This is a genomic window from Mycobacterium sp. 141 (genome assembly GCF_000382405.1).
In the GTDB taxonomy this organism is placed as follows: domain Bacteria; phylum Actinomycetota; class Actinomycetes; order Mycobacteriales; family Mycobacteriaceae; genus Mycobacterium.
The window spans coordinates 1-56,628 of the sequence record NZ_KB908260.1 but is presented as its reverse complement, the minus strand read 5'-3'; the positions used below and the strand labels follow the sequence as shown (position 1 = coordinate 56,628).

Genomic DNA, 56,628 nt, shown 5'->3' with positions numbered 1-56,628 from the left:
GCGTAGGGGATCTGGGCGTGCTGGATGCCGATCGCGCCACGGCCCTGACCATGGTGATCACAGAGTTGGTCCAGAACGCCATCGAGCACGCCTTCGACGTCAAGGCACCGCACGGATGCGTGACCATCCGATCGGAACGATCGGCCCGTTGGCTCGACGTGGTGGTGCACGACGACGGCCGTGGCCTGCCGGCCGGGTTCAGCTTGGAGAAGTCGGACCGGCTGGGGCTGCAGATCGTGCGGACGCTGGTTTCGGCGGAGCTCGACGGGTCGCTGGGGATGCATGATGCGGCCGACGGCGGCACCGACGTGGTGCTGCGGGTGCCGATCGGTCGCCGCGGCCGGGGCGCACAGTAAGCACACAGTAAAGAGCCCGCTCAACGGAATGGGCAGTCGCGTCAATACGAAATGTGACGGCGATAACGCAAATTGCTACCGAATTCGTCCAGAAATAGATACGGCCCCGACGAATTCGTCGGGGCCGTAGCGACCGGTTGGACACCGGCTAGTGGATCAGACGCCGGTGCGGGCCTTCGTGCGGGCGTTGCGGCGCTTGAGTGCGCGACGCTCGTCCTCGCTCATGCCGCCCCAGACGCCGGCATCCTGCCCGGACTCCAATGCCCAGCTGAGACAGTCGGTGGTCACGGGGCAGCGGTTGCACACCAGCTTCGCATCAGCGATCTGCGCGAGCGCCGGTCCGCTGTTGCCGACCGGGAAGAACAGCTCCGGATCCTCGTCGCGACAGACCGCCTTGTGGCGCCAATCCATTGATCTAACTCCTTGTCAGATATGTATATGTGCGCAATGGAGCGCACAAGCTTTTCTTCGGCTGTTAACGCGTGCATACGAAACAATCCTGCACTGTTGCATCCGATGCTTTCACAGGCTGAACAGATGTCAATACTCGTGAGTTAACAAGTGCGCAAAGTCACTTGCCTGGTCTGTTACCAGACCCCTTACCCGGTTGTACTAGACTCGACCCGCCTGTACCTTCAAAACGACGTTACCGGGCTGATTATTGCAGATCAAGAGCTTTTACCGGCGGTGCGACCACGCGGAGAGCCTCTGGAACAGCTGTGAACGTCATAATTTCCCGGAGTCCGGCGTAATCACCGTCGATCTGACATGCGACCGGCGTGTCGCTTGTCACTGTCACGCTCGACACATCGTCGTCACGGATCAAGTGCTTGGCGACGATGCGCGGCTTGCGTGACACCATCTGCCGCACCAGCTTCAGATTCGCCCACACGTTCATGCTCGTCGTCGCGAAGACACCCAGTCCGGTCTCGAACGTGGTGTCGGGGTTGGTCCACACCGGGCGGGCGTTGGCGTAGGTCCAGGGGCTGGAATTGGAGACGAACACAAAGTGCACTCCAGGCACGGGCTCTCTGCCAGGCAGGTGCAGCGTGAGTGTCGGGTTTTTGCGGGCGCTGGCCAGCATCTCGCGCACCGCTACCCGGACATAGCGCGAGGCGGTGACCTTGCGGCCCTTGGCACGTTGGGCCTCGACCGCGGCGACGACAGCCCCGTCGACACCCATCCCGGCGGTGAACACCGCCCAGCGCTCGCCGCAGTCCATCAGACCGATCCGCCGCCACTGTCCGCTGCGCCGGTACTCGCTGAGCAGGTCGACGAGCTGATTGGTGGCTTCGATCGGGTCCGGACTGATTCCGAGGGCCTGGGCGAAGACGTTGGCCGAGCCGCCCGGAACCACCGCGACCGCAGGCGCCGAGTCGGCACCGGCCCGACCGCCAGAGTGCCCCAGGATGCCGTTGACCACCTCGTTCACTGTGCCGTCACCGCCGTGGACGATGAGCACGTCGACGCCGTCGCCGGTGGCGTCGCGGGCGATCTCGATGGCGTGGCCGCGGTGATCGGTGTGCGCGACGGTCAGCTTCACCCGGCTCTCCAGGGCGTGCGCCAAAAGATCACGCCCGGCAGGGGTGGTCGACGTCGCGTTCGGGTTGACGATCAGGACGGCGCGCACAGGGCATGAGCCTATCGGGGTTGTCAGCCCGCCGCGTTCGGTAGCAACGGTGGGCAGTTGCCCAATGCATCCGTGGCCAGCTCGAAATGCCACAGCTCGTTGGCGTAGATCCGGCACAGGCCGAACCGCGCACCGTTGGCGATGAGCCACTGGTCGGCGCCGGGGCCGCCCACATCGACCGCCTGACCCGTCACGTGCCTGGACTGCTCGGGCGTCTGCACGTACTGGCGGGCCAGTGCCATGCTGCCGTAGGTCTGGACCGCCTGGTCGAGCAACCGCTGCTGGAACGCCGGTGAGCGCCAGCCGGAGTTGATCGTCATGGTGACACCGTCGGCCGCGGCGGCCGTGGTGGCGTGCTGAATGGCGGCCAGCAAGGCGGGATCCAGCCGACCGATCGCAGGATCCTGCGTGTCAAAGGCCGTCAACACCTGGCCGTCGGCTTCTGCGCCGTCGCTGTCGGCCGCTGCGCCGGGCGCCAGGACGAATGCCGATGCGACAGCAACCGCCCCGACCGTCATGGCGATTCGCATGCGCCCACCCTACGTCGGGTGGGGCGCGCTCTTGCTTTACAGCGGTGTGGCGCCGGTACGGTACGAACGTGACTGCTCGCCGACTGCTCCTGCTCAATGGGCCCAACCTCAACTTGCTGGGCACCCGCCAGCCCGAGGTGTACGGCGCGACCACCCTGCCCGAGATCGAGGCATCGGTGACCGCGCTGGCCGCCGAATTCGGGTTCGAGGTACGCGCGGTGCAGAGTAACCACGAGGGCGTGCTGATCGACACCATTCACGACGCCCGGGCCGATTGCGCGGGCATCATCATCAACCCGGGCGCTTACAGCCACACCTCGGTGGCCATCCCCGACGCACTCACCTCGGTCGAACTACCGGTCGCCGAAGTGCATTTGAGCAACATCCACCGCCGGGAACCGTTCCGGCACCACTCGTATGTGTCCGGCGTCGCCGAGGTGGTGATCGCCGGGGCCGGTCCGGCCGGCTACGAGTACGCCGTCCGCTACCTCGCCGGTAAGCTGTCGTGACTCAACCGCCTCTGCAGCCGCCCATCGTCCGCTACGCCGGCTACCTCGTCGCCGCCGAAGGGGTGCTGGGTCTGGTGGCCGCGGTGGTGCTGGTGGTCCGCGGGCTGGCGGGGGCCGATCAGCACATCGTCAGCGGATACGGCACCGCGCTCTGGTTCCTTCTGGTCGGCGGCGGTGTGCTGGCCGGCGGCTGGGCATTGATCACGGGGCGGCGCTGGGGCCGCGGCATCGGCGTATTCGCCAACCTGCTGTTGCTCGGCGTGGCTTGGTACGTGTTCACGTCCCACCAGGTCGGTTACGGCATCGCCGTCGGCGTGTTGGCACTGGTCGCGCTGGGCATGCTGCTGAGTCCGTCGGCCGTGCACTGGACATCCGGGCGGGACTGAGCGGTCGCCATCACGAAGTGTCGGCGACGAGGCGGTCCAGTTGTGCGGTGGCGACGGCGTCAGCCGGGGTGTAGACGACAATGCTGACATCCGGAAGGTCGGCCGGGGTCAGCCGGTGATACTCCAACTCGGTCTGTCCGATCAGCCGGTGGTCGAATCGCCGAATCCGGGTTTGAAAGCCTTCGATGGCGTGGTCTTCCCAAATATGTTGGAAGTCACTACTTTCCGCGCGCAGTCGATCCAACAGCTGAATGACCTCGGGTTCGTCGAGTCGTGCCCCGTTCTGCATGCGGTACTCGGACACGAAACGTCGGCTCTCCACCTCCCAGTCGGGCATCAATTGCCTGATCGACGGATCGGTGAACACCAGCCACAACAGATTTCGGTTCTCGCGGGCGACTGATCGCACCCGCGGGTACAGCGCCGCATACGCGCGATTCCATGCGGTGATCTCCCAATCGAGATCGATCGCGAAGGCCGGCGAGCGGCCGAACGCCTCAAGAAGCCGGCGCAGATGCTCCGGGGGTTCGCCGGGATCCGGCACGGGCTGTGTGCCGCCGGACGAAAAACCGGCCAGCGAAAGCAGATACGCCTGGTCGGCGGGTGAGAGCGCGAGAGTCTGCCCGATGGCCTCCAGGACCTGTCGTGACGGGTTGATGTCACGGCCCTGTTCGAGCCACGTGTACCAGGTAACGCTGATCGACGACAGGAATGCGACTTCCTCACGGCGTAAGCCGTTGTGCCTGCCGCGGATCGGCGGCAGACTCCGCTCGGAGCGGTCCAGTGCCTCCCGGCGCATCCGCAGGAAGCCACCCAGTTCAGCGCGAGCGGCCTGGTTGGGCATGGCCAATTCTAAGGCTCGAGGTGTGGACCTGGTACTGGCAGTACTAGTGGCGGGGCTGTCTTCGCCCGCGGTGAATTGTCCACAACTATGAGCACTATGCCCGAATTGAGATCCAGGATTATCACCCACGGCCGCAACATGGCCGGCGCGCGGGCCTTGCTGCGCGCCGCCGGCGTGTCCGGCGCCGACTTCGGCAAGCCGATCGTGGCCATCGCCAACAGCTTCACCGAATTCGTGCCCGGCCACACCCATCTGCAGCCCGTCGGGCGGATCGTGTGCGAGGCGGTCCAGGCGGCCGGCGGAATAGCTCGGGAGTTCAACACCATCGCCGTCGATGACGGCATCGCGATGGGGCACGGCGGCATGCTGTACTCGCTGCCCTCCCGCGACCTCATCGCCGATTCGATCGAGTACATGGTCAACGCGCACCGCGCCGATGCCCTGGTGTGTATCTCCAACTGCGACAAGATCACCCCGGGTATGTTGATGGCGGCGCTGCGACTGAACATTCCCACGGTGTTCGTCTCGGGCGGACCGATGGAGGGCGGTACCACGACGCTGGTCGACGGAACTGTCCGCACCGGTCTGCATCTGATCTCGGCAATGACCGACGCCGTCACTCCCGAGGTCTCCGATACGGACATGGAACGGGTGGAGGCTGCCGCCTGTCCGACCTGCGGATCGTGCTCGGGAATGTTCACCGCCAACTCGATGAACTGCCTGACCGAGGCGATCGGGTTGGCGCTGCCGGGCAACGGCACGACACTCGCGACCCATACCGCGCGCCGCCGCTTGTACGAAGATGCCGGTGCGGCGGTGATGGGGCTGGCACGGCGCTACTACGACGGCGATGACGTCAGCGTCCTGCCCCGCAACATCGCTTCTGCCGCAGCATTTTCCAATGCGATGATGGTCGACATCGCGATGGGCGGGTCGACCAACACCATCCTGCACTTGCTGGCTGCGGCACATGAGGCCGACGTGGATTTCACGCTGGCCGACATCGAGGAACTGTCCACGCGGATTCCGTGCATCTGCAAGGTTGCCCCTAACGGCAGGTACCTGATGGAGGATGTGCACCGGGCGGGCGGCATTCCCGCGGTGATGGGGGAGTTGCTGCGCGCCGGACTGCTCGAGACCGATGTGCGTGCAATACACGCTGGCTCACTCACCGCGTGGCTCGATGAGTGGGATCTGAGATCTCCCACGGTCTCGGCCGAGGCTGTCGACCTGTTCTACGCCGCGCCCGGTGGGGTGCGTTCCAGTTCGGCGTTTTCCCAGTCCTGCCGCTGGGAGAGCCTCGACTTGGATGCCGCATCGGGCTGTATCCGCGATGTCGCCCATGCCTATTCGGCGGACGGCGGACTGGCCATCCTGCGCGGAAACCTCGCCCAGGACGGGTGTGTGGTCAAGACCGCTGGTGTGGACGAGTCGATCCTGCGCTTCAGCGGACCGGCAATCGTCGTCGAATCCCAGGAGGACGCGCAGGACGTGATATTGACCGGCCGAGTGCGGCCCGGCGACGTCGTCGTGGTGCGTTACGAGGGTCCGCGCGGAGGCCCAGGCATGCAGGAAATGCTGTATCCCACCTCATATCTCAAGGCCGTCGGGCTCGGCAAGGTGTGCGCGCTGATCACCGACGGACGTTTCTCCGGCGGCTCATCGGGGTTGTCGATCGGGCACGTCTCGCCGGAAGCGGCGGCCGGTGGCGTCATCGCGCTGGTGCAGGACGGGGATCTGATCGACATCGACATCCCGGCCCGCCGCATCGAATTGCGGGTCGACGCCGCCGAACTCGACGATCGCCGACGCCGGTTGGAGGACGCCGGCGGGTACTGGCCACAGCGCTGGGACCGGAAGGTGTCACCGGCGCTGCGGGCCTATGCCGCGATGGCCCTCTCGGCGGACCGGGGCGCGGTACGTGATGTGTCGTTGATCGAGGCTGCGAGTCGGGCGGGCTACCGCACTTCGTCATGTTCATCGGCCAGCGCGGTGAGCTCGGGACCCGACACGCGGTAGGTGGTCCATTCGGTCTGCGGTTTGCCGCCGACAGCGTCGTACAGCGCGATCGCGTTGACGTTCCAGTTCAGTACCGCCCACGCCAACCGGGAGTATCCGTTCTTCACGCACTCGGCTGCCAAGGTGGCCAACAATTTTCGGGCCAGCCCGCGGCGTCGGAACGCCGGGCGAACGTAGAGGTCCTCCAGGTAGATTCCGGCGACGCCGTCCCACGTCGAGAAGTTCAGGAACCACACCGCGGTGGCCGCCACCTCGCCGTCGATCTCGACGATGTGCCCGTATGCCACCGGCTTCTCGCCGAAAAGCGCCGTGTGCAACTGGTTTTCGGTCACCGTGCACTCGTCGAGCGCCTTCTCGAACTCGGCGAGCTCGCGGATCATCGCGACGATCTCGATCTCGTCGCCGGGCTGCACCCGTCGGATCACTTCGGTCATATTGCCCCCAGTCCTGTCAGGATGGTCCGAAATTTCGTTGTGGTCTCGTCGACTTCGTCATCGGGGTCGGATTCGGCAACGATGCCGCCGCCGGCGTGGGCCAAGGCCTCCCGGCGGTCCGGGGACAGCACGGCGCACCGGATCGACACCACCCAGCGACCGTCGCCGTCGGCGTCGCACCAACCGACCGCGCCCGCGTAGAACCCGCGGTCACCCTCCAACTCGCCGATCAGCGCGGCGGCCGTGTCGGTGGGCACCCCGCCCACTGCGGGGGTGGGATGCAGGGCGAGCGCGAGATCGATTGCCGTGATGTCTTTTCCGCGCAACCGCCCGCGCATTGGCGTGCTCAGGTGCCACAGCGCGTCGGTGCCGTGCAATTCGGGTTCGGCGGCGACCTGCAGGTCCACGCACAACGGATCGAGGGCCTTGCGCATGACGTCGACGACCAGTTGATGCTCGTGGCGGTTCTTTGCCGACGCGGCCAGCGCGGCCGCGTTGGCACGGTCGGTGGCCGGATCGGTGGATCGTGGCGCCGAACCGGCGAAGGGCTGGCAGATCACCGTGTCGCCCTCGCGGGCGACCAGCAGTTCGGGGCTGGCTCCCACCAAAACGGTTCCGGTGTATCGCGCGCCCGCCGGGGACAGGTCCGCGAGGTACACCGTGGCGGCCGGATCGGCGTCGGCCAACCTGCGCAGCACGGTGCGGGGGTCCCACGGCCCGTCCGCGGTGAGCTGCAGTGCCCGGGCCAGCACCACCTTGTCCAGCGCCGTGGCGGGATCCCGCAACCGAGTCACGGCTTCGGCGACCCGGTCGCGGTGCACCGCACTGGCCGGCAGTGTCTCCCGGAACGTCACCGACGGTGACGGTCCGGCCGGCCAGTCCGGCAGCGCCTCGGCACGGTGGACCGTCACCGGTTCGTACAGGGCGGCCGGCCGCGTCGTGTCAAACGGCAACGCGCCCAATATGATTGATGCTGCCCCGGAGCGTAGTGCGGATTGCGCGTCGGGGATCCGCGAGTAGCTGGTACGCACACCTTCGGTGATCAGCACCCCGGACGGCCCAGCCAGCACGAACCCGGGGTTCAGTGTGGCGGCGGGCATGGATTGGTGCGGCTGGTGAGGCCGAGTGCAGTGATCTGCCGCGCACCGTCTTTGAAGCCGCAGACCGCGACCGAGGCCGTCTCCATCGTGAACCGGATGCCGTCGGCTATCGGCAGCTCTACCCAGCGCGTCAGCACCGACCGCGAGAAATGGCCATGCCCGACGAACACCACGTCCCGGCTTTCCAGGTACCCCAACGCCAGCTCGATCGCCTGATCGGCGCGGGCGCTGACGTCGGCCGGGCTTTCCCCTCCGGGGCAGCCATAGGTCCACACCAGCCAGTCCGGCACGATCGCACGGATCTGCTCGGGCGTCAGTCCCTCGTAGTCGCCGTAATCCCATTCGGCGAGCAGCGGAGATACTTCGTCGATGGTCAGGCCGGCCAACTCGGCCGTCTCCAGTGCGCGGCGCCGCGGGCTGCTGATCACGATCGGGTTCTGCGGTTGCAGGTCGGCCAGCACCGCGGCTGCCGACTTGGCCTGCTCCCGTCCGGTATCGGTGAGATCAAGATCGGTGCGGCCGGTGTGCTGACCTGACTTGGACCATTCGGTCTCGCCGTGACGGAGCAGCATGAGGCGGTGCTGTGGGGCGCTCATACGGTGATTCTGCCGCACGTCTCACGGTGCCCGCCGAGAGCGTGCTTGGATGAAGGTGTGACGCGGGTACTAGCGGTCGCCAATCAAAAGGGTGGGGTAGCCAAGACGACGACAGTGGCGTCGTTGGGTGCGGCGATGGTCGAGCTCGGTCAGCGGGTACTACTGGTCGACTTGGATCCGCAGGGGTGTCTGACGTTCTCCTTGGGCCAGGATCCCGACAAGCTTCCGGTGTCGGTACACGAGGTGCTGCTCGCCGAAGTCGAGCCGGGCGCAGCGCTGGTGCAGACCGATGAAGGCATGACGCTGTTGCCGGCCAACATCGACCTGGCGGGCGCCGAGGCCATGTTGTTGATGCGGGCCGGCCGCGAGTACGCACTCAAACGTGCGCTGGCCAAGGTCGCCGACTCCTTTGACGTGGTGATCATCGACTGCCCGCCGTCGCTGGGCGTGCTCACTCTCAACGGCCTGACCGCCGCCAATGAGGTGATCGTGCCCCTGCAGTGCGAGACGTTGGCGCACCGCGGTGTCGGGCAGTTCCTGCGCACCATCGCCGACGTCCAGCAGATCACCAACGCCGATCTCACGCTGCTGGGCGCGTTGCCCACGCTCTACGACTCGCGCACGACCCACAGTCGTGATGTGCTGCTCGATGTGGCGGACCGCTATCGGCTGCCGGTGTTGGCACCGCCCATCCCGCGCACTGTTCGATTCGCCGAGGCCACCGCGTCAGGTGCGTCGGTACTGGCCGGCCGAAAGAACAAGGGCGCGCAGGCCTACCGGCAGCTGGCCGAGGCCCTGCACAGGTATTGGAAGTCCGGGAAGGCGATGGACACCTTCACACCCGAAGTCGTGTAGCGGGGAACCATGGCAACAGTGCTCGCGGCCGCGACGGCCACCGATCAGGGCCCGGTCCGGGTCAGCAACCAGGATGCTGTGCTCGTCGAGGGGGTGCTGTATGCCATCGCCGACGGCTTCGGTGCGGTCGGTGACCACGCCAGCCGGCTGGCGCTGGACATGTTGCGGGCCGGTTTCGTCGCCGCCCCCGACCGGGACGGGCTGATGGTCGCAGTCCGGCAGGCCAATGAACGGGTCAGCGCCCTTGTCACGGCAGAAGGCGCAAGCGCGGGCTGCACACTGACCGCGGTGGCGATGTTCGATGCCGAACAGGGCGGCCCCCTGGTCCTCAACATCGGTGACTCGCCGCTTTACCGCATCCGAGACGGCCGTATGGAACAGCTCACGGCCGATCACAGTGTGGCCGGTGAGCTGGTGCAGGCCGGGGAGATCACCCGCGAGGAGGCCCGCTTCCACCCACACCGCCACTTGCTCACCCGTGCGCTCGGCATCGGGCCGGTGATCCGTGTGGATGTCGCCGACCTCGACTGTCTCCCCGGTGACCGGCTGCTGATCTGCAGCGACGGCCTGTTCGCAGCCGCCGATGAGTCCTCGATTGCTGAGGCGGCCGCGGCGGTGGAGCCCGCGACGGCAGCTCAGCGGCTGATCGAGGTGGCCAACAATGCCGGCGGCAGCGACAACACCAGCGTCATCGTCATCGACCTGGGCTGACCTGCGGGCCCGCCGGCCCCAGCGCGACCAGTTCGGTGCCACGCTGCTCGAGCAGAGTCGACCCGGCCACCGCGGGCACCACGGGTGAGGCGCTCGGTTGGCGGGCCAACGCGATGTGCCGCTCACCGGCACCGGTAGCGGGATCGAATACGTCGTAGCCGTCGCTGACGGGGACCAGCAGCCGCCCGGCCATCTCAGTGGCGGGTCCGACCGGGTTGGCCGCGCTTGTCGGGCTGACGGTGTACTTGTAGCGCAGCCCATTGGCGTCGAACACCAGCACTGAGTTGCCCGTCCACCAGGTGATCAGGTCCCCGGCGCGGCTGGTGGTGGCCTGCGGGCTCGGCGGCCCGGGCAGCAGTGTGCTGGCGATGGTGGCACCGTCGCGGTCGATGACGTTGACCGTCGGCTTCGGCGTCGGCACGTAGATCGCCGTTGTCGTGTCCGATACGGCGATCACCTGTGCGCCCGAGTCGTCCGTCACGCCGGGCAACTCCACGTTCCGGGTGTCGGGCTGGTCCTCTTCGTCGGCCGGGCGCAGCAGCGTCAGCCGCAGATTATCCCGCTTGGGGCACGACTCCAGCACCGACACCGCCGAGGAACTGGCCGCCGCCGACACCAGCCGGCACACCGGCGACGCCGGGACATCGGGCTTGATGCGGGCGTCGAGCGCGCCGTAGGACAGCATCCGGACCATGTCGGAGCGCCACATCTCCAGGCGACTGTCCCCGGCCGAGAGCACGGTGGTGCCGTCGGACGACAACCGCACCTCGGGATCGGAATAGCTGCTGCGGGCCGGCCCGCGCCGGCCGGTCTTACCGTCGATGGTGCTGACCTGGCCGCAGCCGCGGCTGTCCGGATACACCGCGACGGCGTACTCGTACACCGAAGTCACACCGCACAGGTCGAGATCGCGGGCGTAACTCCACAACGCGGCACCGGTGACCGGGTCGCGCCCGGTGACGGTGCGCCCGTCCCCGGTGACCACGGACCCGCCGGCGATCACCGGCACTGTGGTCTTGGGGCTCGGCGCGGTCCACAGTTGCTGCAGTCCGGCGGGTACGTCACGGGCCGGGTTCAGCTGGGCGACCGGCGACGCTGCGGGACGGCTGATCGTCGCCCGCTCGTCGCTGGTCCACCAGATCAGGGCGGCGGCGACGGCGATGATCGCAACGATTGCAGCAGCGGCCACCATGTCGCCACGGGTGCGACGTTCGGGTTTGACCATAGGTGGCGCGGTCAGCTAGCTGGCACTGGCGGCTTCGGTCTTGCGGGGACGCCGCCGACGGCGGCGCCGTCCGGCAGCCGGAGCTTCGCCGTTCTCGGATTCGGCAACCGGTGCGTCGGCCGGCTCCTCGACACCGGTCTCCGGAGCCGAGGACGCCTCCGGATGCCCGGTCGTCGGCTTGCCGGCGCGGGTTCGCCGCCGCGTCCGGGTCTTGCTCGGCCGCTCCGAGTTCGAGTCGGCCGAGGAGATCCGCTTCTCCGACTTGTCAGCCTTGTCGGCGCGCTTGTCTGTCGAACGACGCGGGGTGCCGACCGTGCCGGTGGCATCGGCGGGGATGCTCAGCTCCTCGTAGATGTGCGGTGAGCTGGAGTAGGTCTCGGCCGGATCGGGGCAGCCCAAGTTCAGCGCCTTGTCGATCATTTCCCAGCGGGCCAGCTCGTCCCAGTCCACCAGCGTGATCGCGACGCCGGTCTTGCCGGCACGGCCCGTGCGGCCGATGCGGTGCACGTAGGCCTGCTCATCTTCGGGGCACTGGTAGTTGATGACGTGCGTGACGTCGTCGATGTCGATGCCGCGCGCCGCCACGTCGGTGGCGACCAGCACGTCGACGGCTCCGGTGCGGAAGGACTTCAAGGCCTTCTCCCGAGCGCCCTGGCCCAGGTCGCCGTGTACGGCATCGACCTTGAACCCGCGCTCGGCGAGTTCGTCGGAGACCTTCTGTGCAGTGCGCTTGGTGCGGGTGAAGATCATCGTGGCGCCGCGGCCGTCGGCCTGCAGGATCCGGCTGACCAGCTCTGACTTGTCCAGGGCGTGGGCCCGGTAGGCGAACTGCTCGGTGGTGTCATGGGTTGCCGCGGAATGCGGCGCCTCGGCCCGGATGTGGGTGGGCTGGTTCATGAACGTGCGGGCCAGCGTGATGATCGGATCGGGCATGGTCGCCGAGAACAGCATGGACTGCCGGTCATCCGGGGTCAGCCGCAGGATGCGCTCGATGTCGGGCAGGAAGCCCAGGTCGAGCATCTCGTCGGCCTCGTCGAGGACCAGTACCGAAAGGCCGCCGAGCTGCAGGTGGCCCTGCTGGGCCAGGTCGAGCAGCCGGCCCGGCGTGCCGACGACCACGTCGACACCGTTGCGCAGCGCCTCGATCTGCGGTTCGTAAGGACGTCCGCCGTAGATGGAGGTCACGGTGAACGGGCGCTGCGAGGACGTTCCGGCATCCGCCGTCAAGTACTTTGCTGCGGCGGCCAGGTCGTCGTAGACCTGTAGGCACAGCTCGCGGGTGGGCACCACGACCAGCGCGCGCGGCGCTCCGGTCAGCGGGCGGGTCTCGTCGCCGACCACCCGGTGCAGCAGGGGCACACCGAAGGCGAAGGTCTTGCCCATACCGGTGCGAGCCTGGCCGATCAGATCACTGCCGGCGAGTGCCAGAGGCAGGGTGAGTTCTTGGATGGCAAAGGGGTGCTCGATACCGTTCTCGGCCAGTGCGCGCACAATTTCGTCGCGCACGCCGAGTTCGGCAAATGTTTTGTTGAGATGCGTCATGGTTGGTGGAGGTAGCCTTTCACTGTCAAACCTCATGGGGCGTCCACGCGCGCACGAGTTTCGACAATGACACGGCCGGTTCGCCCAGTACAGGCGGCGGTGCCGATCCGCGTGGCCCAGCGCTACGGGCGGGCCAACTGCGTGCACGCACATTTCTTCGGTAGCGGCCTGGGCGGCTCGCAAGCGGGCTCGAAGCCGCTGCAGATCCTGTTACCAGGAGCCATTGTAGCTGGTCGCGGTGGCAGGGCCGATTTGCCGGCAAATCGGCCCGTCGTGCGGCGTCTAAAGTTGGCCCCATGACAACGCCGCAGCCCGCCGCAGAACAGATCGTCGAACCGGTCGCCCCTGGCGTGTCGGCCGATCACCCCGGGGTCGACGAACTGTTCGCGGTGCTGGCCTACGGGGAGGTCGCCGCGTTCTACCGGCTCACCGAGGAGGCGCGGATGGCGCCCAATCTGCGGGGCCGGATCAACATGGCCAGCATGGCCGCCGCCGAGATGGGGCACTACGAGATTTTGCGAGATGCGTTGGAGCGCAGGGGAGTGGATGTCGTCGCGGCGATGACGAAGTACGCCTCGGCGCTGGAGAACTACCACCGCATGACCACGCCGAGCACGTGGCTGGAAGCTTTGGTGAAGACCTACATCGGCGACGCGCTCGCCGCCGACTTCTACCTGGAGATCGCCGACTCGCTACCGGACGAGGTCGCCTCGGTGGTGCGGTCGGTGCTCTCAGAGACCGGGCATTCGCAGTTCGTCGTGGCCGAGGTGCGGGAGGCGGTGACCGCCAGCGTCCGGCAGCGCCACCGGCTGACGCTGTGGGCACGCCGCCTGCTCGGCGAGGCTGTCACCCAGGCGCAATTCGTACTGGCTGATCACGACGAGTTGGTCGATCTGGTGATGTCCAGCGGGGGCGGCCTGACCCAGCTCGCCGAGTTCTTCAACGGGCTGCAGCACACTCATCACTCCCGGATGCAGGAGCTGGGCCTGGCCTGACCGCCCTACTGTGTGCAGGTCGCGATCATCGTGTTGTTGGCCTGCTGGACCAGCGCGGTGCCGTTGGCATCGGTGATCGCGCAGTTGAGCTGACCTGCCACGCTGGTCGCGGTCACCGACTTCAGCTCGACACCGGGGTCGAGCGTCACGGTCTTGGTCCATGGCAGGGCGACGTTGATGTCGGTCTGCAGAGCCCCCCGCTGATCGGTGTACACGATGGTCACCAGGTCGATCAGCTGTCGGGTGCCCGTGACGGTGTAGGTGATGGTGCGCGGGTTGGCGACGGCCGCCGGTGGGGCCGCCTCGACAGGCGGTGCAGGTTCGGGTGTCGGTTCCGCGGTGGCCTGGGGGGCGGGAGTCAAGGTGGTCACCGTCTCGGGTGACATGCCGGGTGCAGGCGGTGCCAGCGTCGGCGACGGCGCAGGCTTCGATGTGGCGTCCTGCGCCGGAGTGGTCGTGGGCTGGCTCGTCGTGGGTTCCGCTGAAGAGGTCACGGTCGCCGACACCGACCCGCTGTCGCCGCCGCCCAGGATGATCACCGTGCAGATGACCGCAACGAGCAGGATCACGCCCGCGACGGCGGCGACCCACATCCATCGCCGGTCGGCGGGGTCGTAGTACTCGTAGATGTCGTCGTCGATGTCCTCATCGGTGCCGTCGCCCACATAGGCGTCGTAGTCGTCGTAGTCGTCGTAGTCGGCACCCCCGTAGCCGGTGCGGTATCCACCGTCATCGCTCGAGCGGTAACGGCTCCGGAAGTTGTCGTCCGGGTCGTACGGTCCGGGCCGAGTCGAATGCTCACCGAAACGGTCGGTCGAAGTCGTGCCATACGGCGAATAAGGCCTGGTCATGAGGCTATCCCAGTCGTCTCGTCCAATATCGCTGCTGATGCTATCGAGGCAGATGTGGCGGGTGTGGTTTGGTGACCAGCGTGTTGGTTACGGTCCGGACTCGGTTCGGTCGCCGAAGGTCTCGCCGCGCTCGGCGCGGCGGCAGGTATCGAGCGCTTCGCGCACGGCGAACTCTCAATGGCCGACGCTGGCGGTCTCGCGCCTGCACTGTCCACTAGCCTGCTGAGGGACACGGACAGTAGAGACAGAGAAGGGGTCCAGCGTGGAGGTCAAGATCGGCGTCACGGACAGTCCGCGAGAGCTGAGTTTCAACAGCGCGCAGACGCCCAGTGAGGTGGAGAAACAGGTCACCGACGCGCTCAGCCAGGACTCGGGTGTGCTGGCGCTGACCGACGAGAAGGGCCGGCGGTTCCTGGTGCAGAACAGCAAGATCGCCTACGTGGAGATCGGCGCTGCCGATGTGCGCCGCGTCGGCTTCGGTGTCGGGGCTGAGTCGGCCCAGAGCTGAGTCGGCCCAGAGCTGAGTCGGCCTGGAGAAGGCCCGTTCAGCCGCGGGTGAGTGGCACGTGTGACAGTCCGCCCCAGGCGAACTGCACCGTGCCCTCCACCGCGCAGTCCTTGTCGATCGGCCGTTCGTTGTTGAGCCAGTAACGCGCCGAGTCGACACTGATCGCGACCAAGCCGACCGCGATCATCCGGGCGCGATGCGCCTCCAGGCCGGAATCGCGACTGATCAAGTCGAACACCGCGTCCGTGCAGGCTTCGGTCGCGACCTTCACCTGCGCGGCCACCTGCGGCTCGCTGACGTAGTCGTTCTCGAAGATCAGCCGGTAACCCTGGCCGTCGTGCTCGATGAAGTCGAAGAATGCCTCCACGGCGGCGCGCAGCCGCTGCCTGTTGTCCGTGGTGGTGCGCAGGGCTTGGCGAACGCCGGACACCAGATTCTCGACGTGCTGCTGCAATACCGCGAGATACAGCTCAAGCTTCGACGAGAAGTGTTGGTACAGAACCGGTTTGCTGACACCGGCACGGTCGGCGATCTCGTCCATACCCGCGGCGTGGTAACCCCGGTCCACGAACACCTCGCTGGCGGCCGCCAAGAGTTGGCCGCGTCGTTCGTTGCGGGGCAGTCGATTGCCGCGTCGACCGGTCGCCGGCTTGTCGGCTCTCCTCTCGGTGTTCGCAAGATCGCTCATGTAGTCCTCAATCTGGATTCCTCCGGCGCGCCTGGTCATGGTCAACCAGGCTGCTCATCGCACGACAGTACTACCGTTGCGGCGCTGGTTGCGAAACGTCCGACAGTTGCGAATTGGCTGCGGCGGGGTCACGGACCCGACGCACGAGAATGGTATTCACAGCGGGCTGTGCCATTCTGGATCGGTGACCTACGACCCGGGGCCCCGCGCGGGCAGCCGCGTCCCGGCACTGCGCGACGAATGGCGGGAGCCGTTGCGGGCCCAACGGGATCCACTTGCGGCCGATTCGGGTCGGCCCCGGGTCAATCGCGATGAGCGGGGCAAGTGGCGCAAGCAGACTTGGCTCGGCCGCTTTGTGTCCACCTACGGCTGGCGTGCCTACGCGCTGCCGGTCCTCATCGTGCTGACCGTGGTGGTGCTGTACCAGACGATGACCGGTACCTCCGCGCGCACCGGGCACGCTGACGACGGGCCCGTCCAGGGATCTCCCACCATCGACCACGCTGCCACCGCCATCATCGGCGCGCCGCCCAAAGGGCTGACCCAGTTCGACGCCAGCCTGCCCACCGGCATCCTGCCCGCGGGCGGACAGTTCACCGAGGCCGGCGCCAAGACCTGGCACATCGTCCCCGGCACCACCGAGAAGGTCGGTGAGGGCACCACCAAGTCGTTCACCTACACCGTCGAGGTGGAGGACGGTGTGGACACCACATCGTTCGGGGGCGACGACGGCTTCGCGCGGATGGTCAGTGAAACGCTGGCCAACCCCAAGAGCTGGACCCACGACGGGATGTTCGGGTTCACCCGCGTCGACGCCACCAGCGGCGTCGAGCCTGACTTCCGCGTGTCCCTGACCTCGCCGATCACAGTGCGGGAGGGTTGCGGCTACGACATCCAGCTGGAAGCGTCGTGCTACAACCCGTCTTATGACGACCAGGCCCGGGTCTTCATCAACGAAGCCCGCTGGGTGCGCGGCGCGGTGCCGTTCCAGGGCGATATCGGGTCATACCGGCAGTATGTGATCAACCACGAGGTCGGCCACGCCATCGGTTACCAGCGGCACGAGCCGTGCCGCGACGACGGCGGCCTGGCGCCGGTCATGATGCAGCAGACTTTCTCCACCGCAAACAACGACGATGCGAAGTTCGACCCGCAGACCGTCAAACCGGACGGGAAGACCTGCCGCTTCAATCCCTGGCCATATCCCATCGCCTAGCTACCCGTCTCGGGTCCAGTCGCCGATTGACGCCTACCGCGGCGCGGGAAGCATGACCGCCGGATTACCGTTGTCCCTACGTACGATCCATGACTTGAGGAGACATTCGGTGTCCGTGAATATGGGTGTGTCGTTACCGCCGCTGGTCGAACCGGCCGCCGAGCTCACCCGCGAAGAGGTGACGCGTTACAGCCGCCACCTGATCATCCCCGACGTGGGCGTGATCGGGCAGAAGCGGCTCAAGAACGCCAAGGTGCTGGTGATCGGTGCGGGCGGGCTCGGCTCGCCGGCCCTGCTCTACCTGGCTGCCGCCGGGGTGGGAACCATCGGCATCGTCGAGTTCGACGTCGTCGACGAGTCCAATCTGCAGCGCCAGATCATCCACGGCCAGGCTGACATCGGGAAGTCCAAGGCGCTCAGTGCCAAGGAGTCGGTCCTGGCGATCAACCCGCTGGTCACCGTCAACCTGCACGAGTTCCGGCTGGAAGCCGACAACGCCGTCGAGCTGTTCAGCCAATACGACCTGATCCTCGACGGTACCGACAACTTCGCCACCCGATACCTGGTCAACGACGCCGCGGCGTTGGCGGGCAAGCCGTACGTGTGGGGTTCGATCTACCGGTTCGAGGGCCAGGTGTCGGTGTTCTGGGAAGACGCACCCGACGGTCCCGACGGCGAGAAGCAGGGCCTGAACTACCGCGATCTGTACCCCGAGCCGCCACCACCGGGAATGGTCCCGTCGTGTGCCGAGGGGGGCGTGTTGGGCATCCTGTGCGCATCCATCGCATCGGTCATGGGTACCGAGGCCGTCAAGCTGATCACCGGTATCGGGGAGCCGCTGCTGGGCCGGCTGATGGTCTACGACGCGCTCGACATGACCTATCGCACCATCCGGATCCGCAAGGACCCGACGACTCCGAAGATCACCGAGCTCATCGACTACGAGGAGTTCTGCGGCGCCGTCTCGGACGAGGCGACCGAAGCCACGAAGGGCTCCACCATCACCCCGCGGGAGCTGCAGGAGCTGCTGGACTCAGGGAAGCCGTTGGCGCTCATCGACGTCCGTGAGCCGGTGGAGTGGGAGATCAATCATATTCAGGGTGCCGAACTCATCCCGAAACCGACGTTCGAATCGGGCGATGCGCTCGCCAAGCTGCAGCTGGATCGCACACCGGTGTTGTACTGCAAGACCGGTGTGCGCTCGGCCGAAGTGCTGGCTATCGTGCAGCAGGCCGGATTCTCCGACGCGGTACATCTGCAGGGCGGCATCGTGGCCTGGGGCCGACAGGTCGATCCCGACATGGTCATGTACTGACCGCCGGTTTGCGGGTCTACACCTTAGGCTGAGGTTGTGAGTGTAGAACGGCCGCCGGAACATGTGCTGGCGGCCTTCGGGCTGTCCGGGGTGCATCCGGTCCCACTTGGTTCGAGTTGGGAGGGCGGCTGGCGCTGCGGCGAAGTCGTACTGTCGGTGGTCCCCGACCACGCCCGTGCGGCGTGGTCGGCCAAGGTCCGGGAGACGTTGTTCGTCGACGGGGTGCGGCTGGCCCGTCCGGTGCGTTCCACCGACGGGCGCTACGTCGTGGCCGGCTGGCGCGCCGACACATTCGTCGCCGGGACCCCGGAACCGCGCCACGACGAGGTGGTCTCGGCGGCGGTCCGGTTGCACGAGGCCACCGGAACCCTGGAGCGGCCCCGGTTCCTGACCCAGCCTCCGGTCGCGCCGTGGGCGGATGTCGACGTGTTCATCGCTGCCGACCGCGCGGCATGGGAGGACCGGCCGCTGCATTCGCTTCCGTCCGGAGCCAGGCTCGCGCCGGGTTCGACGGACGGTCAGCGTTCGGTCGAGCTGATCAACCAGCTCGCCACGCTCCGCAAGCCGACCAAGAGCGCGAACCAGCTGGTGCACGGCGACCTCTACGGCACAGTGCTTTTCGCGGGAGCCGCAGCGCCCGGCATCACCGACATCACCCCGTACTGGCGCCCTGCGTCGTGGGCAGCCGGAGTCGTTGTGGTCGACGCGTTGTCCTGGGGCGACGCTGATGACGGGCTCATCGAGCGCTGGGACGCGTTACCGGAGTGGCCGCAGATGTTGTTGCGGGCGTTGATGTTCCGGCTGGCGGTACACGCCTTGCATCCGCGGTCCACCGCGGCGGCCTTCCCCGGACTGGCCCGCACCGCGTCGCTGGTCCGGCTGATCCTCTAACCCACGTTTAACGCGCGAGCAGACGCGGCGGTACCCCAACACGCCGCGATTGCGGTACCCGCGTGACTGCTCGCGCTCAGAACTCGTAGCGGCACTCGCGCAGCGCTACCCGGCCGTCGACGGAAAGCACGCCTTCGGTGCGCAGCAGCTCCAGCTGCCGGGTGCTCAGATGAGGTGCGGGGCGGCCCGAGGCACGGATCACGCGGTGCCATGGCAGGTCCGACGAGTCGGTGCGCATGATCCAGCCGACAATCCGGGGGCTGGAAAGCCCTGCGGCATCGGCGATGTCGCCATACGTCGACACCCTGCCCGCGGGAATGGCGGCGACCAGCGCGCGGACCGTCTCCACCTGCTCCTCGGTCACCGCCGCCATGGTTATCCGAGCCGTTCCCGGATCAACGCCGCGGTCTCGGCGGGCCGGGCATGAGCCACCATGTGATTGCAATCCCAGTCCAGCAGCGTGAAATCGGGTCCGAGCCGCTCGGTCAACGCGTCGATCAGCCCATCCGTGGCATACGGCGGGCTGGTTTTCGTGGCCCGCACCAGTGTGGTCGGTGTTCCGATGCGCGGTAAGGCAACTGGGCGAGCCAGCTCACTCCAGTACGCCATCATCGCGGGCATGCAGACCCGCCACCCGTATCGGCCGTTGGGCAACGCGATCAGGTGCTCGCTGAGCTCGCGGTCCAGTTCGGCGGCGTCGACCTCACCCCAGGAGCCCTTCATCTTCTCCACTCGAGCTTGGGCTACGTCGGGATAGTCCGGCGACGCCATCATGTTCTCGGCGATCTCCCGCACCCACTCACCGTCGAGTCCCACCGCGGGGTCCAGCAAGACCAACCCCGAAACCAGGTGCGGGTAGGTGGCAGCCAGCGTGAGGGCCACCGCCCCGCCGAACGAGTGCCCGACCACCAGCGTCGGACCGTCCAGCAGGGTCGCCAAGGCATCGACGTTGGCCGCCAGGGTCCACGGCGCCGCCCACGACGACCTGCCGTGTCCCAGCAGATCGGGTGCCAGAATCGACACCCCGGGAAGCTGGGAGGCCAGGGTCTGCCAGCGCTGACCGTGCCCGGTCACACCGTGGATCAACAGCAGCTCGGCCGGGGCCTGCGGACCGTACCGGAGGACGTGCAACATATCGGGGGACACCCCGGTGATGCTGCCAGGGCCCGGCCCGACAGATTGTGGGACCCCTCGCTACTTGAGGCCCCCTCGCTCCAATCCGCTCCGTTACTTGTCGGGTTGTTCGCTCCAATCCGCTTCGCTACTTGTCGGTCCCCTCTGGTGTCATGCCTTCCATGACTGCACATGTCGAACCGGCACTGGCGGGTACCGAGCTGCTGGCCCCGGGACGCACGGGCGCGGTGCGGTTGCTCGGGGGGCCGGGGACCGGCAAGAGTTCGCTGTTGGTCAACACGGCCGCCGAGCACATCGCCGCGGGCGCCGATCCAGAATCGGTTCTGCTGCTGACCGGTTCGGCACGCCTGCGGGCGGCCGCGCGGGCCGCGATCACCGCGCGGCTCTTGCGTGCGGGGGAGCAGCACGTGGTCCGTGAGCCGCTGGTACGCACGGTGCACTCGTATGCCTTCGCGGTGTTGCGGTTGGCTGCTCAGCGCAACGGCGACCCGCCCCCGCGGCTGATCACCAGCGCCGAACAGGACGGCATCATCCGTGAACTGCTGTCCGGCAACCTGGAGGACGGGCTCAACTCGGGTGTCCGCTGGCCCGAACCGCTGTGGCCGGCGTTGAGCACCGCAGGGTTCGCCAGTGAACTCCGCGACCTGATGGCCCGCTGCACCGAGCGCGGTGTGGATCCGCTTGCGTTGCAACGGCTCGGCCGGTCGGCGCGGCGTCCCGAGTGGTTGGCCGCCGGGCAGTTCGCGCAGGCCTATGAGCAGATCATGCTGCTGCGCTCGGCGGTGGGCATGGCCGCTCCGCAGGCAACCGTGCCCGCGCTGGGCGCGGCCGAACTGGTCGGTGCCGCGCTGGAGGCCCTCGGCACCGACGCCGACCTGCTGGCCGCCGAACGCGGCCGGATCAGCCTGCTGCTGGTCGACGACGCCCAGCACCTCGACCCCCAGGCCGCTCTGTTGGTGCGCGTACTGGAGGCGGGTGCCGGGCTTACCGTGATTGCCGGTGACCCCGACCAGGCGGTGTTCGGTTACCGCGGTGCTGATCCGGTGTTGTTGCGCGATCTGGGCGGCGCCGACGACGCGACCATCGTGCTGACCGAATCGCACCGATGCGCCCCCGAGGTCGCAGCGGCCATCGCCGGTATCGGACGACGCCTTCCCGGCGTCAGCCCGACCCGCGAATTGGTTGGTAACGCCGCGGTCGAGGGGGCAGTCACCCTGCGGCTGGCCGCGTCGACGCATGCCGAGTCGACCCTGATCGCCGATGCGTTGCGGCGTGCCCACCTGATCGACGGGGTGCCGTGGTCGGAGATGGCGGTTATCGTCCGCTCGGTGCCACGGGCCGGAACGGTGCTGGCCCGGGCCTTGACCAGCGCAGGGGTGCCGGTCGAGGCTGCCGCAGACGTGCCACCCGTGGCCCAGCAGCCCGCAGTCGCCGCGCTGCTTACGGTGCTTGACGCCGCCGCCACCGGAGATCTGACCGGTGACAACGCCCTCACCCTGCTCACCGGGCCGATCGGGCGCGTCGACCCGGTCAGCCTGCGGCAGTTGCGCCGCGCGCTGCGCCGTGCTGACGGCTCGGTACCACCGCGTGACTTCGGTGACCTCGTTGTCGCCGCGGTGAACACCGAACCCCGGGGGCTGCCGGTTGAGCAACTGCGCCCGCTGCGGCGGCTGCGTGCGGTGTTGACTGCGGCTCGCCGTAGCGTGGCGGCCGGAGCGGATCCGCGCCACACCCTCTGGGACGTCTGGCATGCCTGCGGGCTGCAGAGACGGTGGCTGATGGCCAGCGAGCGTGGTGGAACTCTTGGCGCGCAGGCCGATCGCGACCTCGACGCGGTGACGATGCTGTTCGACACCGCCGATCAGTACGTGAACCGGACGGCGGGCGCATCGCTGCGCGGTCTCATCGATCACGTCAGGACCCTCGGCGCGCCGGCTGCACCCGCCGACCCGCATCGACAGCCCGACGCCGTCGCCGTTCTGAGCGCCCATGCCTCGCTGGGCCGGGAATGGGAGTTCGTCGTCATCGCCGGTCTGCAGGAAGGATTGTGGCCCAACACCATTCCCCGCGGCGGTGTGCTCGGAACCCAGCATCTGGTGGATGTGCTCGACGGCGTGACCGGGCCCGCCGACGCCGCGGTGTCTACCCGGGCGCCGCTTTTGGCCGAGGAACGTCGGCTGCTGATGGCAGCGATGGGCCGTGCCCGAACCCGGCTCCTGGTGACCGCGGTGGACAGTGATGCCGGCGACGGCTCGCTGTTGCCGTCGCCGTTCTGCACCGAGCTGACCGCCCTGGCTACCGACGCGCCGGTGCTGCCGCCACTGGCAGCGCCCCGGGTACTGGCCCCCTCGGCCCTGGTCGGGCGGTTGCGCGCGGTGGTGTGTGCCCCCGTAGGGGCGGTCGACGAGGACTCCCGGGCCTGTGCGGCAACGCAGTTGGCCCGGCTGGCCGACGCTGGAGTGCCCGGGGCTGATCCGGCGGACTGGTACGCCATGACCCCGCTCTCGACCGACGAGCCGTTGTGGTCCGGTGCCGACCAGACGGTGACGTTGTCACCCTCAACGCTGCAGATGCTCACCGACTGCCCGCTGCGCTGGCTGTTGGAACGCCATGGCGGTAGCTCAGGCCGGGATGTACGGTCCACCGTCGGGTCACTGGTGCACGCGCTGGTTGCCGAGTCGGGGCGCACCGAGGGTCAACTCGTCAACGAGCTCGAAAAGGTTTGGGAGCAAATACCTTTCGAGGCGAAATGGTATTCGGACAACGAGCTGGAACGGCACCGCGCGATGCTGGAGACATTCACCCGGTGGCGGGCCGACACGAGGTGCCAGCTCACCGAGGTGGGCACAGAGATCGACGTCGAGGGAGTCATCCAGCCCACCGATCCCGAGTCCGGGGACCAAGCGCCCGGGGTCCGGGTACGGGGCCGGCTGGACCGCCTCGAGCGCGACCAGGCCGGCCGGTTGGTGGTCGTCGATCTCAAGACCGGCAAGAGTCCGGTGACCAAGGAGAACGCGCAAAACCATGCTCAGCTGGCCATGTACCAGTTGGCCGTCGCCGCAGGCCTGCTGACGGACGGAGTCGGCACTGACCAGGACGAGCCCGGCGGAGGTCGGCTGGTGTACCTCGGCAAGGCCGGCGCAGCCGGTGCCACGGTGCGCGAACAGGATCCGATGACGTCCGAGACCCGTGCCGATTGGCTGGCAGCGGTCGGGGACGCGGCGGCCGCCACCGCGGGACCGCAGTTCCTGGCCAGGGTCAACGACGGATGCTCGAACTGCCCGGTGCGGTCGGCCTGCCCGGCACAGGCGCCGCGGTCATGACACCGGCCGAGACGGCCCGCTACAGCCCGGCCGAACTGTCCTCTGCGCTGGGTCTTTTCTCGCCGACCGACGAGCAGGCCGCGGTGATCGCCGCACCACCCGGTCCGCTCGTGGTGATCGCCGGCGCGGGCGCAGGGAAGACCGAGACCATGGCCGCTCGGGTGGTGTGGCTGGTGGCCAACGGCTATGCCACACCGTCACAGGTGCTCGGGCTGACCTTCACCCGCAAGGCCGCCGGGCAGTTGCTGCGCCGGGTCCGCACCCGGCTGGCGCGGCTGGCCGGGGCGGGTCTGGCGCTGTCCGTCGGCACCGACGAAGCGGCCACCGTCAGCACCTACCATGCATTCGCCGGCACTCTGCTGCGCGAGTACGGCCTGTTGCTGCCCGTCGAACCGGATACCCGGCTACTCAGCGAAACCGAACTGTGGCAGTTGGCGTTTGATGTGGTGTGCGCGCACCCGGCCCGGCTCGACACCGACAAGACCCCGGCCGCGGTCACTGCGATGGTGCTGCGTCTTTCCGGGGCGCTGGCCGAGCACCTCGTCGACACCGATCAGCTGCGCGACACCCACACCGAACTCGAGCGGTTGGTCCACACTCTTCCGGCCGGGCCATATCAGCGTGACCGCGGACCGAGTCAGTGGCTGCTACGCATGCTGGCCACCCAGACCGAACGCACCGAGCTGGTACCGCTGATCGATGCGCTGCATCAACGGCTGCGCACCGACAAGGTGATGGATTTCGGCATGCAGATGGCCGCCGCAGCCCGGCTGGCGGCTGGTTTCCCGCAGGTTGGTGCGCAGTTGCGGCAACGCTTCCGCGTCGTGCTGCTCGACGAGTACCAGGACACCGGGCATTCCCAGCGCGTCGCGTTGTCGGCGTTGTTCGGTCGCGGTGCCGACGACGGGCTGGCGCTGACGGCCGTCGGTGATCCGATCCAGTCGATCTACGGCTGGCGGGGCGCTTCGGCCACCAACCTGCCCCGGTTCACCACCGATTTCCCGCTGGCAGACGGCACGCCGGCACCGACCCTGGAGTTGCGGACCAGCTGGCGCAATCCGCCCAGCACCCTGCACGTAGCCAATGCCATCTCGGCCGAGGCGCGGCGCCGTTCGGTATCGGTGCGGGAATTGCTGCCCCGCCCCGGTGCCGATCCGGGCACCATACGCTGTGCACTGTTGACTGATGTTGCGGCGGAACGGGATTGGGTGGCAGACCAGGTCGCGGGCAGGTACCACGGGGCCCGCGAAGACGGTGCTTCGGCGCCGACGGCGGCGGTTCTGGTGCGGCGCAACGCTGATGCTGCCCCGATGGCCGAAGCGCTCGAGGCCCGCGGGGTTCCGGTCGAGGTGGTCGGAGTGGCTGGGCTGCTGGGGGTGCCCGAGGTGGCCGATCTGGTGGCGATGCTGCGGCTGGTCGCCGACCCCACCGCTGGGCCTGCGGTCATGCGCATCCTCACCGGGCCGCGGTGGCGGTTCGGCGCCGGCGACCTCACGGCGTTGTGGCGCCGAGCGGTCGAGCTGGACGACCGCCCGCACGGCGAGCCCGGTCCGGCCGACATCGTCGCGGCGGCCGCTCCCGACGCCGACGCCGCGTGCCTGGCCGACGCGATCTGCGATCCCGGTGCGGCCGAGAACTATTCGGCCGCGGGCTACCAGCGGATCGTGGCGCTGGGCCGGGAGCTGACGATGCTGCGGGCACATCTGAACCACCCGCTGCCCGAACTGGTCGCCGAGGTCCGGCGGGTGGCAGGGCTGGACGCAGAGGCGCGGGCAGCGCGGCCCGTGACCGCAGGCTGGACCGGCACCGAGCATCTCGACACGTTCTGCGATCTGGTGGCCGATTACGCCGGCCGCTCGGGCGCTGAGCGAGTTGGGCGCCCCGGCGCCGAGCGAGTTGGGCGCCCCGGCGCTGAGTACGTTGGGCGCCCCGGCGCCGTGGTCGAGGGGTTGCTCGCCTACCTCGACGCCGCGACGGTGGTCGAAAACGGGCTTGCGCCAGCTGAATTGGCGGTCTCGCACGATCGGGTGCAGATCCTGACCGTGCACGCCGCCAAGGGTCTGGAATGGCAGGTGGTGGCGGTGCCGCACCTGAGTGCGCGGATATTCCCGTCGACGGCGTCGGCGCGCACCTGGCTCACTGACGCCGCGGACTTGCCGCCGCTGCTGCGCGGCGACCGCGCCACAGTGTCCGAGATCGGGGTCCCGGTGCTCGACACCTCGGATGTCAATGATCGAAAGGTGCTGTCGGACAAGATCGCCGACCACAAGAGTAAGCTCGAGCAGCGCCGTGTCGACGAGGAGCGCCGGTTGCTCTACGTGGCCGTCACCCGCGCCGAGGACACCTTGCTGCTGTCCGGACACCACTGGGGTGCCACCGAGAGCAAGCCGCGGGGTCCGTCGGAATTCCTGTGCGAGATCAAGAGCATTCTGGAGGACGCCGGAGCTGACGGCACACCCTGCGGCGACATCGAGCAGTGGGCGCCCGAGCCAGTCGCCGGTGAGCAGAATCCGTTGCGGGACAAGGCAGTCGAAGCGATATGGCCGGCGAATCCTGGTCCTGACGGCGATGTACGCCGCGGAGCGGAGCTCATTGCTCGGGCGATGGCAGGGGACCTCGGCGAGGGAACAGACACCGACGGCTGGGGCGCCGACGTAGACGCGCTACTGGCCGAACGGGTCCCGGCACCGCATACGGTTCCGGCGGAACTGCCCGGCCAGGTGTCGGTCAGCACGCTCGTCGAACTCAGCCGGGATCCGCAGGCGGCGTTGCAACGGCTGCACCGCCGGCTACCGCAGCGTCCGGACCCGCATGCCTTGCTGGGCACTGTCTTCCACGAATGGGTCCAACGGTTCTTCCATGCCGAGCGCTTGTTCGATCTCGATGATCTGCCCGGTGCGGTCGACAGCGAGGTCGGCCGCGGCTGCGCCGAAGAACTCGCGGTATTGCAGGACGCGTTCGTGATGTCGCCGTGGGCCGCCCGCACACCGATCGAGGTGGAGGTGCCCTTCGACATGGTGCTCGGTAAGACCCTGGTCCGGGGCCGCATCGACGCGGTGTTCGCCGACGCCGACGGCACCGCAACCGTTGTGGATTGGAAGACCGGTGAGCCGCCGGACACTCCGGAAGCCGAGGAGCAAGCCGCGATACAGCTCGCGGTCTACCGACTGGCCTGGGCCGCGTTGCGCGGGTGCCCGCCGGAATCGGTACGTGCGGCCTTCCACTACGTGCGGTCCGGTCAGACGGTCAGGCCCGAAACCCTGCCCGATGCAGAAGAATTGGCTGCGTTACTGGCGGAATCGCCGGCAGCGCAGCAGACCTAGCCCTCGTTGGCCGAGGTCAGATGCGCGATCTCTTTACTCCACACCGACTGGGCTCCGGCGTCCCCGATGCGATAGATCTGCACCATCGAGGCAACCCCGACGAGCACCGCCACCAGCGCGACGACCAGCAATGCCACCGAGAAATAGATCATGGTGTCTTGATAGCTGTCATCGGATTCCTTGGCTGACGGGAGGCATCGAGCTCAGGTGATCGCGGCGCCGACCAAACGGCCGATCGCATAGGTGATCGCCAGCGCCAGGCCACCACCGATCACGTTTCGCAGCACCGCACGGCCCTTGGGCGCGCCGCCCATACCGGCCGACACCGTCCCGGTGAGCATCAGGGCCAGTAATACCGCGACAACGGTGACCGGGACCCGCCACGTCGCCGGTGGCAACAGGACCGCGACCAACGGCAACAGCGCACCGACGGTGAACGACAGCGCCGACGACGACGCGGCCTGCCACGGGTTGGTCAGTTCGTTCGGATCGATACCCAGTTCGACCTCGGCGTGTGCGGCGAAGGCGTCATGGTCGGTGAGTTCCTCGGCCACGGTGCGCGCAGTGACCGGCGACAACCCCTTGGCTTCATAGAGTTCGGCGAGTTCGTCCAATTCTGCTGCGGGGTCGGTTCGTAACTCGCGGCGTTCTTTGCTCAGCAGCGCGCGTTCGGTGTCCCGTTGCGTGCTCACCGAGACGTATTCACCCAACGCCATCGACACCGCACCCGCCGCCAGGCCGGCGACACCGGCGGTCAGGATGGGGCCACGGTCCGCGGTGGCAGCTGCCACGCCGACGACGATGCCCGCAGTGGAGACGATCCCGTCGTTGGCGCCGAGCACGCCGGCGCGTAGCCAGTTCAGCTTCGACGAGACCGATCCGGCGTGCGGTTCGGCCGGGTGTGTGGGGCTCGGCACGGCTGCGACGATATACATCGAAACCACGTGCTGCCAGCAACGATAGCCTTGCCAAACCAGCTGGCAGTGCGCTTAGGAGCTGCGGTACACCTTGAGCGCCGTGGTCACCAACGGGATCTGCAGCGGCAGGCGGGCGATCGCGATGATGCGCATCGGCCACGGCTTGCCCCACCACAGCCGCACCATGTTGACGTTGCCCGGGAACACCGCGATGAACAGCGCCGCTGCGGCCAGTGCGCCGAGCCGCCGGGTGCGCGGAGCCGCCAGCAATACGCCGGTGGCCAATTCGCCGACGCCGGAGGCATAGGTGTAGAAGCGGGCAGTGCCGGGCAGCTCTGCCGGGATGATCGTGTCGAACGGTTTGGGGGCGAGGAAATGCAATGTGCCCATGCCGAGCAGCATGACGGCGAGCCGCCGGGCGGTGCGGGCGGCGACGGTTCGCTGAGGCGCGGCGGTGGTCATGGTTACATTGTGGCGTGCGACCGCTCGGATGGATCCCCGCATGACCGATACCCGTGGCTAAGGGCAGGCTGCGGCGCCGACTCGCCGCGATCGACGAGAACCTCACCTCGCGGCCTGACGCCGCGCTCACCGACGTGCTCCGCATACCGGAGCCGTTCGTCAGCCCGGCGCGCAGAATCGCCATGCGAGTGTTCTACGCGTTGGCTGCACTGTTCGCGGCGGTGCTGATCGTCTACATGGACCGCTACGGGTACCGCGACAACGACAGCGTGCCGGATCCGGACCATCCGCTGTCGTTCCTGGATTGCCTGTATTACGCGACCGTGTCGCTGTCAACAACGGGCTACGGCGACATCACGCCCTATACGGAATCAGCGCGTCTGGTCAACGTTCTGATCATCACGCCGCTGCGGGTGGCCTTCCTGATCGTCCTCATCGGTACCACCGTGGAAACCCTGACCACCCAGTCTCGGCAGGCGCTGAAGATCCAGCGATGGAGGAACAGAGTGCGTAACCACACCGTCGTCATCGGATACGGCACCAAGGGCCGCACGGCCGTGGCTGCCATGGTGGGTGACGAGGTGGCCCCGGCCGACATCGTCGTCGTCGACGAGAACGCCACAGCGCTGGAACGCGCGAAGAGTGCCGGCCTGGTCACTGTGCACGGTGACGCCACCAAGTCCGACATCCTCCGGCTGGCCAGCGCACAGCACGCCAAATCGATTGTCGTCGCGACCGATAACGATGCCAGCGCGGTGCTGGTGACCCTGACCGCCAGGGAGCTGGCTCCCAACGCCAAGATCATTGCGGCCGCGCGGGAAGCCGAGAACCAGCATCTGTTGCGGCAGTCCGGCGCGGATTCGACCGTGGTGTCCGCGGAGACCGCGGGCCGGCTACTGGGCATCGCCACCCAGACCCCGAGTGTGGTGGAGATGGTCGAGGACCTGCTGACACCCGATGCGGGCTTCGCGATCGCCGAGCGGGAGGTCGAACTGAAGGAGGAGGGCGGCTCGCCGCGGCATCTGCACGACATCGTGCTCGGCGTGGTGCGCGGCGGCCGCCTGGTGCGGGTGGACGATCCCGAGGTGGATGCATTGGAGTCCGGCGACCGGCTGCTCTACATCCGCAGCGCAGACGCCGAGCGATGACCCGGGGCGAGCGCAGCGACGGGGGAAGTTGATGGACTTCCGCCTGCGCAACGTCCCACTGCTGTCCCGGATCGGGGCCGACCGCGCCGACACCGTGCGCACCGACATCGATGCAGCGATCGCCGGCTGGGCCGACGCGTTGCTGCTGCGTGTCGACCACCGAAACCAGGTGCTGATCGCGCAAGGCAAGGTGGTGTTGGGCAAGGCCTCGGCGATTGCCGACAAGCCTCCGGAGCATGCCGTGTTTCTGGGCCGCCTCTACGACGGCAGACATGTCTGGGCGGTGCGTGGTGCACTGGAGGCACCCGAGGACCCCGACGCCGAAACCGAGGTATTGGATCTGCGCCGGGCCGGCTCGGTGTTCGATGACACCAGCGCGCAACTGGTGGCCACTGCGACGGCGTTGCTGAACTGGCACGACCGCGCGGGGTTCAGCGCGATCGACGGCGCGGTGACCAAATCGGTCAAGGCCGGCTGGGCCCGGGTCAATGCCGCCGACGGTCACGAGGAATATCCCCGCATCGATCCTGCGGTCATCTGCCTGGTGCACGACGGCCACGATCGCGCGGTGCTGGCTCGGCAGGCGGTCTGGCCCGAACGGCTGTTCTCGATCCTCGCGGGATTCGTCGAGGCCGGGGAATCCTTCGAGACCTGCGTGGTGCGCGAGATCGCCGAGGAGATCGGGCTGACCGTCAGCGATGTGCAGTATCTGGGCAGCCAGCCGTGGCCGTTTCCGCGGTCGCTGATGGTCGGTTTCCACGCCGTCGGTGACCCCGAGCAGCCGTTCGCCTTCACCGACGGCGAGATCGTCGAAGCCGGTTGGTTCACCCGGGCCGAGATCCGTCATGCCCTCGAGTACGGCGACTGGAGTTCGGTCGATTCGTCCTCGCGGCTGCTGCTGCCGGGCTCGATCTCCATCGCGCGCGAGATCATCGAATCCTGGGCCGCGCTCGACTGACGTTCTCACCGCGAACAGACACGGCAGTACCGGAAAAGCCGCGTGTCGCGGACCGCAGCGCCTGTTCGCGAGAAGCGGCGACTAGCTCAGTCTGGCTTTGACCTGCTTGATGCTCGGATTGGTCAGCGTCGATCCGTCGGCGAACTTCACCGTCGGCACCACATGGTTGCCTCCGTTGACCGAACCCACGAACTCCGCGGCGGCGGGGTCGGCCTCGATGTCGATTTCGGTCCAGCCGATGCCTTCGGCCCGCAGCGCTGTCTTCAGGCGCCGGCAGTAACCGCACCAACTGGTCGTGTACATGGTCAGGTCGGAGGACGTAGCAGTCATAGTTCACACAACGTAGCCGAACCGCCGGTGGCTTCCTGCTCAGCGGTCGGTTGCTAAAGCGTGTTGGGACGGAGCCGAGCATGACTGGATCTCGGAATACCTGGATTCCTTGTCCCCGTGGCGTGTTCGTGTGCGGGGGTGTCACGACGGTGATGCGCGCTGGCATGGTATTCGGAGTGCGGCTCGGTGCAGTACTGGGACGACGCATTGACCGAGTGCGCCGCCACTGCGATTCGAGGAGTTGACATGGCTTTTGAGACCTCAGACACGCTGGCGCGCCACATCGCCGATTGGTCGCCCGAGCCGATCGAATCATCGGATTCGTTGAGCCCGCAGCGCGCGACGGACCTGGCTGCCACGCTCGACCTCGACGACCGGTTCGCCGCAGGCTCCGCACTGCCGCCGCTGTGGCAGTGGATCTACTTTCCCGAATGGCCGAGAACAGCCGGGTGCGGGCGCTGTCCACGCGACCGCGACTGCCACTTATGTATAACTGATCTCCGCTGGTCACCGGCCCGACATGCGGTGTCCCGACACCGGATGCCTGATCATGTCGCCGGCGGCTGCCATCATGGACCCCATGTCGTCGCAGGCCCCCGTCGCAACCCTGGACGATCTCGACGATGAACAGCGCGAGGCTGTGCTCGCCGCGCGCGGCCCGGTGTGTGTGCTCGCGGGCGCGGGCACGGGCAAGACTCGCACCATCACCCGCCGGATCGCGCACCTCGTCGCCACCGGGCATGTCGCGGCCAGCCAGGTGCTCGCGGTGACCTTCACCGCTCGTGCGGCGGGGGAGATGCGGGGCCGGTTGCGAGCACTCGGACAGGAGTCCGGGGTGCCCACCGGCGCCGTCCAGGCAGTGACGTTCCACGCGGCGGCCCGCAGGCAACTGCAGTACTTCTGGCCGCGCCTGGTCGGCACCACCGGCTGGGAGTTGCTCGACAGCAAGTTCTCCGTCGTCGCTCAGGCCGCCAGCCGGTCGGGTATGCAGACCAGTACTGACGACGTGCGGGACCTCGCCGGCGAAATCGAATGGGCCAAAGCATCTTTGATCACACCGGAGGGATATCCGGCGGCCGTCGCCGAGGTCGGCCGTGACATACCGTTCGACGCGGCGAGGGTGTCTGCTGTCTACGCGGGGTACGAGTCGCTCAAGGCCCGCCGCGATGACACCACGCTGCTGGATTTCGACGATCTGCTGCTGCACACGGCCGCGGCGATCGAGAACGACGCCGCGGTGGCGCAGGAGTTCCGCGACCGCTACCGCTGCTTCGTCGTCGACGAATATCAGGACGTCACCCCGCTGCAGCAGCGGGTGCTCGACGCCTGGCTCGGGGATCGTGACGACCTCACCGTCGTCGGTGATGCCAACCAGACCATCTACTCGTTCACCGGCGCCACGCCGCGGTATCTACTCGACTTCTCGCGGCGATTTCCCGACGCCGCGGTGGTGCGCCTGGAGCGTGACTACCGGTCCACGCCGCAGGTGGTCTCGCTGGCCAACCGGGTGATCGCCGCCGCGCGGGGCCGTATGGCGGGCAGCAAGTTGCATCTGGTGGGGCAACGCGATCCCGGCCCGGCGCCGACCTTCTCCGAGCACCCCGACGAGGTCGCCGAGGCCGCTGCGGTGGCCCGCTCGATCAAGAAGCTGATCGAATCGGGAACGGCGCCAGCCGAAATCGCGGTGCTGTACCGGATCAATGCTCAATCCGAGGTGTACGAGGAGGCGCTGACCGAGGCTGGGATCGCCTTCCAGGTGCGTGGTGGCGAGGGCTTCTTCAGCCGTCAGGAGATCCGCCAGGCCCTGGTGGCGTTGCAGCGCAGCGCCGAACGCGGCGCCGAGACCGATGATCTGGCCGCTTCGGTGCGGGAGCTGCTCGAGCCACTCGGGCTGACCGCCGAGCCTCCCGCAGGTACCCGGGCCCGCGAGCGCTGGGAAGCGCTCGGCGCACTGGCCGAACTCGTCGATGAGGAGGTCGCACTGCGTCCCGACCTGGATATGCGAGCCTTGGTCGCCGAACTGCGTCAACGCGCCGACGCCCGGCACCCACCGGTTGTGCAGGGCGTGACGCTGGCGTCCCTGCATGCGGCCAAGGGGCTGGAATGGGATGCGGTGTTCCTGGTCGGTTTGGCGGATGGCACGCTACCGATCTCGCATGCCCTGACCCACGGCCCGGACAGTGAGCCGGTCGAGGAAGAACGCCGGCTGCTCTACGTCGGGGTGACCCGGGCACGGGTGCACCTGGCGTTGAGTTGGGCGCTGGCCCGTACGCCGGGCGGGCGGCAGGGGCGACGACCGTCGCGCTTTCTCAACGGCATCGCACCTCAACTCTCGAGCACCAGAGCGGCCGCCCCCGACCGCAACCGTCGCCAACGCGGCGCCACTCCGCGCTGCCGGGTATGCAACGCCACCCTGACTACGTCACCGGCGATCATGTTGCGGCGCTGCGAAACATGTCCGGCCAACCTGGACGAGGAGTTGCTGGCCGAGCTCAAAGACTGGCGACTGCGCGTCTCCAAGGAGATGAAGGTCCCGGCCTACGTCGTGTTCACCGACAACACGCTGATCGCCATCGCCGAGTCGCAGCCCACCGATGACGCTGCTCTGGTGTCCATCCCCGGCATCGGTGCCCGCAAGCTCGAGCAATACGGCGCCGATGTGCTGGCATTGGTGAAAGGCCGTCAGAAATCGTGAAGATCACGCCAAAACCGCAGGTAGAAAATAGGTTGTCATAATCGGCTGTTAAGCTTTAGCCTCAAAATCACCAACTCTGGTGACGAGATGGAAGGAGGATGCCCGAAATGATCAGCAACATCAAAGTCAGCGGTGTCGCGGTCACAAGCATGCCCTCCTTCCGTGCCGGCTATGCCGTAGCCGCTGCCGGCGTGGTTGCCGCCGCCCATGCTGGGTCGGCGGCCGCTGCCCGTGTTGGCGTGGTCGCCGCTGCTGCGGTCCCGGCCGAGCGGCATCTGCCCGTCGCCAACGCCGTGTGGCCGCCTGTCGCAGGCATTGCCGCGCACAAGCGCCGCGCCGCCGCCGCTATGCCCCGCGCGTCCGTGGATTGGAGCCCACCTAGGTAGAGCTCTCATCACCGCCCAATGGCCACGGACCCGCGTCAACCGGATCCGTGGCCATATTTGTCGGTATCCCCCGAGGAATCTGGTCGCAGATCCGTCACAAGACAGATCGATCGCCGAAACTACGACCAGGAAGCAGGGGGATATGCACATGTCGATTGCGATGAACGCTCCGGAGACGGGGTTCACGCCGGTGACATGCGAGAAGCGACTGCCGGCGGTGCCGTGCCACCTCGAGGACCCGGATCTGTGGTTCGCCGAGAGCCCCGTCGACCTCGAGCGCGCCAAGTCGCTGTGCGCGGACTGTCCGATCCGCAACGAGTGTCTGGCCGCGGCGTTGGAGCGGCAGGAGCCGTGGGGAGTGTGGGGCGGCGAAATCCTCGACCGCGGCAGCATCGTCGCCCGGAAGCGGCCGCGCGGCCGTCCGCGTAAGGACGTCGAGAGCAATCCGGCCGCGGCATGATGCCACGGCAGATCCGTCCCGTCCGGCTTGGTCTGCCCCCTGTCACGGCTCCGCTTGCCCCCACTGTCACGCTGGAGTGACGCCCGAACGCCGGCGTCACTCCAGCGTGACATTCGGCTAGGTGAGTAATTCCAAGAGGTCAGGCGGCTTCTTCTGCGAATCCCGGAACCAGTGCGGTGGCAATGGATTTCACCGGCACGTGGGCATCAAGCTGACAGCAGATGGCGATGGTCGAGGCGATCACGCGCAGCGGGATGGCCAGATTGGCCGGCAGGTCGAGCTGGCGGGCCATCTTGAGCTGCGCCACCGAGTTGTCCAACTGACCCGCTGCCATCCGTTGGATCCAGCGACGCGTGTAGTGGAACACGTCGACCTCGACAGGCTCGACGTACTGGCGCAGCATGTCGTCGATTTCCTGTACCGAAACCTGTTGGCCCCGTTGGATGAAACCGGCTTCCTCCATCGCGGGCAGCAGCTGATCGTACTTCTGGTCGCGGGCCAGCCGGATCGTTCGTCCCAACGCGGATGGGAACCCGCCGGGCATCGGGGCAACGGCGCCGAAGTCGATGACACCCATGCGGCCGTCAGGCAGCAGCATGAAGTTGCCCGGGTGCGCGTCGCCGTGCATCATCTCCAGCCGCGCGGGCGCGTCGAAGGTCAATTCGCTCAGGCGGGTACCCATGAGGTCGCGCTGTTCGGGGGTGCCCCCGTGGATGATCACCGACATGGGGATGCCGTCCATCCATTCCGCGATGACGACTTTGGGTGCGCTGGCGACTACGGAGGGTACGGCGAAGTGCGGATCGTTGCGGTACGCCTTGGCGAAGGCGCGCTGGTTTTCGGCTTCCAGCCGGTAGTCCAGTTCCATTTCGGTGCGTTCGGTGAGTTCATCGACGATGCCTTGGATGTCGGCGCCGGGCGCCAGCTGTTTGAACACACTCACGAGTCGTTGGATGGTCTTCAGGTCGGCGCGCAGCGCCTCGTCGGCGCCCGGGTACTGGATCTTGATCGCTACCTCGCGGCCGTCGGACCAAATGCCCTTGTGCACCTGGCCGATGCTCGCCGAGGCGACCGGAGTGTCGTCGAACGAGGTGAACCGATCCCGCCACTTGGTGCCCAGTTGGCCGTCGAGCACCCGGTGCACCTTCGCTGCCGGCAACGGGGGAGCATCTTTCTGGAGCTTGGTCAGTGCCTCGCGATACGGTTTGCCGTACTGCTCGGGGATGGCGGCCTCCATCACCGAAAGGGCCTGTCCGACCTTCATTGCGCCGCCCTTGAGCTCACCCAGCACGGTGAACAATTGCTGCGCGGCCTTGTCCATCAACTCGGCGGTGACCTCGTCTTTGGACTTACCGGTCAGGCGTTTGCCCAAGCCGAGAGCCGCCCGGCCGGCCATGCCGCCCGCCAAGCCCGCGAGCTTGGCGTTGCGTGCGACGCTTCCCCGTTTGATGTCAGACACCAGTCCATCATCCACGACGGCGCTGAACGAGCCACACTTCAGCGGCAACGTACGGTTTTCAACACGGGCAGTCAGGGTGGCGTGACCAGCGACGCGCGGTGATCGAGTAGCCGTCGGCGTCGAGTTCGAGCGTGGTGTCCAGCGTCGGCGGCGGTGCGGGGGCGCGTCGCGGGGCGTCGGCCTCCCTTACCGCCTGGATCACCAGATCGATCTGGCGCAGCGCCAGCGCCGCGGTGGCCAGGATCGTCGCGCGCCCGGCGGTACCGACCGTGCCGCGCAGCTGTGCCGCGAGTGCCGGCCATGCCGCGTCCCGCTCGCTGCGGTGCAGGTCGGCGCACTGCAGGCAACTTGTCAGCCCCGGGATGACGAGCGGGCCGACCAATCCGGCGCCGTCGCGCAGCCGCACCGGCAGATGTGCAACCCGAGCCTCGTGCAGTTCGCGCACCATCCGTGGTTCGGTGACCTGGTAGTCGGCGAGTACCACGAGGTCGGTGGCGTCGGGTACGGCCGCTGCGTGCGGTCGGCTGGTGTGCCGGACTCGCGCGCCCGAGCAGCGCAAGGCACTGGTAAGCAGTTCCGAGAGCGGTCCCCGGCCGTGGATGCGCACCGATGCGGTGCGTGCCGGGTGCGGTGATTCGACGGTGGCGATGCCTGCGTCGGTCAACGCGCGAATCACCTCATCGACAGCCTCGGCCGATTCGAATTGTGTTGCAGCAGTGGCAAGTTCGTCTCGGGAAGCACCGCTTTCCTGCAGAGTGCGCAGCAGCCCGGCGAGTTGGGCCTGTGTCATCGACCCGGGCGGGCGGACGAGCACCGCGCGGCGGGGATCCCAGCCCACCTGGACTGTTCCGTCGGGCCGCAACAGCACAGGCCGATCGGTTGCCAGCACATACCGCGTCGTCATGACATGACTCTGCCACGACGCGGGGCACCGCCCGGTCAGTTATCCACAGGCCTCAGGACTCGTCGGGGCGTTCGGGGCCCTCATCCTGTTCCTTCTGCAGATCCGCGATCGCTTGCTCGAACGCACTGTCGATTCCGCTGGTGTCGCCGCCGATCACCCGGTCGATGAAACCGGCGGGTTCGTCGAGGTCGGACGCGTCGGGTAGCAGGTCGGGGTGTTGCCATACGCCGTCGCGGGCGTCGGAGCCGACCGCCTCGGTCAGCCGCTCCCACAACGCGGCCGCCTCGCGCATCTTGCGCGGCCGCAGTTCCAGGCCGACGAGCGTGGCGAAGGTCCGCTCGGCGGGGCCGCCGGTGGCCCGCCGCCGGCGCAGCATCTCGGACAGCGCCTCGGTGCCGGGAATCCGGTCACCCAGTGCCGCGGATACCACGGTCTGCACCCAGCCCTCGATCAACGCGAGCAGGGTTTCCAGCCGCTCCAAGGCGGCTTCCTGCTCGGGTGTCGCCTTGGGTTCGAACATGCCCTGGCTGAGCAGCTGCTCCATCTCGGACGGATCCGACAGCGAGGCCGGGTTGAATCCCTTGGCGAGATCCTCGATGCCCGACATGTCGACCTTCATGCCCTTGGCGAACGCCTCGACGGCGCCCAGCAACTGACTGGAAAGCCACGGCACATGGCTGAACAGCCGGTGATGCGCGGCCTCTCGGGCCGCCAGGAACGTCAGGATCTCGCTGCGCGGGCGCTCCAGGCCCTCCGAGAGCGATTCGATGGCCGCGGGCATGAGCGCCGCTACCCCTTTGGGGCCCAGCGGCAGTCCGATGTCGGTCGAGGTCAGCACCTCCTGAGACAGCTTGCCCAAAGCCTGGCCGAGCTGGGAACCGAAGGCCATGCCGCCCATCTGCGACATCATCGCCAGCAGCGGGCCCGCCATACTCTGGGCTTCCTCGGGCAACGCAGAAGCCCACACCGTCGAGATCTGCTCGGCCACCGGATTGCAGAGCCGCTTCCAGGTGTCCAGCGTGTTGTCGAGCCAATCGCTCGGCGTCCACGCGACCGTGTGGCTGGTTCCGGCAGGCAGTGCCGTGACACCGTCGAGCCAGGTTTCGGCGAGCCGGACCGCGTCGGTGACGGCGCCCTTGGTCTGGTCGGGCACCGGGGCGACGAAGCCGATCGAGTTCGACGCCAACTGGCGGGCCAGGTCGTAGTTCACTGGGCCGGACTGACCGCCACCGGCCATCGCCGTGCCTGCCCCGCTGAACATCTCGCCGAGCTTGGTGAAGATCTGGCCCAGGTCACCCATTTCGAAGCCGGCACCCCCGGCGCCGAAACCGAACGGATCAGAGCCAGGGCCGGGTCCGGATCCCGGATCTGGGTCTTTCTTGCGCTTGTCGCGCTCGGGGTCGTCCCCGGCGGAGAAGCCGAAGGGCAGGTCAGCCATATCCCCAACGGTACTCACCACAGGGTGCGCCCGCGGCGCGGTGGGTCACGCTGTCAGTGAACCTGACGCCGCAGGCTTTACTGTTGGCGGCGTGAACAGGCGGATTTTGACGCTGGTGGTGGCTCTGGTGCCGATTTTGGCCTTCGGCGTGCTGCTCTCAGTGGTGACGGTGCCCTTCGTGTCTCTGGGGCCTGGTCCGACCTTCAACACCCTCGGCGAGGTGGAAGGCAAACAAGTCGTCGACATCGAGGGACCGGACGCCCGGGTGCACCCGACGGCAGGGCACCTGAACATGACGACAGTCTCCCAGCGCGACGGGCTGACCCTGGGTCAGGCTCTGACGCTGTGGATGTCGGGCCGCGAACAGTTGGTGCCGCGTGACCTGGTGTACCCGCCGGACAAGTCCAAGGACGAGATCGACAAGGCCAACACCAGCGACTTCAAGCGCTCCGAGGACAACGCCGAGGATGCGGCGCTGTCGTTCCTGAAGTACCCGATGGCGGTGACCGTGCAGAGCGTGACCGATCCGGGCCCCTCGGCGGGCAAGCTGCAGGTCGGCGACGCGATCGGTGGGGTCAACGGTAAGCCGGTGGCCAACCTCGATGAGTTCCAGGCGCTGCTCAAGGCGACCAAACCAGGGGACACCATCGTCATCGACTACCGCCGCAAGAACGCTCCCGCCGGCACGGCCACCATCACCCTGGGTCACAACTCGGACCGCGATTACGGCTTCCTGGGAGTGGGCGTGCTCGAAGCCCCGTGGGCGCCGTTCGACATCACCTTCAACCTCGCCAACATCGGCGGCCCGTCAGCGGGCCTGATGTTCAGCCTCGCCGTGGTGGACAAGCTGACTACCGGCGATCTCAACGACGGCAAGTTCATCGCGGGCACCGGCACCATCACGGGCGACGGCAAGGTCGGGTCGATCGGTGGTATCACCCACAAGATGCTGGCCGCCCACGAAGCCGGCGCGACGGTGTTCCTGGTGCCTGCAGACAACTGTGCCGAGGCCCGCTCGGCGCAGCAGGACGGCATGGAACTGGTGAAGGTCGACACGCTCACCGAGGCCGTCGACGCCTTGCACACGCTTTCTGCCGGTGGCGAACCTCCGCGCTGCTGAACCGCCCCCACGGAGGACCTGACTAGAGTTGTGGGAAATCCGGCAGGCCGGACAGGCAGGCCAGTAATCCGGGAATCCCGAGACTGGAGTTGACGAGTGGGTATGCGGCCCGCGGCAAGGATGCCGAAGCTGACGCGACGAAGCCGGGTTCTGATCGTGCTGGCACTCGTGGTGGTGCTGCTGTTGCTGATCGGGCCGCGCTTCATCGACACTTACGTCGATTGGCTGTGGTTTGGAGAACTCGGCTACCGGTCGGTGTTCACCACGGTGCTCGCCACTCGCCTCATCGTGTTCCTCGTCGCCGGAGTGGCGCTGGGTGCAATCGTGTTCGCCGGGCTGGCGCTGGCCTACCGCACGCGCCCGGTGTTCGTTCCCGCCACCGGGCCCAACGACCCGGTCGCCCGGTACCGCACGACGGTGCTGGCCCGCCTGCGGGTGTTCGGCATCGGTGTTCCGGTGTTCATCGGCCTGTTGGCCGGCATCGTCGCCCAGACCTACTGGGTGCGCATCCAGTTGTTCCTGCACGGCGGCGACTTCGGGATCACAGACCCGCAATTCGGGCGCGATCTCGGGTTCTATGCGTTCGATCTACCGTTCTACCGCCTGATCCTCACCTACCTGTTCGTCGCGACGTTCTTGGCGTTCATCGCAAACCTGCTGGGCCACTATCTGTTCGGTGGTATCCGGCTGGCCGGGCGTACCGGCGCGCTGAGCCGCTCGGCTCGTATCCAGCTGATCAGCCTCGGCGGCACGCTGATCCTGCTCAAGGCGGTCGCCTACTGGCTGGACCGCTACGAGCTGCTCAGCGTCACCCGTGCGGCCAAGCCGTTCACCGGTGCCGGCTACACCGACATCAACGCGGTGTTGCCCGCCAAGCTCATCCTGCTGGCCATCGCCGTGATCTGCGCCTTGGCGGTGTTCTCGGCAATCGTATTGCGGGACTTGCGGATCCCCGCGATCGGCGTGGTGCTGTTGCTGTTGAGCTCGCTGGTGGTCGGTGCAGGGTGGCCGTTGATCGTCGAGCAGTTCAGCGTCAAGCCCAATGCGGCGCAGAAGGAAGCCGAGTACATCAGCCGCAGCATCACGGCGACCAGGCAGGCCTACGGTCTCACCAGTGACACCGTGACCTACCGCAACTACGAGAGCAACGGGCAGACGACGGCGGCCCAGGTCGCCGCGGACCGGGCCACCACATCGAACATCCGGCTGCTCGACCCGACCATCGTGAGCCCGGCGTTCACCCAGTTCCAGCAGGGCAAGAACTTCTACTACTTCCCCGACCAGCTGTCCATCGACCGCTACATCGGTCCCGACGGTAACCTGCGGGACTATGTGGTGGCCGCCCGCGAACTCAACCCGGACCGCCTGATCGACAATCAGCGAGACTGGATCAACCGTCACTCGGTGTACACCCACGGCAACGGGTTCATCGCCTCGCCGGCCAACACCGTGCGCGGGATCGCCAACGACCCCAACCAGAATGGTGGCTATCCCGAGTTCTTGGCCAGTGTCGTGGGCGCCAACGGGAGCGTGGTGTCGCCTGGTCCGGCTCCGCTGGACCAGCCGCGGGTGTACTTCGGTCCGGTAATCGCCAATACCGACGCCGACTACGCGATTGTCGGCAGCAACGGCCCTGACCGTGAGTACGACTACGAGACCAACACCGAGACCAAGAACTACACCTACGAGGGCAAGGGCGGTGTCCCGATCGGCAACTGGTTGTCGCGCAGTGTGTTCGCGGCCAAGTTTGCCGAGCGGAACTTCTTGTTCTCCAACGTGATCGGCGCGAACAGCAAGATCCTGTTCAACCGCGATCCGGCCAAGCGGGTGCAGGCGGTGGCCCCGTGGCTGACCACCGATACCAGTGTGTACCCGGCGATCGTCAACCGGCGCATGGTGTGGATCATCGACGGCTACACCACGCTGGACAACTACCCGTATTCGGAGTTGACGACGCTGTCGAGCGCGACCGCGGATTCCAACGAGGTGGCGGTCAACCGGTTGGCGCCGGACAAGAAGGTGTCCTACATCCGTAACTCGGTCAAGGCCACTGTCGACGCGTACGACGGCACGGTCACCCTCTACGCCCAGGACGAGAGCGATCCGGTACTGCAGGCGTGGGAGAAGGTGTTCCCGGGCACTGTCAAGCCCAAGAGCGACATCTCCCCGGAACTGCAGGAACATCTGCGGTACCCGGAGGACCTGTTCAAGGTGCAGCGGGCCCTGCTGGCTCGGTACCACGTGGACAACCCGATCACGTTCTTCTCCGCGCAGGACTTCTGGGATGTGCCGCTGGATCCGAACCCGACAGCCAGCAGTTACCAACCGCCGTACTACATCGTCGCCAAGGACATTGCGAACAACGACGATTCCTCGTCGTTCCAGTTGACGAGTGCGATGAACCGGTTCCAGCGTGACTTCCTGGCCGCCTACGTCAGTGCCAGTTCGGATCCGTCGAACTACGGAAAGATCACCGTTCTGACCATCCCAGGTCAGGTCAACGGTCCCAAGCTGGCGTTCAACGCGATCAGCACCGATACCGCAGTGAGCCAGGACCTCGGTGTGATCGGCCGGGACAACCAGAACCGCATCCGGTGGGGCAATCTGTTGACCCTGCCGGTCGGTGAGGGCGGATTGCTCTATGTTGCACCGGTTTACGCTTCGCCGGGCACCAGCGACGCGGCATCGTCTTATCCGCGTCTGATCCGGGTGGCGATGCTCTACAACGACAAGGTCGGTTACGGCCCGACGGTCAGTGACGCACTGACCGAGCTGTTCGGTCCAGGAGCCGGTGCAACCGCGACGAATGTCGCACCCACGGACGCGAAGGCGGGTGTGCAGGGCCAGGCGCCCAACGCTGCGCCGCCGCCACCACCGGCAGGTCAGGCCGGCCAAGCACCGGAAGTGTCAGTGCCCGTACCGGGCCAGCCGCCCGTGCAGCTGTCGCCGGCCAAGGCTGCAGCGCTGCAGGAGATCGACGCGGCAGTGGCGGCGGCCCAGGAGGCCCAGCGCAGTGGTGATTTCGCCAATTACGGGCAGGCGCTGCAGCGTTTGGCCGACGCGATGCAGAAGTACGACACCACCAAGTAGCCTCACCCTTCCCACGCGAGCAGACGCGTATGTCCCCCAACACGCCGGTGTCGGGGGACATATGCGTCTGCTGGCCTCCCCTGACACGATTCTGATGCTGACTTCAGACATGACCGGCCAGCACCGTCGACCCACCCCGCACCGCGCTGCTGTCGGACTACGGACGCTGCGGAGAATCCCGATTTCTCCCGGGGCTTCTGCCTGAGTTCTACGGTTGAGCAACCAATTTCGATGGAGCAGATGCTGCGGTGGTGATGCGGGCGTGGGCGCCGTGGTGTGTGGAACGCTCAGATTCGGTCTCGGTGCAGACCGCCGTCGATATCAGGATGCTCGGTGGGCGCTGACCCATGACGGACGCGGCTCCAGCGCGCTATGCCACCGTCACGCAGCGGACGCGGTAGGAGTGGCGGTGCCCATCGCCAGACGCGGTGCGGTCCGGGACGAAGCGCTCGTGGGCCGAGTTGATGCCTGGTCCGGTGGTGGGCAGCTGCCGAACTTCGTGCCGTCGGACGACGCCAGACGGGCGCTGATTCGCCTGACGAGGACCCTCGGCACTGGGTGGCCGCCCTCGCCGAACCCTGCTACCCAGCCGGGGTTGTTCTGACTTGGCGGCTAACTCCGCTATGCAGCCGGACTGCTGCCGCGCTACGGTCACGACGCTGTCACGTCGCCAACATCGCCGTCAGTGAGTTCGTACTCCTCTGCAAACACTAGAACGCGGGGTGCGAGATGGTGAAGCGGCGGCAGCATCGTTCGCGTGCAACGATTCTGCAGCCAATACCCTCGGGTTGCCAGGACGCATTGAGATTGCATCTACGGCTGTGATCGACGGGAGTTCGCGACCATGTACGCAATCTCAACACTACGTACAGCGTCGGCGAGAGAACGCGGGCAAGCCGGAGCCGTCCTAATTCACCTGCCGCACAGGCATTTGCAGGATCGTCGCGGTAGGTACTGCCGTCGGCGCAGGTGGTTCTGGCAGGGTGTTGAGTGCGCCGCCGTCTTCTTCGGGCACCCAGTCGCCGTCGGTGTTCAACGTCAGGTTGAATGTGCTGTGCCGCATCCATTTTGATACCTGCATGAAGTGCACTCCGGCCGACAGTTGCAGGACGGCGAGCACTACATGCAGGTCAGCAAGTGGCTCGGACATTCCACGTTCGTGCTGACGCTGACCATCTATGCGGACTACATCAATGACGACAAACAGGTCGCACCGAAGGTAGGCCGTGGCGTGGTGGCCGGTGACAACGTCGTAGAGCTGCAGAGCAAACGCAACGCGTAGAAGTGGTCAACCTGTCTCGTCGTCAGACTGGTCCTCAATTTCGGGCGGGTCGTTGAGGCAGCTCAAGGATCGCGCGGATTGCTGAACTTGCTCGTGGCCGAGTTGATGCCGTGGCCCCACCAGTGCGCAGCTGTCGAACTCGCGCTATCAGACGACGCCGGACGGGCGCTGATTCGCCTGACGAGGACCCTCGGCGCTGGGTGGCCGCTCTCGCCGAACGCTGCCACCCAGCCGGGGCCGTTCTGATGCGGTCAGGTGGTGCGTTTCAGAGGCTGATTTGTACGGCTGATTCGGCCAAAAAGGGCCTCTGAGCACTCGATTTGGTGCAGTGCCAACCACTTCGGTAACCTTAAGTTCACCGACGCGGGGTGGAGCAGCTCGGTAGCTCGCTGGGCTCATAACCCAGAGGTCGCAGGTTCGAATCCTGTCCCCGCTACTAGCGGAATCGGCCCCCCGGAGGAAACTCCGGGGGGCCGATTCATTGGATGTGTCAAGGGATTTGTGACCCTAGCCGTGCTCGTCGATTTCTAGCGTCGGGTTCTAAGTTCGCCTACGAGGCCAGTATGGCCGCGTCTAGGGTTTTCTTCATCCCACGAGCCGGATACCGTGAGGTGACTGAGGCGAACCGCTGACTCTGCTGGTCTTCAAGCGTATGTGGTTCTGTTTGCTGGCGGTGGGTCTGTTCGGTGCTCGATGTTTCGCGTGGTAGGGCTCCGGTCGATCTTCCGTTTCCTCTTCGTAGCCGGTCTCGCGCTCGATGTCGGTCGCTGGTGGTGGCTTGTTCCTCGGACTGACGCGACGCAGTCGGCCTCAGGACGGCGGACTCGCGGCGGGCGATCTTGTCTTCGCACAGGGCTTACAGGAATTCGAAGTGGCCGAGGTCAGTCGTTCACCACGCGAGGCAGCGACGACATGGCTTCACGCGGCCGCTCGAATTATTTCTGTTGGGAGACACACTGTTTCGACGCGCCGCGTGTCGGGCATTCAGGTCGCTGGTCGAGGCTCTCGACCGAACCTGCTGCCGAGATGATCAGGCAGTCGAAAGTCACGGTGGACGACAGGCGTGATGTCATCCGATGACTGGCTGCGTTGTCACTGGTATCGCGGGAGGTGCAACGGGTGCCCGCGGCGGGCGTATCGGGACGGGCTTGGCGGGTGTGATCGGACCGGTGGTGGGCGACTGGATCGGCCTTAGGGGAGGACGCCACGGCGCCACTGGTGCACTCGGTACGACTGGCGTAGCAGGGGGCGGCGCTGGGGGCGTGATCGACGGCGGCACCGGTGTGGCCACCGGGACAGTGGATTCGATCGGTGCGGCGGGTGGCGGCTCCGAGGGTATTGCCGGGGAAGGCTGCCGTGTGCTCGCCGTAGTGTCGGCCACACTGGCCGCCACGCTCGACGGCACGACCGGCATGATCGGCGAAGCCGTCGCGCTGCGCTGGGGTGCCTCGGCGGTGCGCGGCGAAGCGGTCATCGATGTAGTCCTCGGCGCGGCCGTGGTTTGGGTGAGGTTGGCCGGGCTGACCGGTAGGTTGCGGGGACCCGGCCGGACGACGGTTACTGCCAGCCCACCGGCGAGGACGACAACCAGTGCCGCACTGAGCAGCAGCCGGCGAGACAAGCGACCTCGATCACTGCCGTCGGCGCCGCCGTGCACGATGCCCGATCTCTCGCGGCGATCCACCGGCGTGCCCGTGGCATTTGCGTTGGCGGTGAGGCGAATTCGGCGCAGGACGTGATCACGTAGCCAGTCGGGGGCCGGAACGAATACCGGAACACCGCCCAGCAGTGCGGCGGGGCTGACTAGTCTGCGGCGCTGCTCGTCACACGTCGGGCAAGATTCGATGTGGCGGGCGATCCGCTTGCGCATGAGTACGGTAAAGGCGCCATCCCAGCCCTCGATGATGGCGGCCAGCTCCGCGCATCCGCGGGGATTGTTCCGGGCGCTGCGGGAAACCAGCAGTGCACCCAGGGATCGTTCGACCGTGTCGCGCAGTCGTTGTGTCATCTTGTTGGCGCTGGCGTGGCTCACACCGAGCACCGTGGCGAGTTCGGGTCCATCCAAGCCATGGCAATAGGTCAACTCCAGAACGGCTTGGTCACGTTCGGACAATCCACCCGTGGCCTCGGCCACCAGACGAGCCAGTTCGGTGCGGACCGCCAGTATCTCGGGCCCCGGCTCGGTCGAAACTTCCTCGGGCACTTGGTCAACGACCCGCTCGCGGCTACGTTCGCGAATGGCGCGTAACGCCTCGTTGCGTGCTATCGCATACAGCCACGGACGCAGCTTGTCCGCGTCGCGCAGCTGAGGCAGACGGTCTGCGGCAATACAAAACGCTTCCTGGACGCATTCGGCCGCGCCGTCGCGATCCCGCAGCATGCCGACACAGAAGTCGTACAGCCGGTCGGCGTATCGGTCGTAGATCCCCGCGAACGCCCCCCGATCACCCGCGGCGGCCGCACAGGCCAGCTCAGCGTCGGTGACCGCGTCCCAGTCTGGCAGTGCGGTCATTACCATCGCCTCCTCAAGGATCCGTCGGCGACAACCCGCGATCTCAGTGCTGATCCCACGACTTGGTTGTCGATCCGAGCCCGACGGGAGCGGTCCTCTGGCCGCCGGCGGTCGGCGGTCGGCGGTCGCAATACGACGGGCATGCGCGCTCCCTTCGCTCGTGTTGCTCCTCACGAGGTAGGAGTGGCAGGCGCCGCGGACGAGGACACCTTTTCCGCATTCGCTCCAAGCACTCGGAGGTGCCATCACTAATCGGGCCGGTCGGGCGGCACCTCAAACTCGGTGTGGCCGACGCAACCGAGCTGACCAAACCAGTCCAGTTGTCACCGAAAACTTGAATTACAGAGATCCATACCACAGCGCGATATGCGGTAATTACACAGCATATAGACAGGAAACTCACAATTTCTGTTGTGCAACCCACCATCAGCCGCCCAGCCAGTTCTCTTTGGTGATTCCACTAAATCAGGACGCGACCAAATGCCGGTACTCGCCTCAGCTTCAGAATGACACTCGCCGACCCCTCTGGCAAGTATTCATTATCCGCTCGAATACTCGAACGCAATATTATGCCTACCATCACAGCGAATTGATCAATAATGAGTGGACAACTCAAATCGGTAATTCGTCTTTCTCCGGAGCGGTCGGGCGTTGCCCCGGATATGGCAGGGGGCCAAACACGATGACCGTCACACCCGGCACGATCCACATCCGCATCAGGCCTGCCTGTCAACGTGGCGGGCGATGCGACTGGCCATGGCAGCGACTTCGTCGAACCGGCAACGATGCGAGCCCCAAACGACCAGCGCTCACGTGCTCGTTCACCCACGTGTATCCGATCGCGCGGATCGAGGCCGCAAAAAGTGTCCGACCGGGGCGTGTGGCGTGCTCCTACAGGTGTATGAGCCCACCGCGGGCCTCAACTCGAGAGGAGAATCGCCATGACCACCACCTACCAGAGCCCGCCCCGTCGCGGACTGATTGCGACAGCCACAACGCTGGTTGCCGTCACGATGGTCGCCGGTGCGCTCGCCGCGGCCGGACCGGCCAATGCGCTGCCGCCCGTCCCGGCCCCCACTCCACCCCCGACAATCGTTGAGGCTCCACCAAATCCGCCAACTCCGCCCAGCACCTGGGTGGCGGTCAGCCGCGGATACCCACAGACTGCGAGCTCCCCGAATGATCAGATCGGCGGCGTGGGAACCGGAACGGATGAGCATTCCGCGATGATCGCTTCCCTTAACGACTGCGTAAGCAAGGGCGGTTCGAACTGCGGATACATGGGTGGTACCCAGGCCCCATGCATCGCGCTTGCCATCGCCGGGGCGAAGGATGACGCCACCGGGATAGGCCCCTTCATTTACCAAGCTCAGCGAAGCGCCCTGGCGCAGAACCCAGGCGGTCATATCCTGACGTCGGGTTGCTCCACCAGTGCCCCCACCGTCGCAAAGAATCCGGGACCGCCGACCGCCGCCTCATAGGGCTAGCCACGGGCTCACCGGTCTGGGTTTGACGGGACCGCGGTCTGCTGAAGCCGCCGGGTCGGCGGTTGCGTCGCACGCGGCGCGATTACGCCGACCCGTACGGCGCGACCGATGTTCTGCTGCGCACGGGAGGAATGAGGCTTACCATTGCCATCCACGACCCATTGCCACCTACGACGCAAAGATCTCGCCGCAGCGCTCGGTATCTGACGGAAATTGGCTGGCCACGGTGAGCGCATTCGACTCCGCAGCCAAAGTCCTTTTGAATTCGACCTCTGGTTATATGGTGCAGGAGGAGAGTTGACACATAAGCCATTGACTTCCCAATAGTGCAGTACTATGATCACTCGGCGAGTCAAGGGTCAAGGCAACTATGTCTCCCCGGATTACTTTTCCAATCGGCCGCAACGATGCGACCTTGATTCCAACAACAGGGAGACATGGTGAAAAAGAGCACCGATAGGAAAACCAACTACCCGTCGAGTTTCGGTGTGCTGTTCGCAGGGATCCTGCTGTTCACCGCCGGCTGCGTGGCCTACTGGGTAATCGTGCACCAGACAGGTCACGGTGAGCTGTTCTGGAAACTCAGCGGCGTGGCGGCCTTGACCGCGATCGGCGGCGCCTTCGGCGCGCTTGCCCTTCGGAAGCCGATCAGTGCCTATGCGCGAGCCTATCGCTCGCAGTCCAGTCAGCGCCACTCAGATGGAGCGGCTGGGGCAGACAGGAGCTAGCAAACGACGTGACGTATGCCGATGAAGGCCGCTTATTAGCGGCCTTCGCTTCTGGCCGTCACGGCGAAATGGGTCTCTCCCCAGGATGGTAAATGGGGCGGCGATGCTTTTTTGCGTCAAAATGCAATTCCGCGCATTTCGTCGGGATCGGCTCCGTCCCCTCGGTTGTTGGTCGGAGGTTCAGTCTTGCAAGGGATTGCGGCAGTCCGCGGCCGGGCGTAAGTGGAATGCGAACTGGGCGGACTCTTCCGCACCCCCGGCCGATATCGCGGCACCGGGCTCTCTCCAAAACTGATGCCGAACTGTGGCTGAACTGCTTCTGCAAAGTTGACCGTGCCGGTTCTGTGCGCGGTGGTCGAATGTTAGCAATCTCGGACGTTCTTGCCCGCGCCGCTGAGGGCGGGTTCGGCGCGTGCTCTGCTCAAGATTCGGTCGCTGACCGTACGGGCGGCGCACCGCGGGGACGCGGGTTGATTGTCGTGACGCGGCCGCTCGCCGAGACCGAGCGTCGTGCAGTCCGGCCCGAGCCCGCAGCTCAGCCAGCGTCAGTCCACGAACTCCGACTGCGTCTCGATAAAGTCCCAATCTGCCGCGGTCAGAACGTCGCTGGCCTTGTCCGGACCAGGCCCTCCGGCCTCGGCAATATGCTGCACCACTTGTGGCGGTAGTTCTTTGGCGCGCAGGTTCTCGCGCAGCCATTCCTTGCTGTCCAGGGGCAGATTGAGCCACCACCGGTAGATTTCCATCGCGGGACCACCTTCCGTCAAATTTAACCGTAGGCCCGGTGACCGGCGGCTACAAGGGGCGTGTCGTGTTGGAATGTCGTGGGCGTACGGGTGAACCGTTGTATTCAACTGGCGGAGCGCGTATTTCGGTGCGGACTAGAGTGCGCCCCTTGGAAACCGCGTACGACAGAACCGCGGGAAAGTCTTGGCACCACCCGGTCGTTTGCGCGGCATTGGGCAACCGTCGACTTTGGGGGGAGTTTGGCCGCGTCGACGCCCGGGTATGCCCAGTGGTCAGCGGCGGGTTCATGCAGGAGACAACGTTGGAAACTTATGAAGCGGATCTGAGCCCCGAGAAGCATCACATTGCTCAAGCACGAATGGTCAGCCTTGCAGCCGGTGTACTGGTCGGGTTGCGTTGTCGACGATGGGAAGACGAGATCGTCGAGTTGATCGAGGTAGCGCAGAGTTGCCGCATGTGCCCGTCCGAATTAGCCGAGGCCCTGGTTGATCTGGCCTCCGGTCGGCAGGTGAGGAACGAAGTGGACGACCTGCAGCCGGCATTCCGCACCGCACGGCGAGAGTGGGGCCATCTTCTGAACGCGGCACCCGGTCGTTCGGCACCTACCCGGAGCGGCAGGACCGTCTGACCGGCGCAATCGAGTTGATCCGGCGACTCGGGAACCGAAAGCCGAATATCGTTATCCATCAGGAAATTTCAAACGACACAGCTCAAGATCTGCGATCTTCCACAGGAATCGCCGCAGACCTTCATGGCCGCCGGCCGGCCACGCACATTCGTCGCCGTACAGCGCGACATTGGCAGCGGTGCAATACCTTTCGTCATTTTTCGCAGCGCAACCTGGTCGATGCGGGACACCTCTGCGGCTCACAGGTTCTGCCGCTTAAACACGGGCGTCGAAGAAATTCGAATGATTCATTGGCCCAGCGCGAGACGTCTGACGGTATGACCACTGACGCGGCATACCCGGGGTAGCGCACCGACAAAGTCAATCGAGCACCGCGCTGACGTCGAGACGCGACAGTCGTCGCGGGTCGGCCAGCACGTCGATTTCGGTGACCCGTTCGCCGACGACGACGAAGCCCATGACCGCTGCGACCCGGCCGGCTGTGACGATGACGGCACCCGCCGCACCGTTGACCGTGGCCGGGTGCACCTGCGCACCCGAGCGGGCATACAAACTGGCGAGTCGGGCCACGGCGTCTGCTCCGTGCTCCGATCGGCTGCCGCCCGGACCGAAGTCGCCGTGCAACACGACGCCGGGATGCAGAACCGCCACCAGCCGGTCGAAGTCTCCGGCGCGCGCGGCAGCGAAGAATGCGTCGACGACGTCTCGCTGGGTGGACAGGTCGCGATCGGGTGATGCTCCGGCTGCTTGGATGCGCTGGCGAGCCCGGCTCGCCAATTTGCGGGTGGCTTCGACCGAACGGTCGACGATCGGCGCGATGTCGTCGAACGGCACCGCGAACACGTCGTGCAACACGAAGGCAAGACGTTCGGCGGGTGCGAGTGTGTCGAGGACGACGAACAACGCCAACCCGACCGAGTCGGCCAGCAGCACTTGATGTTCCGGGTCGATGTCGTCTGGCGCGTCGATGACGGGATCCGGCATCGACGAGAGTGATTCCTCCTGAGGCCCAATGTGTCGGGCGCGCAGCACGTTCAAACAGATGCGGGCAACCACGGTGGTGAGCCACGCGTCGATGTTGTGCACTGCCGTGGTATCGGCACCGCTGAGCCGCAGCCACGCTTCCTGCACGGCGTCCTCGGCGTCGGCGAGCGAACCGAGCATGCGGTAGGCGACCGCGCGTAACTGTGGTCGGGCGCGTTCGAACGGCTCCGCCCACCGGTTGTTGTCCGGCATGGGGTCGCACTCCTCTGTCCCGGTCATGGGCCGGATGCCGACCGGTCCGCTGTGCCGCTGGCGCGGCGGCTGGGTGGACGCAGCGCCCACGATGCGACTACCAGCACGAGCGCGACGGCCAGAACTCCAAGCTCCTGCAGGTCCTTGCCCGTCGTCAAGTGCGAGACCATCGCCCCGGAGAAGACGAAGAAGGCGCCTGCGTATGCCCACTCCTTCAGCACGGGATATCCCGGGACCAGGATCGCTGCTCCACCCAGCAGCTTCCAGGTCCCTAGGATCACCAGCAGATAGGCGGGATACCCGAGGTCGGTGACGACGTCGCGGACCATCGGAAGACGCAGGACGTCCCAAATGCCGCCGAGGATCAGCTCTACGGCGAGCAGACCGGTGGTGATCCAGTAGGCGATCGCGCGTGCGGAAGTACTGCGAGGTCTGGTGATTGCAGTCATGTCATGCCCTGTTCGCTGTGATCGGTGAACGTGCTTCTACTTCTCCGACACCGCAGGGCGACGGAATGTGACCGATAGCGCCGGGCCGGGCGGTCTTGTTGGGCGGGAGTGGGACAATTGCGGCTGTGTCGCAGATTTTGAGCTGCCGGCCGCGACGGACCTCCGTCGTAACAGTCGGTGAGGGGGGTGCGGCGTGAGTCCGTACGACCACTACTACGGACGCACCGCACACCTGGCGGCGCTTGGCCTGCGTGGCAGGATGCGGGGGCTCAACGCGGTGTCCATGCTCGTGTTGAGTGTGGTACCACTGCTCCTGTTTGCCAGTTCGGTCGGGATGCGCGGCCCTGTGCGCTACACGGCGGGCTTGATCACCATCGGCGGGATCGTGATGGCCTGGCGGTGGTGGCGCCTGCAATGGCCCAGCCGGAGCGAGTCCTTGATCATCCTCGCCGTCGGAGCTCTGGGGATCATCGTCACCTGCTTGGTGCTGACCAACGCGACGATCGGTCTGCTCGGCATGTCGGTCTACGCGATGCTCACCAGCTACGCGGCCTTCCTGCACAGCCGTCGGGTGTGGCTGCTGACACTGGCTGCCGGCGAGATCGTCGTCGTATACCTCGCGGTGCGGGTGGCGCTCACCGACGTCTTGGTGGGTGTGGCCGGCGCGATCGGCGTCAGCCTGGTCCTGGCGTTCACGTCGCTGGTGTGCCGAATGGCGGTGCACCTCGTCGACCCCGACGCCATGCGGCATCCGGACGAAATCGAGCCCTTGACCGGGCTGCTCAACCGGGAAGCGTTCGACATCGCAGCGGCCACAATGTTCGGTGCCGCAAGTCGCCACGACGACCAGTACCTCGTCGTGGTTGCAGTGTTCATCGACGACATAGCGCTGCTGACCGACATGGAAGGCGCGAATAGCACGCTCAGCGCGCGGGTTGCTGTCGGGCGCGCATTGCGGGAGACGATTCGTCACAAGGTGCCGCTGGCACACGTCACCGAAAGTGATTTCCTGATCGCCGACGTGTTCAAGACCAACGATCCGTCGCCGCTGGTCGATCGAATACGTGGCTCGATCAACACCACTGAAATGCGGCTGACCACGAGTATCGGGTCTGTGTGCAGCCCGCTGCGCTCGGCGGCGGACCTTTCCGCGGAGGAAGTCGTCGACACCCTCGTGACCCTGGCAACGCGCGCGATGCAGCAGTCCAGGAGCGGCGGCGGCAACCGGGTCACCAGCGCCTACTATCCGACGTTGGCCTGTGGCGGTGAGTCCTCGGATTGAACGGGATGCTCAGCCGGTGCCGCTGACGTCCAGACGATGCGCTTACTCCACGACGAAGACGGGGATCTGCCGCGCAGTCTTGGTTTGGTACTCGGCGTACGGCGGATAGGCTTCGACGGCGAGTTTCCACCAGTGTTCACGCTCGTCGCCGGCGAGTTCGCGTGCAGTCAGCTGGAGAATCTTGTCGCCGTCCTGCGCTGTGACCGCCGGATTGGCCTTGACGTTGAAGTACCACGACGGGTGCTCCGGTGCGCCGCCCTTCGACGCGACCATCGCGTACTTTCCGTTTTCCTCGACCCGCATCAGCGGCACGTACCGCTTCTTCCCGGACTTGGCGCCTGTCGTCGTGAACAACACGACGGGGCGGTCGAGGATTTCGACGCCGTCGGTGGTGCCCTGCTTGAGGATCTGTTCGGTCTGCTTGCGTACCCAGTCGGTTGGGCTCAGCTCGGCTTCAGTCACCACGGGCGCAACACCGGACGCCAGCGGCATATTCCACAATGGTGATCCTCGATGTCTCGCCATCAGGTCAGGTGTTGGCGCGCAAGGTGATTCGTCAGCTCACACTGCGGTTTCGTTCCGGTGCCCGCGGGAGCGATTTGCGGCGTCGTCGCGAAACTCGGTGGCCAATTGTCGGGACAGGCTTCGACACGCCACGGTCAGTGCACCCGTGGCGGCCGTGACGCCGATACCGGAGTCGCGGATTGTCAACTCGATCGCCGCAGCGACATTGCCCCCGCCACTGAAGACCGGCACGGCAATCGCCGCAGGGGCGCAATGCGATTCATCGCACGCGGTCGCGACTTGCGTGAGCCGGATAACCGATAGTTCCTGGCGAAGCTTGTCCGGCGCGGTCATCGTCTTCGCCGCCCGCGTGCCTTCGGCGAGGACCCGGTCGATGACGCTTGTCGGCGAGAAGGCCAGCAAGGCTTTTCCGATGGCGGTTGTATGTGCCGGCGGAGCCGGTGTCAGAGATGCCCCCGTAGCGCTCGGTCCGCTGTTTCCGAGAAAGACGATCTCGTCGTCGAGCAGCGTGCCCAGTTTCGCGTCCGTGCGCATCGTCCAGGCCAACTCGTCCAGCACCGGACGAGCCCGCACCATGAGGATCGCGCGGTTCAGGACGTCGAAATCGGCCGCGTCTTTTCCGATGACTCGTAACGGCAGGCCGATCCGGTAACCGCCTTCATCGGTGCGCTCCAGCAGGCGCCAGGCCAGCAGCTCGGACACCAGACGATGCGTGGTCGATGTGGGCAGGTTTGCGATGCTGGAGACCTCGGTCAGGGTCAGAACGGCGCCGCCGCCGAATGCCATCAGTATTGCCGCGACTTTGCTGGTGACCGAACGGCCCGGATCTGTCGAATTGCCTGCCATGAGCCTGTACTCCCAGAGATGCGGCGTGAACAACGTATATGTGAATGCGAGCCCGCCGTCGAGTCGACCGTGGCGTTCGAACCTGGACTGACACACGATGAGCGGGCTACGGCCCGGGTGGGGCGCGCAGCCCGCTCGTTGTCGATCGAACCGCTTACTTGGCGACCGGCTGGGTGGCCGCGAGGATGCGCTGGGCGAAGTCGCGCTGGTTGGTCAGAAGCCGCTCGATGAAATCGAAGTTTGAATCGATGAGGTCTGCGGCAGTGGGGAACTGCTTGGTGAAGTCGGCGAATTCCGGACCCTTGTAATCCTTGGCGAATTCCGGCAGTTGTGCAGCGAGCTTGTTGGCCGTCTCGGTCCAGATGGTGACAGCCTCGACGACGGCGTCCTGCGTCTTGCGGACGGTCTCCAGCGCCTGTTCCTGAACCTTCTGGCCGATTTCCTGTGCGGTGTTCATTGTTTCTCCCTGGTGGCTGTTTAGTTCGGATGCGAACAACGATAACTATAGTTAACGCATGCACTGAATGTCAATCGATGGTGGCAGGGGATTGGTTGCGGTCCTGACGGGATCGGCCCGTGAGCAACCGTGAATCCGGGCACTCCTGGAGTGTCGGTCGGCAGCTACAACCGGTCGAGGAATGTTTTTGAGGAGCTCCGGCTGGGGACGGGTGCGGCTGCGGGCTTTCGATACGACCGGCGATATGATCCATGTCACATATCTTTGGTGGGCCCTGTGGGGGAGCTTTTCACCACGTCAGGAAGGTGCGATGGCAGGAAATTCGACAGGGCCCGGGCAATCGGTCACGAGCAGGATCGCCGCGATTCTGCTGGCGTTCACTGACAGCAATGTGCATTCGTTGACCGAGATCGCCCGGCTCACCCGGTTGCCGGTTTCGACTGCACACCGCTTTGCGGTCGAGCTGGCCGCCACGGATTTCCTGGAGCGCGACGCCTCGGGGTGTTATCGCGTCGCGCCTCGGTTGCGGCGCCTGGGAGCGGCTGGGTGGCGACCGCCGACCCTGGCAGAACGTGGTCCGTTTGTGCTCGATGACCTGTCGGCTGCGACGCATCGCACTGCACGCCTGGGCGTGTTGTGCGGGACCGCGGTCCGTTACATCGAGAAGCGACCCAACCAGCCGGTCACGAGTTTCGACACCTCCGCGACGCTTCCGGCTCACGCGACCGCGCTCGGCAAGGCCCTGCTGGCGTTTTCTGCGCGGCGGAACACCGAGCGGCTGATCATGAATGGCCTGCCTGAGTTCACCAAGAACACCATCACGTCAGCCGATCAATTGCGGCACAGCCTTGTCTCGATACGACGGGCGGGATTCGCCGTGTCTGTCGGTGAACTTGAGATCGGATCGAACGCGGTCGCGATGCCGGTGTTCGGCGATCGCAAGGCGATTGCGGTGCTGGAGTTGCGGGTGTCCGACCCGCGCCGGGAGCTGGCGACAGTTACGGCCGCTCTCGCGATGGCTTGTGGCAGCCTGGCTCGTGAGCTCAAAGGCGGATCTCTCGACGAGCAGCCGAGGGAACGGCTTTTGCGTACCGTTCCGTACGAAGCGTCGATGACGCTCGGCTCTACGTTATAGCTGAACCGATGTGATCCGCAGGCATCCCGATGGGATGGATCTGCACTTGAAATCCACTGTCACACGGTGGCTTTGGCCGTCCAGGTACGCCCGTGGGGCCTGCGTCGGGAGAGTTCGGTTCAGCCTTCTGCGAGGAAGCTGCGATAGACGCCGAGCAGCGCCTCCCGTTGCGCCTGGCTCAACCGCGGATCGGTCTTGATCGCCCGCTCGGTGTTCATAGAGTCCGGGTCCTCCGTCGCTGACGTGGCGGACGCTCCTTCCGGCTCCGCGACACCGGCCTGGCGCAGCAGATCGGCGGTGGGTATACCGAGTGCATCGGCGATCGATCGCATCACTTTCAGCGACGGCTGGTGGAGGTCACGCTCGACCTGACTGAGGTATGCGTTGGAGACGGCCGTCATTGCGGCCATTTCTCGCAGCGACAGGTGCGCCAGCTGGCGCTGCATGCGGATGAAGCTGCCAAGCGTGTCCGACTGGGGCTGCCAGGGATCCCTCGGACCTGACGACGGATCATCCTCGGTTGTCATGCCGCCATTGTGCCGGGTCGCCGTCGACGACTTCGACAAGCACCGCCGTTGCGTTTACCTCCTAGGTCGATTTGAGCATGTTGCGCAGGACGTACTGCAGGATGCCGCCGTTGCGGTAGTAGTCCGCCTCACCGGGGGTGTCGATGCGGACTACTGCGTCGAATTCGACCTTGGAGTTGTCTTCTTTGGTGGCTGTGACGTGCACGGTTTTGGGGGTTTTGCCCTGGTTGAGTGCTTCGATGCCGGTGATGTCGTAGGTTTCGGTGCCGTCGAGTTTGAGGCTGGCGGCGGATTCGCCTGTGGGGAATTGCAGCGGGATGACGCCCATGCCGATCAGGTTGGAGCGGTGGATGCGCTCGAAGGATTCGGTGATGACGGCCTTTACGCCGAGCAGCACAGTGCCTTTGGCTGCCCAGTCGCGCGAGGAGCCGGAGCCGTA

General features: G+C 66.3%; 53 protein-coding genes, 1 tRNA gene and 2 pseudogenes (1 of these 56 only partly in view). 26 read left to right on the top strand and 30 right to left on the bottom strand.

The features are described 5' to 3' along the window. On the top strand, positions 1-356 hold the final stretch of the coding sequence (locus tag H276_RS0110760) for a sensor histidine kinase (RefSeq protein ID WP_019971315.1). It extends 1,144 nt beyond the left edge of the window; only the last 356 of its 1,500 coding nucleotides appear in the window; its start codon lies beyond the left edge, outside the window; it ends in the stop codon at positions 354-356. Positions 357-512: 156 nt separating this feature from the next. Here the strand turns inward: H276_RS0110760 and whiB1 are convergent, their stop codons facing one another. From whiB1 to H276_RS0110745, 3 genes are all read right to left on the bottom strand, one after another. Then, entirely contained in the window at positions 513-767 is a 255-nt protein-coding gene (gene whiB1 / locus H276_RS0110755) for a transcriptional regulator WhiB1 (protein ID WP_018601388.1), read from the bottom strand. Positions 768-1,014: 247 nt separating this feature from the next. After that, positions 1,015-1,986 (bottom strand): diacylglycerol kinase family protein, encoded by a 972-nt coding sequence (locus tag H276_RS0110750; RefSeq protein WP_019971314.1) that lies wholly within the window; start codon positions 1,984-1,986, stop codon positions 1,015-1,017. A 23-nt stretch (positions 1,987-2,009) separates the two neighbouring features. Next, positions 2,010-2,516, bottom strand: coding sequence for a M15 family metallopeptidase (locus tag H276_RS0110745; protein WP_019971313.1), 507 nt, complete (start codon positions 2,514-2,516; stop codon positions 2,010-2,012). Between the two features lie 68 nt (positions 2,517-2,584). Between H276_RS0110745 and aroQ the strand changes: the two genes are divergently transcribed. Together aroQ and H276_RS0110735 are read left to right on the top strand one after the other, a co-directional pair. After that, positions 2,585-3,025, top strand: a complete 441-nt coding sequence (gene aroQ / locus H276_RS0110740) for a type II 3-dehydroquinate dehydratase (protein ID WP_019971312.1) — start codon at positions 2,585-2,587, stop codon at positions 3,023-3,025. Continuing rightward, complete coding sequence (locus H276_RS0110735; protein WP_019971311.1) at positions 3,022-3,411, top strand: hypothetical protein; 390 nt, start codon at positions 3,022-3,024, stop codon at positions 3,409-3,411. The genes aroQ and H276_RS0110735 overlap by 4 nt, the downstream gene beginning before the upstream one ends. A gap of 10 nt (positions 3,412-3,421) precedes the next feature. Here the strand turns inward: H276_RS0110735 and H276_RS0110730 are convergent, their stop codons facing one another. Beyond that, the gene (locus H276_RS0110730) at positions 3,422-4,255 is read right to left on the bottom strand and encodes a helix-turn-helix transcriptional regulator (RefSeq protein WP_019971310.1); all 834 of its coding nucleotides are present in this window, start codon (positions 4,253-4,255) and stop codon (positions 3,422-3,424) included. A gap of 96 nt (positions 4,256-4,351) precedes the next feature. On the opposite strand from H276_RS0110730, the gene ilvD reads away from it, so the two are divergent. Continuing rightward, entirely contained in the window at positions 4,352-6,274 is a 1,923-nt protein-coding gene (gene ilvD / locus H276_RS0110725; RefSeq protein ID WP_026356831.1) for a dihydroxy-acid dehydratase, read from the top strand. Here ilvD and H276_RS0110720 read toward each other — a convergent pair. The 3 genes from H276_RS0110720 to H276_RS0110710 are packed head-to-tail and all read right to left on the bottom strand — an operon-like array spanning position 6,214 to position 8,404. Next, a complete protein-coding gene (locus H276_RS0110720; protein ID WP_019971308.1) occupies positions 6,214-6,708 on the bottom strand; it encodes a GNAT family N-acetyltransferase in 495 nt (164 codons plus the stop codon). The genes ilvD and H276_RS0110720 overlap by 61 nt on opposite strands. Beyond that, positions 6,705-7,808, bottom strand: a complete 1,104-nt coding sequence (locus tag H276_RS0110715) for an isochorismate synthase MenF (RefSeq protein ID WP_019971307.1) — start codon at positions 7,806-7,808, stop codon at positions 6,705-6,707. The genes H276_RS0110720 and H276_RS0110715 overlap by 4 nt, the downstream gene beginning before the upstream one ends. After that, positions 7,790-8,404, bottom strand: a complete 615-nt coding sequence (locus H276_RS0110710) for an acid phosphatase (RefSeq protein ID WP_026356830.1) — start codon at positions 8,402-8,404, stop codon at positions 7,790-7,792. The genes H276_RS0110715 and H276_RS0110710 overlap by 19 nt, the downstream gene beginning before the upstream one ends. 57 nt (positions 8,405-8,461) lie before the next feature. Between H276_RS0110710 and H276_RS0110705 the strand changes: the two genes are divergently transcribed. Together H276_RS0110705 and H276_RS0110700 are read left to right on the top strand one after the other, a co-directional pair. Continuing rightward, a complete protein-coding gene (locus H276_RS0110705; protein ID WP_026356829.1) occupies positions 8,462-9,259 on the top strand; it encodes a ParA family protein in 798 nt (265 codons plus the stop codon). A gap of 9 nt (positions 9,260-9,268) precedes the next feature. Beyond that, entirely contained in the window at positions 9,269-9,970 is a 702-nt protein-coding gene (locus tag H276_RS0110700; RefSeq protein WP_019971304.1) for a PP2C family serine/threonine-protein phosphatase, read from the top strand. Here H276_RS0110700 and H276_RS0110695 read toward each other — a convergent pair. Both H276_RS0110695 and H276_RS0110690 read right to left on the bottom strand, forming a co-directional pair. Next, positions 9,954-11,195: a hypothetical protein gene (locus H276_RS0110695; RefSeq protein WP_019971303.1), complete on the bottom strand. Its 1,242-nt coding sequence runs from the start codon at positions 11,193-11,195 to the stop codon at positions 9,954-9,956. The genes H276_RS0110700 and H276_RS0110695 overlap by 17 nt on opposite strands. A gap of 15 nt (positions 11,196-11,210) precedes the next feature. Then, positions 11,211-12,737 carry a DEAD/DEAH box helicase gene (locus H276_RS0110690; RefSeq protein WP_019971302.1) on the bottom strand — a complete coding sequence of 509 codons (1,527 nt, stop codon included), beginning with the start codon at positions 12,735-12,737 and terminating at the stop codon, positions 11,211-11,213. Positions 12,738-13,033: 296 nt separating this feature from the next. Here H276_RS0110690 and H276_RS0110685 point away from each other — a divergent pair, with 296 nt between their 5' ends. Further along, positions 13,034-13,732: a ferritin-like fold-containing protein gene (locus H276_RS0110685; protein ID WP_019971301.1), complete on the top strand. Its 699-nt coding sequence runs from the start codon at positions 13,034-13,036 to the stop codon at positions 13,730-13,732. Positions 13,733-13,737: 5 nt separating this feature from the next. Here the strand turns inward: H276_RS0110685 and H276_RS0110680 are convergent, their stop codons facing one another. Further along, a complete protein-coding gene (locus tag H276_RS0110680; protein ID WP_019971300.1) occupies positions 13,738-14,583 on the bottom strand; it encodes an MmpS family transport accessory protein in 846 nt (281 codons plus the stop codon). Positions 14,584-14,845: 262 nt separating this feature from the next. Here H276_RS0110680 and H276_RS0110675 point away from each other — a divergent pair, with 262 nt between their 5' ends. Continuing rightward, on the top strand, positions 14,846-15,091 hold the full coding sequence (locus tag H276_RS0110675) for a DUF3107 domain-containing protein (protein ID WP_019971299.1): 246 nt from the start codon (positions 14,846-14,848) through the stop codon (positions 15,089-15,091). Between the two features lie 37 nt (positions 15,092-15,128). Here H276_RS0110675 and H276_RS0110670 read toward each other — a convergent pair whose 3' ends face one another. After that, entirely contained in the window at positions 15,129-15,779 is a 651-nt protein-coding gene (locus H276_RS0110670; RefSeq protein WP_026356828.1) for a TetR/AcrR family transcriptional regulator, read from the bottom strand. A 184-nt stretch (positions 15,780-15,963) separates the two neighbouring features. On the opposite strand from H276_RS0110670, the gene H276_RS0110665 reads away from it, so the two are divergent. The 3 genes from H276_RS0110665 (at position 15,964) to H276_RS0110655 (ending at position 19,201) form a co-directional block, all read left to right on the top strand. Next, complete coding sequence (locus H276_RS0110665) at positions 15,964-16,995, top strand: DUF3152 domain-containing protein (RefSeq protein ID WP_019971297.1); 1,032 nt, start codon at positions 15,964-15,966, stop codon at positions 16,993-16,995. Between the two features lie 121 nt (positions 16,996-17,116). Further along, a complete protein-coding gene (moeZ, locus tag H276_RS0110660) occupies positions 17,117-18,310 on the top strand; it encodes an adenylyltransferase/sulfurtransferase MoeZ (RefSeq protein ID WP_019971296.1) in 1,194 nt (397 codons plus the stop codon). Positions 18,311-18,346: 36 nt separating this feature from the next. Further along, positions 18,347-19,201, top strand: a complete 855-nt coding sequence (locus H276_RS0110655) for a TIGR02569 family protein (protein ID WP_026356827.1) — start codon at positions 18,347-18,349, stop codon at positions 19,199-19,201. Between the two features lie 76 nt (positions 19,202-19,277). On the opposite strand, the gene H276_RS0110650 is transcribed toward H276_RS0110655, so the two are convergent. Together H276_RS0110650 and H276_RS0110645 are read right to left on the bottom strand one after the other, a co-directional pair. Next, positions 19,278-19,574, bottom strand: coding sequence for an MGMT family protein (locus H276_RS0110650; RefSeq protein WP_019971294.1), 297 nt, complete (start codon positions 19,572-19,574; stop codon positions 19,278-19,280). 2 nt (positions 19,575-19,576) lie between these two features. Continuing rightward, entirely contained in the window at positions 19,577-20,335 is a 759-nt protein-coding gene (locus H276_RS0110645; RefSeq protein ID WP_019971293.1) for an alpha/beta fold hydrolase, read from the bottom strand. Between the two features lie 161 nt (positions 20,336-20,496). Here H276_RS0110645 and H276_RS0110640 point away from each other — a divergent pair, with 161 nt between their 5' ends. Together H276_RS0110640 and H276_RS0110635 are read left to right on the top strand one after the other, a co-directional pair. Continuing rightward, positions 20,497-23,658, top strand: a complete 3,162-nt coding sequence (locus tag H276_RS0110640; protein WP_019971292.1) for an ATP-dependent DNA helicase — start codon at positions 20,497-20,499, stop codon at positions 23,656-23,658. Then, a complete protein-coding gene (locus H276_RS0110635) occupies positions 23,604-26,981 on the top strand; it encodes a UvrD-helicase domain-containing protein (protein WP_019971291.1) in 3,378 nt (1,125 codons plus the stop codon). Before H276_RS0110640 ends, H276_RS0110635 begins: the two co-directional genes overlap by 55 nt. Here the strand turns inward: H276_RS0110635 and H276_RS24630 are convergent. The 3 genes from H276_RS24630 to H276_RS0110620 form a co-directional block, all read right to left on the bottom strand. Further along, the gene (locus H276_RS24630; RefSeq protein ID WP_019971290.1) at positions 26,978-27,133 is read right to left on the bottom strand and encodes a hypothetical protein; all 156 of its coding nucleotides are present in this window, start codon (positions 27,131-27,133) and stop codon (positions 26,978-26,980) included. The two genes, H276_RS0110635 and H276_RS24630, sit on opposite strands and share 4 nt — an antisense overlap. A 51-nt stretch (positions 27,134-27,184) precedes the next feature. Next, a complete protein-coding gene (locus H276_RS0110625) occupies positions 27,185-27,898 on the bottom strand; it encodes a VIT family protein (protein WP_026356824.1) in 714 nt (237 codons plus the stop codon). A gap of 72 nt (positions 27,899-27,970) precedes the next feature. Beyond that, positions 27,971-28,360 carry a membrane protein gene (locus tag H276_RS0110620; protein WP_026356823.1) on the bottom strand — a complete coding sequence of 130 codons (390 nt, stop codon included), beginning with the start codon at positions 28,358-28,360 and terminating at the stop codon, positions 27,971-27,973. 53 nt (positions 28,361-28,413) lie between these two features. Between H276_RS0110620 and H276_RS0110615 the strand changes: the two genes are divergently transcribed. Together H276_RS0110615 and nudC are read left to right on the top strand one after the other, a co-directional pair. Beyond that, the gene (locus H276_RS0110615) at positions 28,414-29,508 is read left to right on the top strand and encodes a TrkA family potassium uptake protein (RefSeq protein ID WP_019971287.1); all 1,095 of its coding nucleotides are present in this window, start codon (positions 28,414-28,416) and stop codon (positions 29,506-29,508) included. 31 nt (positions 29,509-29,539) lie between these two features. Next, positions 29,540-30,466 (top strand): NAD(+) diphosphatase, encoded by a 927-nt coding sequence (gene nudC, locus H276_RS0110610; RefSeq protein WP_019971286.1) that lies wholly within the window; start codon positions 29,540-29,542, stop codon positions 30,464-30,466. 81 nt (positions 30,467-30,547) lie between these two features. On the opposite strand, the gene H276_RS0110605 is transcribed toward nudC, so the two are convergent. Continuing rightward, entirely contained in the window at positions 30,548-30,796 is a 249-nt protein-coding gene (locus H276_RS0110605) for a mycoredoxin (RefSeq protein WP_019971285.1), read from the bottom strand. Between the two features lie 580 nt (positions 30,797-31,376). On the opposite strand from H276_RS0110605, the gene H276_RS0110600 reads away from it, so the two are divergent. The 3 genes from H276_RS0110600 to H276_RS0110590 all read left to right on the top strand — a co-directional run bounded on the left by H276_RS0110600 (position 31,377) and on the right by H276_RS0110590 (position 34,337). Then, positions 31,377-33,491 carry an ATP-dependent DNA helicase UvrD2 gene (locus H276_RS0110600; protein WP_036460925.1) on the top strand — a complete coding sequence of 705 codons (2,115 nt, stop codon included), beginning with the start codon at positions 31,377-31,379 and terminating at the stop codon, positions 33,489-33,491. 107 nt (positions 33,492-33,598) lie between these two features. After that, entirely contained in the window at positions 33,599-33,877 is a 279-nt protein-coding gene (locus H276_RS0110595) for a hypothetical protein (RefSeq protein ID WP_231376653.1), read from the top strand. Positions 33,878-34,019: 142 nt separating this feature from the next. Continuing rightward, positions 34,020-34,337: a WhiB family transcriptional regulator gene (locus H276_RS0110590; protein ID WP_019971282.1), complete on the top strand. Its 318-nt coding sequence runs from the start codon at positions 34,020-34,022 to the stop codon at positions 34,335-34,337. 139 nt (positions 34,338-34,476) lie between these two features. Here H276_RS0110590 and H276_RS0110585 read toward each other — a convergent pair whose 3' ends face one another. Genes H276_RS0110585 through H276_RS0110575 form a run of 3 tightly spaced genes read right to left on the bottom strand, consistent with a single transcriptional unit; the run spans position 34,477 to position 38,156 of the window. Then, positions 34,477-35,811 carry an AarF/ABC1/UbiB kinase family protein gene (locus H276_RS0110585; protein ID WP_026356820.1) on the bottom strand — a complete coding sequence of 445 codons (1,335 nt, stop codon included), beginning with the start codon at positions 35,809-35,811 and terminating at the stop codon, positions 34,477-34,479. Between the two features lie 43 nt (positions 35,812-35,854). Then, positions 35,855-36,700: a hypothetical protein gene (locus tag H276_RS0110580; RefSeq protein ID WP_019971280.1), complete on the bottom strand. Its 846-nt coding sequence runs from the start codon at positions 36,698-36,700 to the stop codon at positions 35,855-35,857. A gap of 52 nt (positions 36,701-36,752) precedes the next feature. Further along, positions 36,753-38,156 carry a zinc-dependent metalloprotease gene (locus H276_RS0110575; RefSeq protein WP_196807887.1) on the bottom strand — a complete coding sequence of 468 codons (1,404 nt, stop codon included), beginning with the start codon at positions 38,154-38,156 and terminating at the stop codon, positions 36,753-36,755. 73 nt (positions 38,157-38,229) lie between these two features. Here H276_RS0110575 and H276_RS0110570 point away from each other — a divergent pair, with 73 nt between their 5' ends. Beyond that, the gene (locus H276_RS0110570) at positions 38,230-39,258 is read left to right on the top strand and encodes a PDZ domain-containing protein (RefSeq protein WP_026356819.1); all 1,029 of its coding nucleotides are present in this window, start codon (positions 38,230-38,232) and stop codon (positions 39,256-39,258) included. 96 nt (positions 39,259-39,354) lie between these two features. Next, complete coding sequence (locus H276_RS0110565; protein ID WP_026356818.1) at positions 39,355-42,348, top strand: UPF0182 family protein; 2,994 nt, start codon at positions 39,355-39,357, stop codon at positions 42,346-42,348. A gap of 907 nt (positions 42,349-43,255) precedes the next feature. On the opposite strand, the gene H276_RS0110555 is transcribed toward H276_RS0110565, so the two are convergent. Beyond that, positions 43,256-43,498, bottom strand: a complete 243-nt coding sequence (locus H276_RS0110555) for a hypothetical protein (protein WP_155943042.1) — start codon at positions 43,496-43,498, stop codon at positions 43,256-43,258. On the opposite strand from H276_RS0110555, the pseudogene H276_RS22845 reads away from it, so the two are divergent. Continuing rightward, positions 43,451-43,630 (top strand): annotated as a pseudogene (locus H276_RS22845) (site-specific integrase); the annotation flags it as partial. The gene H276_RS0110555 and the pseudogene H276_RS22845 overlap by 48 nt on opposite strands. 362 nt (positions 43,631-43,992) lie before the next feature. Further along, positions 43,993-44,066, top strand: a tRNA-Met gene (locus H276_RS0110545). A gap of 633 nt (positions 44,067-44,699) precedes the next feature. On the opposite strand, the gene H276_RS24625 is transcribed toward H276_RS0110545, so the two are convergent. Next, entirely contained in the window at positions 44,700-46,142 is a 1,443-nt protein-coding gene (locus H276_RS24625; protein ID WP_036460899.1) for a sigma-70 family RNA polymerase sigma factor, read from the bottom strand. A gap of 1,924 nt (positions 46,143-48,066) precedes the next feature. Between H276_RS24625 and H276_RS0110535 the strand changes: the two genes are divergently transcribed. Continuing rightward, positions 48,067-48,357: a hypothetical protein gene (locus H276_RS0110535; protein ID WP_019971273.1), complete on the top strand. Its 291-nt coding sequence runs from the start codon at positions 48,067-48,069 to the stop codon at positions 48,355-48,357. A gap of 545 nt (positions 48,358-48,902) precedes the next feature. Here the strand turns inward: H276_RS0110535 and H276_RS0110530 are convergent. After that, positions 48,903-49,103 carry a hypothetical protein gene (locus H276_RS0110530; RefSeq protein WP_019971272.1) on the bottom strand — a complete coding sequence of 67 codons (201 nt, stop codon included), beginning with the start codon at positions 49,101-49,103 and terminating at the stop codon, positions 48,903-48,905. 149 nt (positions 49,104-49,252) lie between these two features. Between H276_RS0110530 and H276_RS0110525 the strand changes: the two genes are divergently transcribed. After that, the gene (locus tag H276_RS0110525; RefSeq protein ID WP_231376652.1) at positions 49,253-49,732 is read left to right on the top strand and encodes a hypothetical protein; all 480 of its coding nucleotides are present in this window, start codon (positions 49,253-49,255) and stop codon (positions 49,730-49,732) included. Positions 49,733-50,092: 360 nt separating this feature from the next. Here H276_RS0110525 and H276_RS0110520 read toward each other — a convergent pair whose 3' ends face one another. Then, positions 50,093-50,995, bottom strand: coding sequence for a sigma-70 family RNA polymerase sigma factor (locus H276_RS0110520; protein ID WP_019971270.1), 903 nt, complete (start codon positions 50,993-50,995; stop codon positions 50,093-50,095). Next, entirely contained in the window at positions 50,992-51,417 is a 426-nt protein-coding gene (locus H276_RS0110515) for a DoxX family protein (protein ID WP_019971269.1), read from the bottom strand. Before H276_RS0110515 ends, H276_RS0110520 begins: the two co-directional genes overlap by 4 nt. 193 nt (positions 51,418-51,610) lie before the next feature. Here H276_RS0110515 and H276_RS0110510 point away from each other — a divergent pair, with 193 nt between their 5' ends. After that, a complete protein-coding gene (locus H276_RS0110510; RefSeq protein ID WP_019971268.1) occupies positions 51,611-52,699 on the top strand; it encodes a diguanylate cyclase in 1,089 nt (362 codons plus the stop codon). A 42-nt stretch (positions 52,700-52,741) separates the two neighbouring features. On the opposite strand, the gene H276_RS0110505 is transcribed toward H276_RS0110510, so the two are convergent. The 3 genes from H276_RS0110505 to H276_RS0110495 all read right to left on the bottom strand — a co-directional run bounded on the left by H276_RS0110505 (position 52,742) and on the right by H276_RS0110495 (position 54,527). Then, a complete protein-coding gene (locus tag H276_RS0110505; protein ID WP_019971267.1) occupies positions 52,742-53,191 on the bottom strand; it encodes a nitroreductase family deazaflavin-dependent oxidoreductase in 450 nt (149 codons plus the stop codon). Between the two features lie 69 nt (positions 53,192-53,260). Beyond that, positions 53,261-54,070 carry an IclR family transcriptional regulator gene (locus H276_RS0110500; RefSeq protein ID WP_019971266.1) on the bottom strand — a complete coding sequence of 270 codons (810 nt, stop codon included), beginning with the start codon at positions 54,068-54,070 and terminating at the stop codon, positions 53,261-53,263. Between the two features lie 154 nt (positions 54,071-54,224). After that, complete coding sequence (locus H276_RS0110495) at positions 54,225-54,527, bottom strand: hypothetical protein (RefSeq protein WP_018601307.1); 303 nt, start codon at positions 54,525-54,527, stop codon at positions 54,225-54,227. Positions 54,528-54,837: 310 nt separating this feature from the next. Here H276_RS0110495 and H276_RS0110490 point away from each other — a divergent pair, with 310 nt between their 5' ends. Further along, positions 54,838-55,662 carry an IclR family transcriptional regulator gene (locus tag H276_RS0110490; protein ID WP_036460923.1) on the top strand — a complete coding sequence of 275 codons (825 nt, stop codon included), beginning with the start codon at positions 54,838-54,840 and terminating at the stop codon, positions 55,660-55,662. Between the two features lie 119 nt (positions 55,663-55,781). On the opposite strand, the gene H276_RS0110485 is transcribed toward H276_RS0110490, so the two are convergent. After that, the gene (locus H276_RS0110485) at positions 55,782-56,189 is read right to left on the bottom strand and encodes a helix-turn-helix domain-containing protein (protein ID WP_019971264.1); all 408 of its coding nucleotides are present in this window, start codon (positions 56,187-56,189) and stop codon (positions 55,782-55,784) included. A 61-nt stretch (positions 56,190-56,250) separates the two neighbouring features. Continuing rightward, positions 56,251-56,628: pseudogene (acnA, locus tag H276_RS22835) on the bottom strand (aconitate hydratase); the annotation flags it as partial.

Bases quoted from the DNA above. Each gene is read 5' to 3' on its own strand.
- H276_RS0110700 (WP_019971304.1), top strand. From the start codon at position 9,269: ATGGCAACAGTGCTCGCGGCCGCGACGGCCACCGATCAGGGCCCGGTC.
- H276_RS0110635 (WP_019971291.1), top strand. From the start codon at position 23,604: ATGCTCGAACTGCCCGGTGCGGTCGGCCTGCCCGGCACAGGCGCCGCG.
- H276_RS0110515 (WP_019971269.1), bottom strand. From the start codon at position 51,417: ATGACTGCAATCACCAGACCTCGCAGTACTTCCGCACGCGCGATCGCC.
- H276_RS0110715 (WP_019971307.1), bottom strand. From the start codon at position 7,808: ATGCCCGCCGCCACACTGAACCCCGGGTTCGTGCTGGCTGGGCCGTCC.
- H276_RS0110690 (WP_019971302.1), bottom strand. From the start codon at position 12,737: ATGACGCATCTCAACAAAACATTTGCCGAACTCGGCGTGCGCGACGAA.
- H276_RS0110695 (WP_019971303.1), bottom strand. From the start codon at position 11,195: ATGGTCAAACCCGAACGTCGCACCCGTGGCGACATGGTGGCCGCTGCT.
- H276_RS0110495 (WP_018601307.1), bottom strand. From the start codon at position 54,527: ATGAACACCGCACAGGAAATCGGCCAGAAGGTTCAGGAACAGGCGCTG.
- H276_RS0110500 (WP_019971266.1), bottom strand. From the start codon at position 54,070: ATGGCAGGCAATTCGACAGATCCGGGCCGTTCGGTCACCAGCAAAGTC.
- H276_RS0110640 (WP_019971292.1), top strand. From the start codon at position 20,497: ATGACTGCACATGTCGAACCGGCACTGGCGGGTACCGAGCTGCTGGCC.
- H276_RS0110485 (WP_019971264.1), bottom strand. From the start codon at position 56,189: ATGACAACCGAGGATGATCCGTCGTCAGGTCCGAGGGATCCCTGGCAG.
- H276_RS0110730 (WP_019971310.1), bottom strand. From the start codon at position 4,255: ATGCCCAACCAGGCCGCTCGCGCTGAACTGGGTGGCTTCCTGCGGATG.
- H276_RS0110710 (WP_026356830.1), bottom strand. From the start codon at position 8,404: ATGAGCGCCCCACAGCACCGCCTCATGCTGCTCCGTCACGGCGAGACC.
- whiB1 (WP_018601388.1), bottom strand. From the start codon at position 767: ATGGATTGGCGCCACAAGGCGGTCTGTCGCGACGAGGATCCGGAGCTG.
- H276_RS0110555 (WP_155943042.1), bottom strand. From the start codon at position 43,498: ATGTCCGAGCCACTTGCTGACCTGCATGTAGTGCTCGCCGTCCTGCAA.
- H276_RS0110490 (WP_036460923.1), top strand. From the start codon at position 54,838: ATGGCAGGAAATTCGACAGGGCCCGGGCAATCGGTCACGAGCAGGATC.
- moeZ (WP_019971296.1), top strand. From the start codon at position 17,117: ATGGGTGTGTCGTTACCGCCGCTGGTCGAACCGGCCGCCGAGCTCACC.
- H276_RS0110645 (WP_019971293.1), bottom strand. From the start codon at position 20,335: ATGTTGCACGTCCTCCGGTACGGTCCGCAGGCCCCGGCCGAGCTGCTG.
- H276_RS0110680 (WP_019971300.1), bottom strand. From the start codon at position 14,583: ATGACCAGGCCTTATTCGCCGTATGGCACGACTTCGACCGACCGTTTC.
- H276_RS0110600 (WP_036460925.1), top strand. From the start codon at position 31,377: ATGTCGTCGCAGGCCCCCGTCGCAACCCTGGACGATCTCGACGATGAA.
- H276_RS0110650 (WP_019971294.1), bottom strand. From the start codon at position 19,574: ATGGCGGCGGTGACCGAGGAGCAGGTGGAGACGGTCCGCGCGCTGGTC.
- H276_RS0110720 (WP_019971308.1), bottom strand. From the start codon at position 6,708: ATGACCGAAGTGATCCGACGGGTGCAGCCCGGCGACGAGATCGAGATC.
- H276_RS0110685 (WP_019971301.1), top strand. From the start codon at position 13,034: ATGACAACGCCGCAGCCCGCCGCAGAACAGATCGTCGAACCGGTCGCC.
- H276_RS24630 (WP_019971290.1), bottom strand. From the start codon at position 27,133: ATGATCTATTTCTCGGTGGCATTGCTGGTCGTCGCGCTGGTGGCGGTG.
- H276_RS24625 (WP_036460899.1), bottom strand. From the start codon at position 46,142: ATGACCGCACTGCCAGACTGGGACGCGGTCACCGACGCTGAGCTGGCC.
- H276_RS0110595 (WP_231376653.1), top strand. From the start codon at position 33,599: ATGATCAGCAACATCAAAGTCAGCGGTGTCGCGGTCACAAGCATGCCC.
- H276_RS0110670 (WP_026356828.1), bottom strand. From the start codon at position 15,779: ATGAGCGATCTTGCGAACACCGAGAGGAGAGCCGACAAGCCGGCGACC.
- H276_RS0110505 (WP_019971267.1), bottom strand. From the start codon at position 53,191: ATGCCGCTGGCGTCCGGTGTTGCGCCCGTGGTGACTGAAGCCGAGCTG.
- H276_RS0110580 (WP_019971280.1), bottom strand. From the start codon at position 36,700: ATGACGACGCGGTATGTGCTGGCAACCGATCGGCCTGTGCTGTTGCGG.
- H276_RS0110590 (WP_019971282.1), top strand. From the start codon at position 34,020: ATGCACATGTCGATTGCGATGAACGCTCCGGAGACGGGGTTCACGCCG.
- H276_RS0110620 (WP_026356823.1), bottom strand. From the start codon at position 28,360: ATGACCACCGCCGCGCCTCAGCGAACCGTCGCCGCCCGCACCGCCCGG.
- H276_RS0110745 (WP_019971313.1), bottom strand. From the start codon at position 2,516: ATGCGAATCGCCATGACGGTCGGGGCGGTTGCTGTCGCATCGGCATTC.
- H276_RS0110530 (WP_019971272.1), bottom strand. From the start codon at position 49,103: ATGGAAATCTACCGGTGGTGGCTCAATCTGCCCCTGGACAGCAAGGAA.
- ilvD (WP_026356831.1), top strand. From the start codon at position 4,352: ATGCCCGAATTGAGATCCAGGATTATCACCCACGGCCGCAACATGGCC.
- H276_RS0110520 (WP_019971270.1), bottom strand. From the start codon at position 50,995: ATGACCGGGACAGAGGAGTGCGACCCCATGCCGGACAACAACCGGTGG.
- nudC (WP_019971286.1), top strand. From the start codon at position 29,540: ATGGACTTCCGCCTGCGCAACGTCCCACTGCTGTCCCGGATCGGGGCC.
- H276_RS0110535 (WP_019971273.1), top strand. From the start codon at position 48,067: ATGGTGAAAAAGAGCACCGATAGGAAAACCAACTACCCGTCGAGTTTC.
- H276_RS0110605 (WP_019971285.1), bottom strand. From the start codon at position 30,796: ATGACTGCTACGTCCTCCGACCTGACCATGTACACGACCAGTTGGTGC.